The organism is Streptomyces sp. URMC 124 (genome assembly GCF_051386455.1).
In the GTDB taxonomy this organism is placed as follows: Bacteria; Actinomycetota; Actinomycetes; order Streptomycetales; family Streptomycetaceae; genus Streptomyces.
In genome coordinates, this window is record NZ_JBPQTS010000010.1 from 1 (window position 1) to 53,437 (window position 53,437).

The 53,437-nt window shown below is 72.5% G+C and carries 55 protein-coding genes, 3 tRNA genes, 2 pseudogenes and 1 riboswitch (1 of these 61 cut by a window edge); of the genes and pseudogenes, 30 read left to right on the forward strand and 30 right to left on the reverse strand.

All coding sequences use genetic code 11. The annotated features are described in order from the left end of the window. Together ACSNOG_RS03555 and ACSNOG_RS03560 are read right to left on the reverse strand one after the other, a co-directional pair. A pseudogene (locus tag ACSNOG_RS03555) lies at window positions 1-806 on the reverse strand (hypothetical protein); the annotation flags it as partial. Continuing rightward, on the reverse strand, window positions 727-1,716 hold the full coding sequence (locus ACSNOG_RS03560; RefSeq protein WP_436751032.1) for a phosphatase PAP2 family protein: 990 nt from the start codon (window positions 1,714-1,716) through the stop codon (window positions 727-729). The gene ACSNOG_RS03560 and the pseudogene ACSNOG_RS03555, both read right to left, overlap by 80 nt. 347 nt (window positions 1,717-2,063) lie before the next feature. Between ACSNOG_RS03560 and ACSNOG_RS03565 the strand changes: the two genes are divergently transcribed. The 8 genes from ACSNOG_RS03565 to ACSNOG_RS03600 all read left to right on the forward strand — a co-directional run bounded on the left by ACSNOG_RS03565 (window position 2,064) and on the right by ACSNOG_RS03600 (window position 9,111). Beyond that, complete coding sequence (locus ACSNOG_RS03565) at window positions 2,064-2,657, forward strand: histidine phosphatase family protein (RefSeq protein WP_436751033.1); 594 nt, start codon at window positions 2,064-2,066, stop codon at window positions 2,655-2,657. 288 nt (window positions 2,658-2,945) lie between these two features. Further along, on the forward strand, window positions 2,946-4,265 hold the full coding sequence (locus tag ACSNOG_RS03570) for an ABC transporter substrate-binding protein (protein ID WP_436751034.1): 1,320 nt from the start codon (window positions 2,946-2,948) through the stop codon (window positions 4,263-4,265). Then, complete coding sequence (locus ACSNOG_RS03575; protein ID WP_436751035.1) at window positions 4,262-5,254, forward strand: carbohydrate ABC transporter permease; 993 nt, start codon at window positions 4,262-4,264, stop codon at window positions 5,252-5,254. Before ACSNOG_RS03570 ends, ACSNOG_RS03575 begins: the two co-directional genes overlap by 4 nt. A 111-nt stretch (window positions 5,255-5,365) precedes the next feature. Then, entirely contained in the window at window positions 5,366-6,229 is an 864-nt protein-coding gene (locus tag ACSNOG_RS03580) for a carbohydrate ABC transporter permease (protein WP_436751101.1), read from the forward strand. Between the two features lie 45 nt (window positions 6,230-6,274). Next, complete coding sequence (locus ACSNOG_RS03585) at window positions 6,275-7,663, forward strand: GH1 family beta-glucosidase (protein ID WP_436751036.1); 1,389 nt, start codon at window positions 6,275-6,277, stop codon at window positions 7,661-7,663. Between the two features lie 94 nt (window positions 7,664-7,757). Further along, entirely contained in the window at window positions 7,758-8,126 is a 369-nt protein-coding gene (locus ACSNOG_RS03590) for a hypothetical protein (protein ID WP_436751037.1), read from the forward strand. Between the two features lie 154 nt (window positions 8,127-8,280). After that, window positions 8,281-8,934 carry a bifunctional DNA primase/polymerase gene (locus tag ACSNOG_RS03595; RefSeq protein ID WP_436751038.1) on the forward strand — a complete coding sequence of 218 codons (654 nt, stop codon included), beginning with the start codon at window positions 8,281-8,283 and terminating at the stop codon, window positions 8,932-8,934. Window positions 8,935-9,037: 103 nt separating this feature from the next. Next, a tRNA-Lys gene (locus ACSNOG_RS03600) sits at window positions 9,038-9,111 on the forward strand. Between the two features lie 70 nt (window positions 9,112-9,181). Here ACSNOG_RS03600 and ACSNOG_RS03605 read toward each other — a convergent pair. Next, a complete protein-coding gene (locus tag ACSNOG_RS03605; protein ID WP_436751102.1) occupies window positions 9,182-10,405 on the reverse strand; it encodes a M6 family metalloprotease domain-containing protein in 1,224 nt (407 codons plus the stop codon). A gap of 521 nt (window positions 10,406-10,926) precedes the next feature. Between ACSNOG_RS03605 and ACSNOG_RS03610 the strand changes: the two genes are divergently transcribed. Further along, a complete protein-coding gene (locus tag ACSNOG_RS03610) occupies window positions 10,927-12,570 on the forward strand; it encodes a putative bifunctional diguanylate cyclase/phosphodiesterase (protein WP_436751039.1) in 1,644 nt (547 codons plus the stop codon). 28 nt (window positions 12,571-12,598) lie between these two features. Here the strand turns inward: ACSNOG_RS03610 and ACSNOG_RS03615 are convergent, their stop codons facing one another. Next, a complete protein-coding gene (locus ACSNOG_RS03615; RefSeq protein ID WP_436751040.1) occupies window positions 12,599-13,702 on the reverse strand; it encodes an LLM class flavin-dependent oxidoreductase in 1,104 nt (367 codons plus the stop codon). A gap of 261 nt (window positions 13,703-13,963) precedes the next feature. Between ACSNOG_RS03615 and ACSNOG_RS03620 the strand changes: the two genes are divergently transcribed. The 5 genes from ACSNOG_RS03620 to ACSNOG_RS03640 all read left to right on the forward strand — a co-directional run bounded on the left by ACSNOG_RS03620 (window position 13,964) and on the right by ACSNOG_RS03640 (window position 17,142). After that, a complete protein-coding gene (locus ACSNOG_RS03620) occupies window positions 13,964-14,722 on the forward strand; it encodes an IclR family transcriptional regulator (RefSeq protein WP_436751041.1) in 759 nt (252 codons plus the stop codon). Between the two features lie 86 nt (window positions 14,723-14,808). Further along, window positions 14,809-14,882, forward strand: a tRNA-Lys gene (locus tag ACSNOG_RS03625). Between the two features lie 125 nt (window positions 14,883-15,007). Next, window positions 15,008-15,424: a hypothetical protein gene (locus tag ACSNOG_RS03630; protein WP_436751042.1), complete on the forward strand. Its 417-nt coding sequence runs from the start codon at window positions 15,008-15,010 to the stop codon at window positions 15,422-15,424. Between the two features lie 77 nt (window positions 15,425-15,501). Continuing rightward, entirely contained in the window at window positions 15,502-16,293 is a 792-nt protein-coding gene (locus tag ACSNOG_RS03635) for a DsbA family protein (protein ID WP_436751043.1), read from the forward strand. Between the two features lie 9 nt (window positions 16,294-16,302). After that, a complete protein-coding gene (locus ACSNOG_RS03640; RefSeq protein WP_436751044.1) occupies window positions 16,303-17,142 on the forward strand; it encodes a cytochrome c biogenesis CcdA family protein in 840 nt (279 codons plus the stop codon). A 110-nt stretch (window positions 17,143-17,252) separates the two neighbouring features. Here ACSNOG_RS03640 and ACSNOG_RS03645 read toward each other — a convergent pair whose 3' ends face one another. The 3 genes from ACSNOG_RS03645 to ACSNOG_RS03655 all read right to left on the reverse strand — a co-directional run bounded on the left by ACSNOG_RS03645 (window position 17,253) and on the right by ACSNOG_RS03655 (window position 19,114). Continuing rightward, entirely contained in the window at window positions 17,253-17,843 is a 591-nt protein-coding gene (locus ACSNOG_RS03645; protein WP_436751045.1) for a lytic polysaccharide monooxygenase auxiliary activity family 9 protein, read from the reverse strand. Between the two features lie 70 nt (window positions 17,844-17,913). Next, window positions 17,914-18,582, reverse strand: a complete 669-nt coding sequence (locus tag ACSNOG_RS03650) for a nucleoside/nucleotide kinase family protein (protein ID WP_436751046.1) — start codon at window positions 18,580-18,582, stop codon at window positions 17,914-17,916. A 22-nt stretch (window positions 18,583-18,604) separates the two neighbouring features. After that, complete coding sequence (locus ACSNOG_RS03655) at window positions 18,605-19,114, reverse strand: C40 family peptidase (RefSeq protein WP_436751047.1); 510 nt, start codon at window positions 19,112-19,114, stop codon at window positions 18,605-18,607. 156 nt (window positions 19,115-19,270) lie between these two features. Between ACSNOG_RS03655 and ACSNOG_RS03660 the strand changes: the two genes are divergently transcribed. The 3 genes from ACSNOG_RS03660 to ACSNOG_RS03670 all read left to right on the forward strand — a co-directional run bounded on the left by ACSNOG_RS03660 (window position 19,271) and on the right by ACSNOG_RS03670 (window position 23,449). After that, a tRNA-Lys gene (locus tag ACSNOG_RS03660) sits at window positions 19,271-19,344 on the forward strand. Between the two features lie 305 nt (window positions 19,345-19,649). Then, complete coding sequence (locus ACSNOG_RS03665; protein ID WP_436751048.1) at window positions 19,650-21,497, forward strand: glycosyltransferase family 2 protein; 1,848 nt, start codon at window positions 19,650-19,652, stop codon at window positions 21,495-21,497. Beyond that, a complete protein-coding gene (locus tag ACSNOG_RS03670) occupies window positions 21,494-23,449 on the forward strand; it encodes a galactose oxidase-like domain-containing protein (protein WP_436751049.1) in 1,956 nt (651 codons plus the stop codon). Before ACSNOG_RS03665 ends, ACSNOG_RS03670 begins: the two co-directional genes overlap by 4 nt. A 54-nt stretch (window positions 23,450-23,503) precedes the next feature. Here the strand turns inward: ACSNOG_RS03670 and ACSNOG_RS03675 are convergent, their stop codons facing one another. The 5 genes and pseudogenes from ACSNOG_RS03675 to ACSNOG_RS03695 form a co-directional block, all read right to left on the reverse strand. Further along, window positions 23,504-24,538 (reverse strand): glycoside hydrolase family 6 protein, encoded by a 1,035-nt coding sequence (locus tag ACSNOG_RS03675; protein WP_436751050.1) that lies wholly within the window; start codon window positions 24,536-24,538, stop codon window positions 23,504-23,506. Between the two features lie 151 nt (window positions 24,539-24,689). Further along, a pseudogene (locus ACSNOG_RS03680) lies at window positions 24,690-25,171 on the reverse strand (sortase domain-containing protein). Window positions 25,172-25,190: 19 nt separating this feature from the next. Further along, window positions 25,191-25,850, reverse strand: coding sequence for a hypothetical protein (locus tag ACSNOG_RS03685; RefSeq protein ID WP_436751051.1), 660 nt, complete (start codon window positions 25,848-25,850; stop codon window positions 25,191-25,193). A gap of 138 nt (window positions 25,851-25,988) precedes the next feature. Continuing rightward, on the reverse strand, window positions 25,989-26,768 hold the full coding sequence (locus ACSNOG_RS03690; RefSeq protein ID WP_436751052.1) for an HAD-IIA family hydrolase: 780 nt from the start codon (window positions 26,766-26,768) through the stop codon (window positions 25,989-25,991). 121 nt (window positions 26,769-26,889) lie between these two features. Continuing rightward, window positions 26,890-27,633 carry a hypothetical protein gene (locus ACSNOG_RS03695; protein WP_436751053.1) on the reverse strand — a complete coding sequence of 248 codons (744 nt, stop codon included), beginning with the start codon at window positions 27,631-27,633 and terminating at the stop codon, window positions 26,890-26,892. 251 nt (window positions 27,634-27,884) lie between these two features. On the opposite strand from ACSNOG_RS03695, the gene ACSNOG_RS03700 reads away from it, so the two are divergent. Continuing rightward, window positions 27,885-28,091 carry a DUF5988 family protein gene (locus ACSNOG_RS03700; protein ID WP_436751054.1) on the forward strand — a complete coding sequence of 69 codons (207 nt, stop codon included), beginning with the start codon at window positions 27,885-27,887 and terminating at the stop codon, window positions 28,089-28,091. Between the two features lie 2 nt (window positions 28,092-28,093). Beyond that, entirely contained in the window at window positions 28,094-28,540 is a 447-nt protein-coding gene (locus ACSNOG_RS03705) for a hypothetical protein (RefSeq protein ID WP_436751055.1), read from the forward strand. On the opposite strand, the gene ACSNOG_RS03710 is transcribed toward ACSNOG_RS03705, so the two are convergent. Beyond that, window positions 28,500-29,618 (reverse strand): ROK family transcriptional regulator, encoded by a 1,119-nt coding sequence (locus ACSNOG_RS03710; protein WP_436751056.1) that lies wholly within the window; start codon window positions 29,616-29,618, stop codon window positions 28,500-28,502. The genes ACSNOG_RS03705 and ACSNOG_RS03710 overlap by 41 nt on opposite strands. A 95-nt stretch (window positions 29,619-29,713) precedes the next feature. On the opposite strand from ACSNOG_RS03710, the gene ACSNOG_RS03715 reads away from it, so the two are divergent. After that, entirely contained in the window at window positions 29,714-30,844 is a 1,131-nt protein-coding gene (locus ACSNOG_RS03715; RefSeq protein WP_436751103.1) for a Gfo/Idh/MocA family oxidoreductase, read from the forward strand. Between the two features lie 144 nt (window positions 30,845-30,988). Here ACSNOG_RS03715 and ACSNOG_RS03720 read toward each other — a convergent pair whose 3' ends face one another. After that, window positions 30,989-31,465 (reverse strand): DUF5994 family protein, encoded by a 477-nt coding sequence (locus tag ACSNOG_RS03720; protein WP_436751057.1) that lies wholly within the window; start codon window positions 31,463-31,465, stop codon window positions 30,989-30,991. Window positions 31,466-31,770: 305 nt separating this feature from the next. Here ACSNOG_RS03720 and ACSNOG_RS03725 point away from each other — a divergent pair, with 305 nt between their 5' ends. The 4 genes from ACSNOG_RS03725 (at window position 31,771) to ACSNOG_RS03740 (ending at window position 34,072) form a co-directional block, all read left to right on the forward strand. Continuing rightward, complete coding sequence (locus tag ACSNOG_RS03725) at window positions 31,771-32,280, forward strand: DUF5994 family protein (RefSeq protein WP_436751058.1); 510 nt, start codon at window positions 31,771-31,773, stop codon at window positions 32,278-32,280. A gap of 2 nt (window positions 32,281-32,282) precedes the next feature. After that, complete coding sequence (locus ACSNOG_RS03730) at window positions 32,283-32,600, forward strand: hypothetical protein (protein WP_436751059.1); 318 nt, start codon at window positions 32,283-32,285, stop codon at window positions 32,598-32,600. Beyond that, entirely contained in the window at window positions 32,597-32,845 is a 249-nt protein-coding gene (locus ACSNOG_RS03735; protein ID WP_436751060.1) for a hypothetical protein, read from the forward strand. Before ACSNOG_RS03730 ends, ACSNOG_RS03735 begins: the two co-directional genes overlap by 4 nt. 240 nt (window positions 32,846-33,085) lie before the next feature. Continuing rightward, entirely contained in the window at window positions 33,086-34,072 is a 987-nt protein-coding gene (locus tag ACSNOG_RS03740; protein ID WP_436751061.1) for an aminoglycoside phosphotransferase family protein, read from the forward strand. A 33-nt stretch (window positions 34,073-34,105) separates the two neighbouring features. Here the strand turns inward: ACSNOG_RS03740 and ACSNOG_RS03745 are convergent, their stop codons facing one another. The 4 genes from ACSNOG_RS03745 to ACSNOG_RS03760 form a co-directional block, all read right to left on the reverse strand. After that, entirely contained in the window at window positions 34,106-35,161 is a 1,056-nt protein-coding gene (locus tag ACSNOG_RS03745) for a hypothetical protein (RefSeq protein ID WP_436751062.1), read from the reverse strand. An 85-nt stretch (window positions 35,162-35,246) separates the two neighbouring features. Then, a complete protein-coding gene (locus ACSNOG_RS03750) occupies window positions 35,247-35,630 on the reverse strand; it encodes a hypothetical protein (RefSeq protein WP_436751063.1) in 384 nt (127 codons plus the stop codon). 100 nt (window positions 35,631-35,730) lie between these two features. After that, complete coding sequence (locus tag ACSNOG_RS03755) at window positions 35,731-36,669, reverse strand: phosphotransferase (protein WP_436751064.1); 939 nt, start codon at window positions 36,667-36,669, stop codon at window positions 35,731-35,733. A 64-nt stretch (window positions 36,670-36,733) separates the two neighbouring features. After that, window positions 36,734-36,973 carry a DUF6255 family natural product biosynthesis protein gene (locus tag ACSNOG_RS03760; protein ID WP_436751065.1) on the reverse strand — a complete coding sequence of 80 codons (240 nt, stop codon included), beginning with the start codon at window positions 36,971-36,973 and terminating at the stop codon, window positions 36,734-36,736. A 469-nt stretch (window positions 36,974-37,442) separates the two neighbouring features. Between ACSNOG_RS03760 and ACSNOG_RS03765 the strand changes: the two genes are divergently transcribed. Together ACSNOG_RS03765 and ACSNOG_RS03770 are read left to right on the forward strand one after the other, a co-directional pair. Next, window positions 37,443-38,309, forward strand: a complete 867-nt coding sequence (locus tag ACSNOG_RS03765; RefSeq protein WP_436751066.1) for a helix-turn-helix domain-containing protein — start codon at window positions 37,443-37,445, stop codon at window positions 38,307-38,309. Next, window positions 38,290-38,544, forward strand: a complete 255-nt coding sequence (locus ACSNOG_RS03770) for a DUF397 domain-containing protein (RefSeq protein ID WP_436751067.1) — start codon at window positions 38,290-38,292, stop codon at window positions 38,542-38,544. The genes ACSNOG_RS03765 and ACSNOG_RS03770 overlap by 20 nt, the downstream gene beginning before the upstream one ends. On the opposite strand, the gene ACSNOG_RS03775 is transcribed toward ACSNOG_RS03770, so the two are convergent. The 6 genes from ACSNOG_RS03775 to ACSNOG_RS03800 form a co-directional block, all read right to left on the reverse strand. Beyond that, window positions 38,529-38,786, reverse strand: coding sequence for a hypothetical protein (locus ACSNOG_RS03775; protein ID WP_436751068.1), 258 nt, complete (start codon window positions 38,784-38,786; stop codon window positions 38,529-38,531). The two genes, ACSNOG_RS03770 and ACSNOG_RS03775, sit on opposite strands and share 16 nt — an antisense overlap. 97 nt (window positions 38,787-38,883) lie before the next feature. Further along, window positions 38,884-39,741: a fumarylacetoacetate hydrolase family protein gene (locus ACSNOG_RS03780; RefSeq protein ID WP_436751069.1), complete on the reverse strand. Its 858-nt coding sequence runs from the start codon at window positions 39,739-39,741 to the stop codon at window positions 38,884-38,886. Between the two features lie 120 nt (window positions 39,742-39,861). Further along, window positions 39,862-40,968, reverse strand: a complete 1,107-nt coding sequence (locus ACSNOG_RS03785; RefSeq protein ID WP_436751070.1) for an amidase domain-containing protein — start codon at window positions 40,966-40,968, stop codon at window positions 39,862-39,864. 286 nt (window positions 40,969-41,254) lie between these two features. After that, complete coding sequence (locus ACSNOG_RS03790; RefSeq protein WP_436751104.1) at window positions 41,255-42,739, reverse strand: sodium:solute symporter family protein; 1,485 nt, start codon at window positions 42,737-42,739, stop codon at window positions 41,255-41,257. Between the two features lie 41 nt (window positions 42,740-42,780). Continuing rightward, window positions 42,781-42,978, reverse strand: a complete 198-nt coding sequence (locus ACSNOG_RS03795; RefSeq protein WP_436751071.1) for a DUF3311 domain-containing protein — start codon at window positions 42,976-42,978, stop codon at window positions 42,781-42,783. 48 nt (window positions 42,979-43,026) lie between these two features. Continuing rightward, a complete protein-coding gene (locus ACSNOG_RS03800; RefSeq protein ID WP_436751072.1) occupies window positions 43,027-44,307 on the reverse strand; it encodes a DUF445 domain-containing protein in 1,281 nt (426 codons plus the stop codon). A gap of 357 nt (window positions 44,308-44,664) precedes the next feature. Between ACSNOG_RS03800 and ACSNOG_RS03805 the strand changes: the two genes are divergently transcribed. Then, window positions 44,665-45,990, forward strand: coding sequence for an SGNH/GDSL hydrolase family protein (locus ACSNOG_RS03805; RefSeq protein ID WP_436751073.1), 1,326 nt, complete (start codon window positions 44,665-44,667; stop codon window positions 45,988-45,990). 17 nt (window positions 45,991-46,007) lie between these two features. On the opposite strand, the gene ACSNOG_RS03810 is transcribed toward ACSNOG_RS03805, so the two are convergent. Further along, entirely contained in the window at window positions 46,008-46,706 is a 699-nt protein-coding gene (locus ACSNOG_RS03810) for a DUF1707 SHOCT-like domain-containing protein (RefSeq protein ID WP_436751074.1), read from the reverse strand. A 344-nt stretch (window positions 46,707-47,050) separates the two neighbouring features. On the opposite strand from ACSNOG_RS03810, the gene ACSNOG_RS03815 reads away from it, so the two are divergent. After that, a complete protein-coding gene (locus tag ACSNOG_RS03815) occupies window positions 47,051-49,423 on the forward strand; it encodes a transglycosylase domain-containing protein (RefSeq protein WP_436751075.1) in 2,373 nt (790 codons plus the stop codon). A gap of 9 nt (window positions 49,424-49,432) precedes the next feature. Here the strand turns inward: ACSNOG_RS03815 and ACSNOG_RS03820 are convergent, their stop codons facing one another. From ACSNOG_RS03820 to ACSNOG_RS03830, 3 genes are all read right to left on the reverse strand, one after another. Next, a complete protein-coding gene (locus ACSNOG_RS03820) occupies window positions 49,433-49,753 on the reverse strand; it encodes a DMT family transporter (RefSeq protein WP_436751076.1) in 321 nt (106 codons plus the stop codon). Between the two features lie 31 nt (window positions 49,754-49,784). After that, window positions 49,785-49,849: riboswitch (guanidine-III (ykkC-III) riboswitch) on the reverse strand. Between the two features lie 12 nt (window positions 49,850-49,861). Next, complete coding sequence (locus tag ACSNOG_RS03825; RefSeq protein WP_058046871.1) at window positions 49,862-50,164, reverse strand: GroES family chaperonin; 303 nt, start codon at window positions 50,162-50,164, stop codon at window positions 49,862-49,864. 103 nt (window positions 50,165-50,267) lie between these two features. After that, window positions 50,268-50,588, reverse strand: coding sequence for a DUF3618 domain-containing protein (locus tag ACSNOG_RS03830; protein WP_436751077.1), 321 nt, complete (start codon window positions 50,586-50,588; stop codon window positions 50,268-50,270). A gap of 141 nt (window positions 50,589-50,729) precedes the next feature. On the opposite strand from ACSNOG_RS03830, the gene bcp reads away from it, so the two are divergent. Next, window positions 50,730-51,197 carry a thioredoxin-dependent thiol peroxidase gene (bcp, locus tag ACSNOG_RS03835; RefSeq protein WP_436751078.1) on the forward strand — a complete coding sequence of 156 codons (468 nt, stop codon included), beginning with the start codon at window positions 50,730-50,732 and terminating at the stop codon, window positions 51,195-51,197. 18 nt (window positions 51,198-51,215) lie between these two features. Here the strand turns inward: bcp and ACSNOG_RS03840 are convergent, their stop codons facing one another. Continuing rightward, window positions 51,216-52,475, reverse strand: coding sequence for a sensor histidine kinase (locus tag ACSNOG_RS03840; protein ID WP_436751079.1), 1,260 nt, complete (start codon window positions 52,473-52,475; stop codon window positions 51,216-51,218). Then, a complete protein-coding gene (locus ACSNOG_RS03845; protein WP_436751080.1) occupies window positions 52,475-53,005 on the reverse strand; it encodes a hypothetical protein in 531 nt (176 codons plus the stop codon). Before ACSNOG_RS03845 ends, ACSNOG_RS03840 begins: the two co-directional genes overlap by 1 nt. A 231-nt stretch (window positions 53,006-53,236) precedes the next feature. Here ACSNOG_RS03845 and ACSNOG_RS03850 point away from each other — a divergent pair, with 231 nt between their 5' ends. Beyond that, a protein-coding gene (locus ACSNOG_RS03850) for an MFS transporter (RefSeq protein WP_436751081.1) crosses the window boundary here: on the forward strand, window positions 53,237-53,437 show its start. 1,275 nt of this gene lie beyond the right edge of the window; only the first 201 of its 1,476 coding nucleotides appear in the window; the start codon lies at window positions 53,237-53,239; its stop codon lies off the right edge, out of view.

Below are 53,437 nucleotides of genomic sequence, written 5' to 3' on the forward strand. Positions count from 1 at the left end.
GCGAGCTGGCGGCGGGTGGTGGCGCGCGGCTTGCGGACGTCGACGAGCTCGGCGACGGGGACGTTGGCGAAGTCCTTCGGGCAGACGAGGAGGATCTCGTGGCGCACGCGCGCGGTGTCGCCGCCGGCGGTGCGGGCCGCGAGCTCTTCCAGGGCCAGGACGTAGACGGCGGCCTGGCGGGCGGCGGCGCCGACCTTGCCGGGGTCGGCCGCGCCGTCGATCACCGGGAAGGACTTGATCTCCACGACCGTCCACGACCCGTCCGGGTGGACGACCACGGCGTCGGGCTCCAGGAAGGCGGGGGTGCCGGAGACCGGGAGGGCGAGCAGGGGGTGGTCGAGGAGCGCCCAGCGGCCGGCGGCCGTGGCCTCGCGCAGGGCGAGCGCCGTACGGGCGGTGCGGCCTTCGGGGCCGCCGGCGGTGAGGTCGGGCACGTCCACCGAGCCGGGGGCCGGGGCGGGGGTGCCGTCGCGCAGGCGCTCGTGGAGCAGGCGGACGAGCTCCGCGCCGCCGTCGGCCTTGGCGCGGGCCTCGAAGGAGTGGCCGCGCACGATCGCGAACTGCGACTGCCCGAAGGCGGCCGGCGAGCCGAGGGCCGCGGCGAGGGCGCCCTTGTCGACGCCGGCGCCGTCGAGCAGGACGCGGCGGCGGCAGCCGGGGTTGGCCGCGAGGGCCGCGAGGGCGCGGGCGTCGAGCGGGCGGGGCGGGTGCCCGGGCCCGCGCAGCTCAGCGAGCCGCTGCCGCAGTGCCGCCGGTGCGGCTGTCGCCGGCGGTCCCGCGGGCCGGCTGTCGGGGGATCTTGTCACTGGCGTCCGCCTCGTGAGGTCGCTGCGGCGCTCCCGGGCTGCCGTCTCCGGCGGCGGTGCCGGAGGCCGCGGCCCGGGGAAGCGCTGTACCCGCCGAAGTCTCGCACCCGCCACTGACATTCGCGGGCGTCCCGGGGGTTTCGCCGCGTCCCGCGCCGGTCAGGCGGCCCTGTACGCGGTCCACGAGGCGCAGCGCGGGCTTGGCGAGCAGCAGGCCGGCGACCATGACGGCGGCGCCCGCGACGGCGTCGAGGAAGTAGTGGTTGGCGGTGCCCATCACGACGAGGGTGATGGCGAGCGGGTAGACGACGCCCGCGGCCTTCGCCCAGGCGGTGCGCCCCTGGCGCCAGAGGACGACGCCGCACCACAGGGCCCAGCCCACGTGGAGGCTCGGCATCGCGGCGTACTGGTTGGTCATGCCGCCCAGCCCGCGCGGGGCGCTGGCCTCGCCGCCCCACCAGCCGTAGGAGGCGTACTGGGCCATCGTGTCGACGAAGCCGTAGCCGGTGTCGAGCAGCCGGGGCGGGCAGGTGGGCAGCAGGGTGAAGCCGACGAGGCCGATGAGGGTGGAGATCATCAGCCAGCTGCGCTGGAGGCGGTATTCGGCCGGGCGCCGCTTGAAGAGCCAGATCAGGATCGCCGGGGTGAGCAGGTAGTGCAGGGAGGCGTAGGCGAAGTCGGCGGGTACGCCGATGGCCGCGTGCTCGGTGAACAGCCGGTTGAGCGGGTGTTCGAAGTTTATTCGGAATGACTTCTCAAGATCGAGAATCGCCAGTCCGTGGTCGACGGCGGGCTGCACGCCGCCGCGGACCAGCAGCCGGCCGGCGGAGTACAGCGCGTACACCACGGCGATCAGCGGCAGTTCGGTCCACCAGCGCGGCCGCTTCCGTAGTGGTGCAGTGCGGTACATCCGGACGCTCTCCATTAGTCAGACGGCCTTACAAGCGCGCATGCAACCGTACGGTGTACGTCGCATGGGTCGCACACCGCCCCGTGAGGTGAAGGAAACGCCGGGTTCGCCCGCTGTTTGTGCGGTGCCGGCAGGTGTGCGGGGGAGGAGACGCCTCTATCGATGCAGGGGTTGCCTGTCACCGGTGTGAGGAACGCATCGGCCGGGTGAGCGATGATGGACGACGAGCAGATCGTTTCTGTTGTTCTCCTTTCGAAATGGGGGGACAGCGCGGTGATCTGTGATGACTTCTGTTGGAAAAATCACCGAAAACACCGACGACACCGAAGACTGGGAAGGGGCGCTTCATGGCACCGCGGATCCTGCTGGCCCGGCACGGACAGACCGAGTGGTCGCTGTCCGGCAAGCACACCGGCCGCACGGACATCCCGCTCCTCGACGAGGGCCGGCGCGGCGCCAAGCTGCTGGGCGAGCGGCTGCACCGCACCCCCTGGGACGGCCTGCCGGGCGTCGAGGTCCGCACGAGCCCCCTGCTGCGCGCCCACGAGACCTGCGAGCTGGCGGGCTTCGGCGACCGGGCGGCCCCCTGGGACGCGCTGATGGAGTGGGACTACGGCGCCTACGAGGGGATGACCCCCGCCGAGATCAAGGCACAGCGCCCCGGCTGGCTGATCTGGCGCGACGGCGTGCCCGGCGGCGAGAGCCGGGCCGAGGTCGGCGCCCGCGCCGACGAGGTCGTCGCGTGGGCCCGCTCCGCCGACCGCGACGTGCTGGTCTTCGCCCACGGCCACATCCTGCGCACCATCGCGGCCCGCTGGCTGGGCGAGGACATCTTCTTCGGCTCCCGCATCCGCCTCGACCCCACCTCGCTGTCGATCCTCGGCTGGGCCTACGGCGCCCCGGCGCTCGAACGCTGGAACGACACCGGCCACCTCGCCTGACGCCCTCCGCCCCACCCGGGCGCCCCCGCACGAGCTCCCTCCTACGGGTGAGGAGGGCGCGGCCGGAGCGACGATCGCCTCATCCGAGGGAATGATCGGATGCCGGAAGGGACACGGCGGGCCTCGGACGGAGCCGCGCCGTCGACAGCGAAGGGCGTGAGCGATGGCACCCGGCAGCGTGACGGAAACGGGCACCCGCGGGCGCCCCGGGCGGCACCCCGCGCCGGGGGCGTCCCCCGGGCCGCCCCGGCCCCGCCGACGCCGTCGCCGGGCGCTCTCCCCGCAGCCGTGAGGCGGGCCCCGCGCCGCCGCGAGGCGGCCGCCGGCATCGCCGCCACCCTCGCCGCGCTCCTCTTCGCCGCCTGCGCCGAGGACGTGCGGACCGGCGAGGACGGCGGGAGCGGCACCGGCGGCCGGAGCACCACGGTGACCGTCGGCACCTTCGGCGTCTTCGGATACAAGCAGGCCGGCCTCTACGCCGAGTACGAGCGCCTGCACCCCGACGTCACGATCAAAGAGAGCGTGATCGAGCGGAACGACGCCTACTACCCGCAGCTCCTGACGCACCTCGCGGCCGGCGGCGGCCTCGCCGACATCCAGGCCGTCGAGACCGGCAACATCAACGAGATCGTCACCACGCAGGCCGACCGCTTCGTCGACCTCTCCCGCGCCGCCGGCGTCCGCAAGGGCGACTGGCTGCCCTGGAAGTGGGACCAGGCCACCACCCGCACCGGCCGCACGATCGGCCTCGGCACGGACATCGGCCCCATCGCCGTCTGCTACCGCAAGGACCTCTTCGCCGAGGCCGGGCTGCCCACCGACCGCGAGAGCGTCGGCAGGCTCTGGGCGGGCGACTGGCAGAAGTACATCGACACCGGCAAGCGCTACAAGGCGCACGCCCCGGCCGGCACGGTCTTCACCGACTCGGCCGCCGGCATCTACAACGCCTCCGTCCACGCCCACTCCGAGCGCTACTACGCCCGCGACGGCCGGCCGCTCTACCGCGACAGCCCCGCCGTCAAGGAGTCCTGGGACCTGGCCATGCAGGCCGCCCGGGGTGGGCTGACCGCCCGGCTCAAGCAGTTCGAGAAGCCCTGGGACCAGGCCTACGCCAACGGCCGCTTCGCCTCCGTCGCCTGCCCGCCCTGGATGCTCGGCTACATCAAGGAGAAGGCGGGCGCCGCCGGCAGGAACAAGTGGGACGTGGCCCCCGCTCCCCGCCCCGCCAACTGGGGCGGCTCCTTCATCGCCGTGCCCAAGGCCGCCCGGCACCGCGCCGCGGCCACCGCCCTCGCCGTCTGGCTCACCGCCCCCGAGCAGCAGGCCAAGCTCTTCGGCCGGCAGGCCAGCATCCCCTCCACCCCCGCCTCCTACGCGATGCCGCTCGTGCGGGACTCCCGCAACCCCTACTTCGGCGGCGCCCCCGTCGGCCGGATCTTCTCGGACGCGGCCCGTGCCGTCCCGACGCTGGTCATCGGCCCGAAGGAGGCGCAGATCGGCACGGCCTTCACCGACATCGGGATCCCCCAGGTCGAGCAGCAGGGCAAGTCCCCGGAGGCGGGCTGGAAGGCGGCGCAGAAGGAGATCGAGAACGTGATGGACGCATGACGGCCACGGCCGGGACCGTCGAGGAGGCCGGGGCCCCGCTCCCCCGCCCGCCCGGCACGCACGGCGGGGCCCGCCCGGGGCCGTGGCGCAGCCGCCTCTACCGCTGGGACGTCCGCTACAGCCCCTACGCCTTCATCGCGCCGTTCTTCCTCTTCTTCGGCGCCTTCGGCCTCTTCCCGCTCCTCTACACCGGCTGGGCCTCGCTGCACCGGGTCGAGCTGGCCTCGCCGGACCACATGGAGTGGGTCGGCCTGCACAACTACACCCGCCTGCTGGACGACGCCTTCTTCTGGAACGCCCTGCGCAACACGTTCACCATCGGCGTGATCTCCACCGTCCCGCAGCTGCTGATGGCGCTCGGCCTCGCCCATCTGCTGCACTACCGGCTGCGCGCCGCCACCTTCTGGCGGGTCGCCCTCCTCACCCCGTACGCCACCTCCGTCGCCGCCGCCACCCTCGTCTTCGTCCTCCTCTACGGACGCGACTACGGCATGGTCAACTGGGCCCTGGGGTCCCTCGGCATCAGCCCCGTCGACTGGCAGAACGGCACCTGGAGCTCCCAGTTCGCGGTCTCCTCGATCGTCATCTGGCGGTGGACGGGCTACAACGCCCTGATCTACCTGGCGGCCATGCAGGCCGTCCCCGACGAGCTGTACGAGTCGGCGGCGCTGGACGGCGCCTCCCGCGGGCAGCAGTTCCGCTACGTCACCGTGCCCGCCCTGCGCCCCACCATCCTGTTCACCGTCGTCGTCTCGACCATCGGGGCCACCCAGCTCTTCGGCGAGCCCCTGCTCTTCGGCGGGGCCGGCGGGCAGAAGGGCGGCGCCTCGCACCAGTTCCAGACCCTCGGCCTCTACCTCTACGAACAGGGCTGGTTCAACTTCCACCTCGGGCGCGCCTCCGCCGTCGCCTGGACGATGTTCCTGATCCTGTTGCTGATCGCCGCGGCCAACATGCTCCTCGCGCGGCGGCTGAGGAAGAGCCACTGAGGGACTGCCGTGACGATCACGACGACCGGACGACCGAGGCCCGAAGGCCCCGGACCGCAGCGGGCCCGGTCCCGCAGGGCCGCCCTGCGGGACCGGGCCCGCCTCCCGCGCCTGCCGCACCGGCGGGCCTCCGGCGCGGCCCGCACCCGTGCGGGCCGGCAGCTGCACGCCGGCCCCCTCACCTACGCGGTGCTCTCGCTCTTCACCGCCGGCTCGCTCTTCCCCCTCGTCTGGACGGCGGTCACCGCCTCCCGGGACAACGCCCGGCTGGCCAAGACCCCGCCGCCCTTCTGGTTCGGCACGCGCCTCGCCGAGAACGCGGGCATCGCCTGGAGCGAGGCCAACATGGGCCTGGCCCTGCTCAACACCCTCTTCGTCGCGGGGACGGTCGCGCTGGGCACCGTGGTCTTCTGCACCGTCGCCGGCTTCGCCTTCGCCAAGCTGAAGTTCCGCTTCAGCGGGGCGCTGCTGCTCCTGACGGTGGGCACGATGATGGTGCCGCCGCAGCTCAGCGTCGTCCCCCTGTTCATGGTCATCGCCGAACTCAAGTGGACCGACCAGCTGCAGTCGGTGGTCCTGCCCACGCTCGTCAGCGCCTTCGGGGTCTTCTTCATGCGCCAGTACCTGCTGGAGGCGCTCCCCGGCGAGCTGGTGGAGGCGGCCCGCGTCGACGGGGCCAGCAGCCTGCGCGTCATCTGGCACGTCGTCTTCCCCGTCGCCCGGCCCGCGATGGCCGTGCTGGCCATGCTCTCCTTCGTCCAGGCCTGGAACGACTTCTTCTGGCCGATCATCGCGCTGACCCAGGAGAACCCCACGGTCCAGGTGGCCCTCACCGGGCTCGGCCGCGGCTACGTCCCCGACCAGTCCGTGATCATGGCCGGCGCGCTGCTGGGCACGCTTCCGCTGCTGCTCGCCTTCACCCTCTTCGGCAAACAGATCGTCGGCGGCATCATGCGGGGCGCCGTCAAGGGCTGACCCCGCGCCGCTCCCCCTCCACGCCCCCACTCCCGGGAGACCCCGATGACCGTGAACTTCCCGCCCGGCTTCCTCTGGGGCACCGCGACCGCGGCGTACCAGGTCGAGGGCGCGCCCCACGAGGACGGCCGCACGCCCTCCATCTGGGACACCTTCTCCCACACCCCCGGCAAGACCCATGGCGGTGACACCGGCGACACCGCCACCGACCACTACCACCGCCGCGCGGACGACGTCCGGCTGATGGCGGACCTCGGACTCGGCGCGTACCGCTTCTCCGTCTCCTGGCCGCGCGTGCAGCCCACCGGCCGCGGCCACGCCAACCAGCCGGGCCTGGACTTCTACCGCGCCCTCGTCGACGACCTCCTCGACCACGGCATCCGCCCCGTGCTGACCCTCTACCACTGGGACCTGCCGCAGGAGCTGGAGTCGGCCGGCGGCTGGCCGGAGCGCGGCACCGCCCACCGCTTCGCGGACTACGCCCACCTCGTCGCCGAGGCCCTCGGCGACCGCGTCGAGATGTGGACCACCCTCAACGAGCCCTGGTGCAGCGCCTTCCTCGGCTACGGCTCCGGGGTGCACGCGCCGGGCCGCACCGACGACCTCGCGGCCCTGCGCGCCGCCCACCACCTCAACCTGGCCCACGGCCTGGGCGCGCAGGCCCTGCGCGCGGCCCTGCCCTCCCACGGGCAGGTGTCGGTCACCCTCAACCCGGGCGTCGTGCGCGCCTTCACCGACGCCCCGCAGGACGTCGACGCCCAGCGGCGCATCGACGCCCTCGCCACGCGCGTCTTCACGGGCCCCATGCTGCACGGCGCCTACCCCGAGGACCTGCTCGCCGACACGGCGTCCGTCACGGACTGGTCGTTCGTGCACGACGGCGACCCGGCGGTCATCAAACACCCGCTCGACTCGCTGGGCATCAACTACTACACGCCCACCGTGGTGGCGGCCGCCACCGACGCCGCCCCGCCCGGCGAGGCCCGCGAACCCTCGCCGTTCCCCGCGGCCGGGGGCGTCGCCTTCCACCGCCCGCCCGGCAAGCGCACCGCGATGGACTGGTCGGTCGACCCCACCGGCCTGTACGACCTGCTGCTCCGCTTCGCCGAGGAGGTCCCCGGCCTGCCGCTGGTGGTCACCGAGAACGGCGCGGCCTACGACGACAAGCCCGACGGTGACGGCGCCGTGCACGACCCGGAGCGCATCGCCTACCTGCACGCCCACCTCGACGCCGTCCGGCGGGCCATCGCCGACGGGGCCGACGTGCTCGGCTACTTCCTCTGGTCGCTGCTGGACAATTTCGAGTGGGCCCACGGCTACAGCAAGCGCTTCGGTGCGGTGCACGTCGACTACGCCACCCAGGTCCGCACGCTCAAGTCCAGCGCCCGCTGGTACTCCCAGGTGGCCCGGACGGGCCAGCTCCCGCCGTACTGACCGGTAGGGGGATCGGGCCGCAGCCGCCGGGGGGGGCGCCCTTGCGTCGCGCAGGACAATGGATGGCGGTGCAGACGATCCTGGAGGTATGTACATGTCCGAGCCGCAGTCGGCTCCCGACGCGGGCCCGACCGAGCGACCGCGCCGCCTGAAGCCCGCGCAGCTGCTCTTCGAGCCCCCGGAGGCGGTCGCCGACCCCGAGCACTTCTTCGACCTGGAGTCGATCGAGGACCCCCGCGAGCTGCTCGCGCGCTCCACGGAGCTCGCGCTGGCGTTCCGCGCCGCGGCCGACCGGGCGACCGAGTTCCAGGCGGTGGCGGCGGCGCAGCTCGCCGACCCCCGGCGGTTCGACCGGCTGTCCACCGCCGTGATCGCCGAGCGCGCGGAGTGGAGCGAGGACTACGCGAAGAAGATGGTCGAGTTCGGCCGGGATCTGATGCGCGGCAGCCGCAACGGCGAGTGACCCGCGTTCCGTGAGCGCGCCGCACCCCGGCCCATGGCCCCGACCATGGGCCGTTGGCATATGCGGCGCGAAAAATAGCGCACCGCACCCCGGCCTGTCCCGACTTCCGCAACTACCGGATGCCCCGGTCTCCGCACCGCCCAGCATGGGCGTCATGACCTCTCGGCAGTACGACCCGCGCGATCCGTTCTCCCCGGGCTCCGGCGCTCCCGGCGGCCCCTCCCGGCAGCCCCGCTCCGCCCACGTCACCCTCGCCGGGGCGGACTGGCTCGCCTCGGCCAGTCCCTTCCCCCGCAGCGTGCACGCCCTGTGGATCGACTGCCCGGCCAATCCGGTCGCGCTGCCCTGCGGAGTCGCCTTCGACGTGGTCAGCGCCCCGGCCCTGTTCGGCCGCCGGGTGCTGGACCGCTTATGGCAGAAGGGGCCGGGCTCCGGGCCGGTGGCCGCCCAGCGCGGCCGGCTGCAGCTGTTCGCGGCCCCCGGCACGGCCCAGCGCCTGCCCGCGCTGCTCGGCTGGGAGGAGTGGGCCCGCGCGATGCCGCCGCTGCTGTGCCACGGCACGGGCGACACCGTGACCGTCCCGCCGCTCTACCCCTCCGGCCCCGAGGAGCCCGCGCCGCCCGTCTCGCGCTGGGTGGTGGCCCCCGAGGCGCGCCACCCGTGGCTGCCGGACGCCGAGGCGCTGCTGTGGGCCTGCGTGCGGGTGGCCCGCGCGGCGGCCGGTTCTCCGCTCGCCGAGCTCCCCGTCCGGCCCCGGCAGCGCACCGCCGAGCTCTCCCCAGAGGTCACTCCCGAACCCGCCATGTGACCCGGGGCACCCCGCTGACCTGCGCAAGCACCCTCGCAGCCCGCTGAAACATCCGGATTTTCGTTCCACCCGATCAGGGTGCTAGAGTCTTCTCTGTCAGCAGGCGCCGCTAGCTCAGTTGGTTAGAGCAGCTGACTCTTAATCAGCGGGTCCGGGGTTCGAGTCCCTGGCGGCGCACAGACAGTCGAAGGCCCTCACCGCAAGGTGAGGGCCTTCGTCGTGTCCGCGCTCGCGCGGTGGGCGCGCCTCACGCCCGGGTCACCCCGACGGTCCACGACCCGCCGGCCGTCCGCCCCCGTACGGTCACCCGCACCCCGTCGGTCTCCGAGGCCAGGGACTCCCCCACGCCGAGCGGCGCGTCGGCCAGCGGCGGGTAGACGGACTCGCCCCAGCAGGCCTGGTGACCGGGATGCCCGTCGAGGACCTGCACCGGGCCGCTGCCCGAGGCGGTGTCGCTGTGCACCCGGTAGACGAGGACGCCCTCCGTGCAGGCGCCGCTGTCGTTGCCGGAGGCGGAGCGCGCCTCCACGGCCAGCGCCGTGGTGGTGCCGGTGCGGATCACGATCAGGCGGGTGCGGCCGTCGCCGCCCGGCTGCATGGGCGTCTCCAGCGGCTGGAGGGTGTAGAGGGCGCCGCTGGGGCCGCGGGTGCAGGCCACCTGGGCCGGTGTGAGCCAGCCGAGCTTCCACTTGTGCCAGCCGAAGGGGTCGGAGGCGAGCCCGAACTGGCTGCCCATGAGGTCCCAGTCGCCGACGTGGGTGTCCCAGTCGCCCTTGCCGTCGGTGGGCCGGTGGTAGAGGTCGGGCAGGTCCAGGACGTGCCCGGTCTCGTGGGCGAGGACGTTGCGGTCGGGCGGGTGGTGCTCGAAGACGGTGACGATGCGGCGCAGCTGCGCGCCGTCGGCCAGCAGGGGCCGGTCGAGGTTGACGACCTTGGTCGCGTCGGAGTCGACGCCCGGCGCGTCGGGGTCGGCGACGAGGTAGACGAGGTCGTAGCGGCCGAAGTCCACGCCGGGGTCGGCGGCGGCGACGGCGTCGCGCAGGTAGTCGGAGCGCCGGTCGCCCTCCCAGTCGCGCTGTATGCGGTACGAGGTGGCGGACCGGGGCATCTTCACCCACCGCTTCACCGGGTGGGCGCGCAGGGAGAACCGGCCGTAGGAGGCCCGCTCGAAGAAGCGGCTGGTGGCGGGGAAGTGGTCGGCCGCGAGCTTCTCGGGGGACACCGCGGGTTTGGAGTCCGGGAAGGACAGGAAGATCATGACGGCGTCGAGCCGCCCGACGGGCCGTGGATAGGCCGGGTTCCAGCTGTCGAGCCCTTCGGAGTGGTGGGCCTGGCTGCGCGGGAGCGCGCAGGGCCCGCCGGGCCCCACGGCCTGGGCGGGGACGGCGACGAGCGTGGTCGCCGCGATGGCGCACAGGACGGTGAGGACGACCCCGACGCGGCGCAGCGGCCGCGGCCGGTCCACTCCCATGGGTGTCTGCGGACGCACCACGTCGACCTCCCGGGACGGATTCGGGACACCTCATCCACCCTCGGTGGATTTATGGTGGTATGCCCCATTCCGCTGCTCCGGTCGAGTGACTAGCCCGACTTCTGGGTACATCACACTCAGTCACTGATGGTCAATCGAGAGGGTGTGGCACAACAGCCTCAGGCACGAGCGCGCACGGTCGTGCAGAAGTGGACACCCCGGGGGCCGCGGCCCGGCCTCTCGCGGCAGGGCCGCTGGAACGGTCCTCCTGCGAGCTCTATGATCGCCACATTTCCAGCACGGATACGCCGGACGGACGGCCTCCCGCCGCTCGTTCGGACACGCGTACGAGATCCATGAGACCCATACGAAACCAGTGCGGAACGAATGCCTTGCGGGAGCGAGCGGTGAGCGGAACCCTCGATGGCCAGGGCGGCGCGCCCTGCCCAACGCCTACAGTCGTCACGCAACGTAATGAATCCAGTGATTTTCGTGCCGCGTTCAATGCCGCGCAGCTCGCCATGGCCGTGGTGGGCCGCGACGGCCGGGTGCGCACCGCCAACCACGCGCTCGGGGCCCTGCTGGGCACCGACCCGGCCCGGCTCGCCGACGCCCCGGCCGCCGAGTTCACCGGCCTGCGCGAGGATTCGCGCACCTGGAGCGCGTACCGCGAAGTGCTCCTCGGCCGCCGCGAGCGCCTGCACTGCACCCGGCGGCTGAAGCACACCGGCGGCCAGGGCGTGTGGGCCGAGGTGATCGTCACCCCGCTGCCCGACAGCTGCGACACGCTGCTGTCCGTCGCCGACATCAGCGACCGGCGCGACCTGCGCGCCCGGCTGCGCCACCTGCGGATGCACGACCCCGTCACCCGGCTGCCCAACCGCAGCCTGTTCTTCGAGCGCCTGACCACCGCGCTGGCCACGGCCTCCGCCGCGCGGGGCGGGCAGGGCCGCATCGGCGTCTGCTATCTGGACCTCGACGGCTTCAAGGCCATCAACGACACCCTCGGCCACCGGGCCGGGGACCGGCTGCTGGGCGCGGTGGCCCGGCGGCTGAGCGAGTGCGCCGCGCCCGGCGGGCACCTCGTCGCCCGGCTGGGGGGCGATGAGTTCGCGCTGCTGGTGGAGGAGTCCGAGGGCACCGAACAGCTCGTCGGGCTCGCCGCCCGCATCCAGGACGGGCTCCAGCAGCCGTTCGAGGTGGCCGGGCAGCAGCTGTCGGTGTCGGCGAGCATCGGCGTCGTCGAGCGCCCCGCGGCCGGCACCCACGCCACCGAGCTGATGCAGGCCGCCGACACCACGCTGTACTGGGCGAAGGCCGACGGCAAGGCCCGCTGGACGCTCTTCGACCCCGAGCGCAACGCCCACCGGATGACCCGCCAGGCCCTCTCCAGCACGCTGCGGCTCGCGGTCGAGCGCGGCGAGTTCGTCCTGCAGTACCAGCCGCTGGTGGGCCTCGGCGACGGGGTCGTGCGCGGGGTGGAGGCGCTGGTGCGCTGGCGTCACCCGCAGTTCGGAATGCTCGCGCCGAATCGGTTCATCGGCCTCGCCGAGGAGACCGGGGCGATCGTCCCCCTGGGCCGCTGGGTGCTCGCGACCGCCTGCCGCCAGGCGCGGCAGTGGCAGCTCGCCCACCCCGAGGAACCGATCGTCGTCAGCGTCAACGTCGCGGTGCGGCAGGTGTGGGACTCCGATCTGGTCTCCGACGTGGCGGCGATCCTCGCCGAGACCGGCCTGCCGGCCCGGCTGCTGCAGCTGGAGCTCACCGAGTCGGCGGTGATGGGCTCGGCGGGCCGGCCGCTGCAGCAGCTGCGCCAGCTCAGCGACATGGGCGTGGCCATCGCCATCGACGACTTCGGCACCGGCTACTCCAACCTCGCCTACCTCAGCCGTCTGCCGGTCTCCACGCTCAAGCTCGACGGCTCCTTCGTCCGCGGCTTCCGCGCGGAGGAGCCGCCGAACCCCGCGGACGAGACGATCGTCGAGGCCCTGGTCCAGCTCGCGCACCGGCTGGGGATCACCGTGACGGCCGAGTGCGTGGAGAGCGCGGAGCAGGCGGAGCGGCTGGGGCGCATCGGCTGCGACACGGGGCAGGGGTGGTTCTACTCCCGCCCCGTACCGGCGGACTCGATCTCCTCCCTGCTGACGACGGGGGTGCGCCCCTAGCGCCCCGGCGGCCGGCCGGACCCGCGCCTCACATGCCGTACACGTCCGCGATCAGCTCGTAGCTGCGCAGCCGCGCCTCCGCGCCGTGCGCGTTCGTCGTGATCATCAGTTCGTCGACACCGGTCGTCTTCACCAGGTGGTTCAGGCCCTCCCTGACCACCTCGGGCGTGCCGTGCACCACATTGGCGATCCGGCTGTCGACGAACTCCCGCTCCGCCGGGCTGAAGTCGTACGACGCCGCCTCCTGCGGCGTCGGGACCAGCCCCGGCCGCCCCGTGCGCACCCGCAGCATCGACAGCGCACCGGTGAGCACCTGGCGGCGGGCCTCGGCCGTGTCCTCCGCCGCGAACGCCTGCACGCCGATCTTGGCGTACGGGCGGTCCAGGACCGAGGAGGGGCGGAAGCACTCGCGGTAGAGGTCCAGCGCGGCCACCGTGTTGCCGGAGGAGAAGTGGTGCGCGAAGGAGAAGGGCAGGCCCAGCGCGCCGGCGAGCCGCGCGCTGAAGCCGGAGGAGCCGAGCAGCCAGACCGAGGGGCGGTCGGCGCGCTGCACCCCGCCGGGGACGCGGCCCTGGACCGGGCCGGGCACGGCGTGGATCCCGGCGTAGCGGTGGCCGTCGGGGAAGTCGTCGTCGAGGAAGCGGATCAGCTCGGCCAGCTGCTGCGGGAACTCGTCCGCGCCTTCGCTCAGCCGGTCGGTGCGGCGCAGCGCGGCGGCCGTGGCGCCGTCCGTGCCCGGGGCGCGCCCGAGGCCGAGGTCCACGCGCCCGGGGGCGAGGGCCTCCAGCGTGCCGAACTGCTCGGCTATCACCAGCGGCGCGTGGTTGGGCAGCATCACCCCGCCCGAGCCGAGGCGGATGCGCTCGGTGTGCGCCGCGAGGTGGGCGAGGACGACGGCCGGGGAGGAGCTGGCGATGGCGGGCATCGAGTGGTGCTCGGCGACCCAGAAGCGGTGGTAGCCGCGGCGCTCGGCCAGGCGGGCCGTCTCGACGGTGGTGGCGAGGGCCTGCCGGGCGGTCCGTCCGGCGCCGACGGTCGCCAGGTCCAGTACGGACAGGGGAACGGGGGCGCTGCCCCGGGCCCGCCCCCGGATGAAGTCGTCCTGCGCGTCGGGCACGGTGGCGTCGGGCACGGTGGTCCGCCTTCCTGTTCCTGATCGTCCGCGGCGCGGCACGGGGTGCCGCGCCGGGAGCCGGTCCGCTGCGACCGGCCGAAAGGGGCAGCCGGAGATCGTCTCCGGTTATTCCCCCGCCCGTCCCCCGCGCCGTCCGCGGCCGCGTTCCGCATTTCATGGCAGCGGCATATGCCGAGCTGCCAACACCCGCTGCTAGCGGCACGTTTCGCCGTTATCGTGGTCGGCGGGAGACTCGCCGGAAGCCCGTAGGGGGAGACCGTGGCGCTCAAGCCCGACCCGACCGCACCGTTCCACTCGGTGCAGTACGCCCTGCGGGTGCTCGAGGCGGTCGCCCGGCACTCCGGAGGGGTGACCACGAGCCAGATCGCACGCGAGACCGGACTGCCCGCCGCCCATCTCGCCCACCTCCTGCCGATGCTCCGCCACGAGGACTACGTACAGCGCACCGGCGACGGCGGGTACGTCACGGGCGACGCCCTCGTCCTGCTCGGCTCCGGCGGCGACCGCAGCGCCGCCCTGCGCCACAAGCTGCAGCAGTCGCTGGGCGAGCTCCGCGATTCGCTCGGCGCCGCGGTGTACCTGAGCCGGTACATCGACGGCGAGGTGAGGATCACGCAGGTCGCGGACGGGCCGCACACCCCGCGGGTCAACGAGTGGGTGGACTTCCGCTCCGCCGCCCACGCCAGCGCCGTCGGCAAGTGCCTGCTCACCCAGCTCGACCACGACGACCGCCGCGACCACCTCTCGCGCCACCGGGCCGCCCGGCTCACCTCCCGGACGATCACCAGCGAGAAGGTGCTCCTCACCACCCTCGAACGGCAGCCGGCGACCGTCCCCGTCCTCGATCTCCAGGAGTACGCCGTCGGCACGGTCTGCGCGGCCGTCCCGGTCACCGCCGGGAGCGCCGTGGGCTGCCTCGCCCTCTCCCTGCCCCTGGCCCACGCCCACCGGCTGCGGCAGGCCGCGGAGTCGCTGAACCGGCGGGCCGCGCCCCTGATGCTGTCGATGGCCCTCTGAGGGCCGCCGGGCGGTGCGAAGGGGGCCGGAGGGAAACGCGGTCGAGAGCACCCCCCGGGACCAGGTATATTTATCTCTGTCAGCAGGCGCCGCTAGCTCAGTTGGTTAGAGCAGCTGACTCTTAATCAGCGGGTCCGGGGTTCGAGTCCCTGGCGGCGCACAGACAGCCGAAGGCCTCCACCGTCAGGTGGGGGCCTTCGGCGTATGCCCGCACACCCCGGGCGTCCGAGCGGGGCCCGTAGCATGGGGGCCGTCCGTCCCGACGTGCGCCAGGAGAGGAGAACCGTGACCGGCACGATCACCAGTCACCGGTCGGCGGCCGTGGCCGCGCTCCTGCTTCTCCTCGCGGTCGTCTTCGGGCCGCTTCCGGGTGGCGCCCAGCCGTCCGCCTCGGTCGCCCCGGCCGCCGCGCCCGTCCGGGCCGCGGAGTCCGTGCGTCACGCGGACCCGGCAGCACCCGCCCGCGCCGGACAGCTCGTACGGGCCGACGCCCCGGACAGCGGCTCCAGCTGCCGCCAGCGGGACGTGCCGCTGAAGGACGCCGAGACCGCCGTCGCCTCCGGGCACGCCGATCCCGTCACCGCGCCGGGCACCGCCCGCGCCCCGCTCCCCCAGGCCGCCGCGCCCCGGGCGACCGCCCCGCGCGCACCGCCCGCCTCCGCCGCCGGCTGCGCCGAGCTGCTCCCGGTACTGCGGATCTAGATCCCCCGTCACGGCCCTTCGCCGGGCCGTGCTTCGGCATATCCGGATTCCGCACCCTCCCGGGAGTTTTCTCTTTTATGTCTGTTAAATCCCCCAAGGCCGCGAAGCCGTCCCAGGCCAAGGCCCGTACCGGCGCCCGCGCCGTCTCCCTCCCCCGCCGCCTCGCCGCCCTCGGCGCGGTCCTCGCCCTCGTCGTCGCCGTGGTCGCGGTGGGCATGGCGATCGGCAAGAGCGGCGGCTCCGGCAAGCGCACGCCCTCCGCGTCCGGCACGTCCTCCACCGACCCGATGGACCCGGTGTTCGCCCAGGCCGAGCGGGCCACCAGCCGCCGCCAGGACGGCGACCCCCTCGCGCTCGGCCGCAAGGACGCGCCGGTCGTACTCGTGGAGTACGCCGACTACCAGTGCTCGTACTGCGGCAAGTTCACCCGCGACAGCCAGCCCGAGCTGATCAAGAAGTACGTGGACGAGGGCGTGCTGCGCATCGAGTTCCGCAACTTCCCGATCTTCGGCAAGGACTCCGAGCGCGCCGCCCGCGCCTCCTGGGCGGCCGGTCGGCAGGGGAAGTTCTGGCAGTTCCACGACGAGGTCTACGCCAAGCTCCGCAAGGGTGACGCGCTCGCCGAGGACAAGCTCGTCGACCTGGCCGGCAAGGCCGGCGTGAGCGATATCGACCGCTTCCGCTCCGATCTGAACGGGTCGGCTTCCGAGGAAGCCGTCAAGAAGGACCAGAAGGAGGGGTACGACCTCGGCGTGACCTCCACCCCGTCCTTCCTCGTCGGCGGCCGCCCCATCGCCGGGGCGCAGCCGATGGCCGCCTTCGACGAGGCCATCGCCCAGGCGCGGGCCGCGCACGACCGCGCGAAGTAGGGCGGCGGCGTGAGCGACATCGGCTACCTCGCCGCGTTCCTCGGCGGCGCCCTCGCCCTGGTCAGCCCGTGCAGCGCGCTGCTGCTGCCGGCCTTCTTCGCGTACTCCCTGGCGAGCCCGGGCCGGCTGCTGGCCCGCACCTGCGTCTTCTACGCGGGCCTCGCGACCACGCTCGTGCCGCTCGGCGTGGCGTCCACCGCCGCGAGCCGGCTCTTCAACGGCCACCGCGAGCTGCTGGTGACCGCCGGCGGCTGGATCGTGATCGCCATGGGCGCCGCCCAGATCCTGGGCCTGGGCTTCGCGTCGAAGAGGGCCCAGGCCGCGGCCGGGCGGATCACGCCGCGTTCGGCGGCGTCGACGTTCCTGCTGGGCTGCGTGTACGGGCTGGCCGGGTTCTGCGCCGGGCCGATCCTCGGCGCGGTGCTGACGGTGACCGCCGTCAACGGCAACCCGGTCTACGGCGGCTCCATGCTCGCCGTCTACGCCCTCGGGATGGCGCTGCCGCTGTTCGTGCTGGCGGTCTTCTGGGACCGCTTCCGGCTCGGCGGCCGGCGCTGGCTGCGCGGCCGGGAACTGCGGCTGGGGCCGCTGCGGCTGCACACGACGTCGCTGGTCTCGGGCCTGCTCTTCATCGGCATCGGGGTGCTGTTCCTCGCCTACGACGGGACGACGGGCCTGCCCGGGATCCTGGACGCGGACCAGGAGTACCGCCTGGAGGAGCTCGCGTCCCGGGTGGGCGGCGCGGTGCCGGACTACGTGCTGCTGGCGGGGGTGGCGCTGGTGGTGGCGGGGGTCCTGGCGAGGATCGCCCTCCGGCCGGGCGGCAAGGGTGACTCCGGGGCGGAGTGAGCGGGCCGGGCGAGGGGGTCCGGCAATCCGGCGCGGCCTGGGGCGCCTCCCCGGCCCCACCCCGGGGAGGCGCCGGGAGGCTCCGTTCGTCCGTGCGGCCGCCGGGGCCGTCAGAACCGGACGTCGGAGCAGGCGTAGAAGGCGTTGCCCGTGTCCGCGATGGTCCACACGGCGAGGACGAGCTGCTTGCCGGTGCGGCCCGCGGGCAGGGTGCCCTGGTGGGAGACGGTGGCCTCGGGTATCCGGCCGCCGTAGGGGACGGTCAGGAAGGGCTGTGCTTCGAGGTCGGCCCGGGTGAGCGGCCGGCTCGGGTCGTAGGTGGGCTTGGTGAGGTAGTAGCGGAAGTCGGTTGTGGCGTGGCGGGCCGTGAGCCGCCACCGGAAGGTGAGGCTCTGGCCCGAGGTGACCTTGGTGGCCGGCCACTGGCCGCCGCGCGGATCGTCGAGCTCCGCGAAGCGGCTGTTGCCGCCGGAACAGATGGTGCCGTCGGCGGGCCCGCGGGCCGGGAAGCCCTTGGAGCCCTCGACGCTCTGCGGCTCCCACCGGATCGCGCCGCAGTCCGTGACGGTGCCATTGGCGCAGTACACCTGCCGGCTGGTGGGTGAGTCGGTGTAGCCGTGGCCGCTCGCGCTGCCGGTGGCGAACAGGGACACGCCGGCGATGCCGAAGCCGATGATCGCCGCACTGATCTTTTTGCGCATGCTTTCGCTCCTCGGAGAACGTGGGGGGTTCTGTGAGCCGAGTGAAATGCGGTCTAGACCAAGGCGGAGGCTAGTACCGGCCGTTTGGCATGTCTAGGCCAACGGTCGAAAGGATCCGGTCACACCGGTGACGCGAAGCCTTCACTTGTTCGCCATTGGGACCGTCATTGCCCTGCACCCATGCCCGTGCGGCAGCCGCGTCCCGCCCTCCGGTCCTTTGCCGTTCAAGCAGGCGGTCTTGACGGACTTCGTCAGGTGTCTCGACGTACCAGAGCTCGGCGAGGTACCGGCGGGCGTCGCGCCAGCCCGGCTCGTCGCAGGCCAGGTAATTGCCCTCCGTGACCACCAGCCGGGCCGACGGCGGGACCAGGTGCCGGGCGGCGACCGGCTCGTGCAGCGTGCGGTCGTAGTCCGGCACGTAGACGTCCCGGTCGCGCTCCTGCGTCACGCGCCGCAGCAGGTCGGCGTAGCCCCACACGTCGAAGCTCGGCGCGGAGCCCTTGCGCGCGGTCAGCCCGAGGCGCTCCAGCTGCGCGTTGGAGAGGTGGAAGCCGTCCAGCGGCAGGTACGCGGCACTGCCGGCGCCGTGCTGCCGCCGCACCTGAGCGACCAGGGCCCGGGCGAGCGTCGACTTTCCCGCGCCGGGCGGTCCGGCGATGCCGAGGAGGGTCCGGCCGTCCGCGCCCGCGCCGCCGCCCGCGAGCGCCCACGCGTCGGCCGCCATGTTGATGATCGTCATGCGCGCACGCTAGCGCCGGGCGTCAGCGGGGCCGCCCGTAGAGGTTCGGCCGGTAGCGGGAGAAGGTCGAGATCCGCACCCTGGCGCCCGGGTGCGGCGCCTCGATGTAGCGCTCCCCGCCCAGGTAGAGCGCCACGTGGTGGACCCCGGAGGCCCGGCCGTTGCGGGACCAGAAGACGAGGTCGCCGCGGTGCAGCGCGCGCCGGGTGATCCGTTTCGTGGCCCGGTACTGGTCGGAGGCGATGCGCGGCAGTCGCACACCCGCGCGGCGGTAGGCCTGCTGGACGAGCCCGGAGCAGTCCCAGCGGCGGGGACCCGTACCGCCCATGGCGAAGGGGTCACCCAGATGGGCCGTCGCGTAGCGAATGGCCGGTTCCAGACGGTCGCCGGCGGGCCGGACCGCCGGCAGGACCGCCCGGGGACCGCCGCGTCCCGCCACCGGGCCGGGGGCCGCGGCCGCGGGGCCCGCTCCGGGCCCGGCCAGCACCGCCGCCCATACGGCCGCCACGACCGCGCTGCGTATTCGCACCACGCCCGTCGCCTTCCTTCGCTCCGGCCCCCTGCCGGCACTCGGGCACAGCCTCTCAGCGGCCCCCCAAGGCCGCACGCCGGGGACGGCCGGGCGGGTGACCCGGCCCGGTGGTCGGGAGCACCCTCCGGGATCAGGTAGAGTTTTCTCTGTCAGCAGGCGCCGCTAGCTCAGTTGGTTAGAGCAGCTGACTCTTAATCAGCGGGTCCGGGGTTCGAGTCCCTGGCGGCGCACGCGAGCCTCAAGGCCCCTCACCATCGGTGAGGGGCCTTGAGTCATTTTCCGGTCAATGACATGACTCATCGTGGCAGGTCGCACCACTTTGCCCGGTAAACACCTTGTTTCACCCTTGCGATCATGCCCGGGCGTCCGAGATCCTGAACGGACAGCGATGACCCAACATCACTGAGTGACTATCGAGTTGAGTTGGGTGGCGCCGGGGGGGCCGGTGCTCTTGGGGTCCGTGTGGCCGTGGGGGGCCGGATGAGACCCGCGATCTGACACACGCAGTCAGCATGCGTGCGGGGGGCAATGACACATGACGTCCACTCCTGCCGGCGCCCGGCGGCAGCTCCACGACCCGACGGCGGCGGCCGGGCCCCGCACACCCGTCAGCCAGGGCACGATCCCGCAGCAGCCCGGCCACGGCGCTCCCGCCCCGCCGCCGCTCCCCGCGCGCCCGCCGAGAGCCCGGCCCCGCTTCGACTACGAGCACTACAGCCGGCTGGCCGGCCCGCTCACCCAGCCCGACCCGGACCGCCCCTACCGCGTGCGCTACCGCAGCCTGCTCGCCGAGGAGACACACCGCGTCCTCGGCGCGGTCCTCCTCGCCGCCGCGCCGGTCGTATCGCTGGCTCTGCTGGTGTGGCTGATGCAGCCGGCGCACTGGACGCAGCGCGATCACGCCACGCCCCTGATGCGGACGCTGGACGCGGTGATGCTGGTCTCCATCGGCCTCATCGAGCTCTTCCGCACGATGAACGTCGCCTCCAACGCCCACGCCACGCTCGTCGCCCGCGACCCCGTCCCGGTCGTGCCCGAGACGGGCACCAAGGTCGCCTTCCTCACCTCCTTCGTGCCGGGCAAGGAGCCGCTGGAGATGGTGACCCGGACCCTGGAGGCCGCGGTCCGGCTGCGCCACCGCGGCCCGCTCGACGTCTGGCTGCTCGACGAGGGCGACGACCCCGCCGTCAAGGCCGTCTGCCGGCGCCTCGGCGTGCGCCACTTCTCCCGCAAGGGCATCGAGAAGTGGAACCGGCCGAAGGGGCACTTCCGCGCCAGGACCAAGCACGGGAACTACAACGCCTGGCTCGACGCCCACGGCGACGCCTACGACTTCTTCGCCTCGGTCGACACCGACCACGTCCCGCTGCCCAACTTCCTGGAACGCATGCTCGGATACTTCCGCGACCCCGATATCGCGTTTGTCGTTGGTCCTCAGGTCTACGGGAACTACGATGCGGCCGTGACCAAGGCCGCAGAAAGCCAGCAGTTCCTTTTCCACGCCCTGATCCAACGCGCCGGAAACCGCTATGGCGCGCCCATGTTCGTCGGCACCAACAATGCCGTCCGCATCAGCGCTCTGAAGGGAATCGGCGGCCTCTACGACTCGATCACCGAGGACATGGCCACCGGCTTCGAACTGCACCGCCACCGCAATCCTGCGACCGGCCGCAAGTGGCGCTCGGTCTACACCCCGGACGTGCTCGCGGTCGGCGAGGGCCCCAATGCCTGGACGGATTTCTTCACCCAGCAGCTGCGCTGGTCCCGGGGCACCTACGAGACCATCATCAAGCAGTACTGGAAAGGCCCCTGGAGCCTCTCCCCCGGGAAATTCCTCAATTACACCCTGATGGTCATCTATTATCCGATGACCGCACTCAACTGGATGCTCGGCGCCCTCAGCTGCGCCCTCTTCCTCGGGCTCGGCGCCTCCGGAATCCAGATCAATTCCGAGGTCTGGATGATGCTCTACAGCGATGCGGCGGCCCTGCAGATCGGGCTCTACATCTGGAACCGCCGGCACAATGTCTCGCCGCACGAGCCGGAGGGCTCGGGCGGGCTGGCCGGCATGGTGATGTCCGCGCTCTCCGCGCCGATCTACGCCCGCTCGCTGACGGATGCCGTGCTGCGCCGCAAGAGCCGCTTCGTGGTCACCCCGAAGGGGGATTCGGCCAGCCCCGACACCCTCTTCGGGACGTTCCGCATCCATCTGTTCTTCCTGCTGGTCTTCGGCGGCTCGCTGGTGGCCTCCTTCTGGCTCGGCCACACCCACGTCGCCATGCGCACCTGGGCGTCGCTGGCCCTCGCGATCACCGTCGCCCCGATCGTCGCGTGGTGGTGGACCGCGCGCAGAGCCCAGAGAGCCGTGGAGGCCTCCCGATGAATTTCCGGCACTACCGTGTCAGCCGCCGCACCCGCCGCTTCGCGGTCGGGTCGGCGGTGGTGCTCGCCCTGGCGGGCATGAACGGGCCGGCCATCTGGGGCTACGCCTCGAACCAGTACCACGACTACAAGATCAATCAGCCGGAGTACAAGGCGAAGAACGGCCACTGGGACGTGGTCGACGTCCCCGGGGAATACCGGATCAATACGATCCACGCGGCCCTGCTGCACACCGGGAAGGTGCTCCTCGTCGCCGGTTCGGGCAACAACGCCGCCAATTTCCGGGCGAAGTCCTTCCGCACGGTCCTGTGGGATCCGGTGCGGAACACCTACAAGGACGTTCCCACCCCGAAGGACCTCTTCTGCGCCGGCCACACCCAATTGCCCGACGGCCGCCTGCTGGTGGCCGGCGGCACCCAGCGCTACGAGAAGCTGGAGGGCGACGTCGACAAGGCCGGCGGTCTGATGGTCGTCCACAACGAGGACCCGGACAAGCCGATGACGCTGCCCGCGGGCACGCGCTTCACGGGCCGCAAGAACGGCAAGACCTTCGAGGCGAAGGACACGGTGCTCGTCCCCCGCGCCAAGAAGGAGCAGGACAGCGAGACCCGTAAGGTCACCGTCACGGTCTCCACCGCCCGCGTCTACGTGGAGGCGCTGCAGAAGGGCCACCAGTACGAGACGGGCCTCACCGACAACTACCGCGTCGAGGGCCTCACCGGCAAGGACGCCCAGAACGTCTACGGGATCGCCAACAAGCTCTCCTTCGACAAGAAGGACTTCCAGGGCATCAAGGACACCCTGGAGTTCGACCCCGAGGCCGAGCGCTACGTCACGGTCGACCCGATGAACGAGGCCCGCTGGTATCCGACGCTGACCACCCTCCAGGACGGCCGGGTCCTGTCCGTCTCCGGCCTCGACGAGATCGGCCAGGTCGTCCCCGGCAAGAACGAGGTCTACGACCCGAAGACGAAGAAGTGGACCTACCTCCCCAAGGAGCGCTTCTTCCCGACGTACCCCGCCCTCTTCCTCACGGACAAGGGCCGCATCTTCTACACCGGCTCGAACGCGGGGTACGGCCCGGCGGACAAGGGTCGCGTGCCGGGGCTGTGGGACCTGACGACCAACGACTTCACCGAGATCCCCGGCATGAGCGACCCGGACACCCTGGAGACCTCCATGTCCGTGCTGCTGCCCCCCGCCCAGGACCAGCGGTACATGGTCCTCGGCGGCGGCGGGGTCGGCGAGGACAAGAAGTCCACGGCCAGGACCCGCATCGTCGACCTGCACGACTCCAGCCCGCGCTTTCGCGACGGCCCCGAGCTGTACGCCGAGGCCCGCTATCCCAGCAGCGTCATCCTGCCGGACGACACGGTGCTCACCACCAACGGCTCGGGGGACTACCGCGGCCGCGGCGACTCCAACGTCCTCAAGGCCGAGATCTACGACCCGGCCGCCAACCGCACCCACGCCGTCGCCGACCCCCTGGTGGGCCGCAACTACCACTCGGGCGCGCTGCTGCTGCCCGACGGCCGCGTGATGACCTTCGGCTCCGACTCGCTCTTCGGCGACAAGGCCAACACCAAACCGGGCGTCTTCCAGCAGCAGATCGACCTCTACACCCCGCCCTACCTCTACCGGAAGGGCCGCCCGGAGCTGAAGGACGCCGAGCCGAGGACGGTGGAGCTGGGCGGCACGGCCACGTACCGCACGGACCGCCCGGGCGACATCGCGAGAGCGCGCCTCATCAGGCCGGGGTCGTTCACGCACGTCACCAACGTGGAGCAGCGCTCGATCGCGCTGGAGTTCACGAGGACGGCGAACGGCATCACGGTCACCCTGCCGAAGGAGTCCTCGCTCGTCCCGCCCGGGTGGTACATGCTCCATGTCGTGGACAGCCGGGGCACGCCCTCGCCGGCGGTGTGGGTGAAGGTGCCGGTGGCGAGCTCTTAGCGGGCCGGCGCGCGCCCGGCTCAGCGGGGGTTGGGCGTCAGTGAGTGCTGGGCGTCAGCGGGCGTTGCGCGCCAGGTCGAGGGCGTAGGTCTCCCACCACTGGCCCGCGTCGGGGCCGCCCTTGCACGTGCCGTCCGACTCGCCGGGCCGCTTGACCCACAGGTAGGCGTCCACCTTGGGGTCGCCGGTGTCCGTGGTGGGCGGGGCGCCCAGAGCGCGGCCGTGGGGGTTGCACCAGGCCTTCTCGTGGTCGGCGGCGCGCAGCGGGCCGTTGCCGTTGCGGCTGGTGTCGATGACGAAGTGCTTGCCGTCCAGCAGCTGCGAGAGGCGGTGGCCGTACTCCTTGTTGGCCTTGGTGGTCTGGAAGTTGGAGACGTTCAGCGCGAAGCCGTCGGCGCGCTCGATGCCGGCGCGGCGCAGCGGCTCCTCCATCCGGTCGGCCGGGGTGACCCAGCTGGGGTTGCCCGCGTCGAGGTAGACCTTGGTGTGCGGGAGCGCCTTGAGGCGGCCGACGGCCTCCTTGATCAGCGCGAAGCGCTCCTCGTGGTAATCGCGGGGGGTGCAGCCGTCCGAGATGTGCGGCAGGGCGTCGGGCTCCAGGATCACCGTCGCGCCGCGGTCGCCGATGCCCCGCACGGCGCCGTCCAGCCAGCCCCGGTAGGAGTCGCCGTCGGAGGCGCCGCCCTGGGAGTACTGACCGCAGTCGCGGTGGGGGATGTTGTAGAGCACGAGGACGGCGATGCGGTCGGCCTTGGCGGCGGCTTCGGTGAAGCCCCGGGCCTGGCCCTCGGGGTCGTCCGGCCCGATCCACTCGGCGACGGGCTGGGCGGCGATCTTGGCGAGGAGCTCGGACTGGCCGCTCCGGCCGCCCTTGCGCAGCTCGGCGGCCCGCTTGGCCGCGGTGGACTCCGGGTTGACCCAGAAGGGGACCTGCGCCTTGGGGTGCTGGGCGGGGGCCTCGGGGGGCCTTGCCACCTCGGGTGGTGCGGCAGAGTCGTCGGAGCAGCCGGAGAGGAGCAGCAGCGCCCCCACGGCGGCCCCGGCGGTGGACAGCGCCGCGCGGGCGCGGCCGGAGAGACTGCCGAACATCCATTCCCCCTCGGGTGCATTCCTGCAGGGGTGTCCCCACGCCCCCACGGGACATGACCGGTCCCTGCAATGCTGGCACACGCCACCGCGCGACCGTGGGTGATCCTTCGATGATGGGTTGTCAGTTAGCCCGGTTGGAGCACCCATACGCTCAATTCCGTCCGGTTCCGGTCAGATACGCAGAGACAACGACATTGGCGCTGTACGAGCGGCGGGCGCGGTCGTAGTCACCGCCGCAGGTGATCAGGCGCAGTTCGGCGCGCTTGGCGTCGCGCGGGCCGTAGGCCTTGGCGGCGTCGAAGCGGTCCTTGGTGAAGACGGAGACGTCCTCGACGGTGAACTCGGCGGTGGTGCCGTCCGCGCGGCGGACGGTGAGGGTCTCGCCGGGCCGGAGGCTGCCGAGGTCGTAGAAGACGGCGGGCGCGTTGTCGGTGTCGACGTGGCCGACGAGCACGGCGGCGCCGGGCGCGCCGGGCGGCGGACCGCCGCGGCGACGTCTCCCGCGGTGGGGGTGACGGACGATCCCGGCCCGTCGGTGATCTCACGCCCCCACAGCCACAGGGCGAGCAGCAGTACGGCCCACACCGCCCCGGTCAGGAGCCGGCCGCGGCCGCGGGTGCGCGATTCGGACATGGCCTGGTGTCGCCTTCCCTCACTGCTGCCGGGACGGCTCGGTGCGGCGGCGGTGCCAGATCAGGCCCGTGGCGATCAGCGCGGTGATGCCCGCGAGGACGAGGCCGGGGGTGCCCGGGGCGCCCTCCGCCGCCGTGCCGCCCCCGCCCGCGGGAACGGGCGCGACGGGCGCCGGCTGCTCCGGCGGCTTGGCCTGCTGCTGCGGGTGGACGGACGGCCGCTCCGGCACCGCGCGCTCGGGGGAGGGCTGCGGCGCCCGGGCCTGGTCGCGGGCCTGGGAGGACAGCGGCAGCTGGTCGTGGTCCCGCGACGACGGCAGGGGCTTGCCGTGCGGGACGACCGTCAGCTTGCCCTCGGCCACGGCGTCGTAGCCGTCGCAGTTGACCCGGACGGGGTAGACGCCCGGGTTCACGGCCGAGCGGACCGTGGCCTCGGCGAAGAGCCCGGCCGAGTCCTTGGCGAGCTTGGCGTCGGTCACGAAGGCCTCGGAGGCGGCGGTCGCCCTGTCCCCCTCGCAGCCGGCGACGCGCAGCTGCACCTGGCCCCCCGGGTGGCTGCTGACGGGCGTGAGTTCGATGGTCCCGGACATGGTGGCGGGCTCGTCGTAGGCGTGCGCGGCGGGCGCGCAGACGGCGACGGCCGCGAAAGCGCCGCACAGGGCAAGGCGGACAGAGTCCATGGTGAACCTCCTGGTGTTCAGAGGTTCACCCGCGCCTCCCCGCGGGCGCATCCGCTCCGTGGGCGAGTTGCTCCGTTCGGTGCCGGACGGGGCCCGTTCAGATGAGGGCGGCGGCGCCCGTCCGGAGCCGACCGGGCGTCAGACGAGGTCGGCCAGGTCGGCGATGGAGTCGACGACCCGGGAGGGCCGGAAGGGGTAGCGGTCGACCTCCTCGGGCCGGGTCAGCCCGGTCAGCACGAGGTACGTGCGCATCCCCGCCTCCAGGCCGGCCAGGATGTCGGTGTCCATCCGGTCGCCGATCATGGCGCTGCCCTCGGAGTGCGCGCCGATGGCGTTGAGCCCGGCCCGCATCATCAGGGGGTTGGGCTTGCCGACGAAGTACGGCTCGCGGCCGGTCGCCTTGGTGATCAGCGCGGCCACCGAGCCGGTGGCGGGCAGGGCGCCCTCCGCGGAGGGGCCCGTCTCGTCGGGGTTGGTCGCGATGAAGCGCGCGCCCGCGTTGATCAGGCGGATGGCCTTGGTGAGCGCCTCGAAGGAGTACGTCCGGGTCTCTCCCAGGACGACGTAGTCGGGCTCGGCATCGGTGAGGACGTAGCCGATGTCGTGCAGGGCGGTGGTCAGGCCCGCCTCGCCGATGACGTAGGCCGTGCCGCCCGGCCGCTGGTCGTCCAGGAACTGGGCGGTGGCCAGCGCGGACGTCCAGATGTTCTCCACCGGCACGTCCAGCCCGATGCGGGCGAGGCGGGCGTGCAGGTCGCGGGGGGTGTAGATGGAGTTGTTGGTCAGGACGAGGAAGGGCTTGCCGGACTCTCTGAGCTTCTTGACGAAGGCGTCGGCCCCGGGAACGGGGATGCCCTCGTGGACGAGCACGCCGTCCATGTCGGTCAGCCAGGACTCGATCGGCTTGCGCTCTGCCATGCGGTACTCCTGCCGTACGCGCCCGCTCGCGGGCCCGGGGACGCCGGGTCGCACCTCTTCGTGCCACCCCCTGCCTGCCCTCCAGCGTAAACAGGTCCCGCGGGGCTCAGGGACCGCCTCCTCAGCGCCCCGAGCGGCGCGCGCCGACCACGAGGGAGGCCCCGGCGAGCAGCAGGGCGCCGGCCGCCGCGGCGATGGCGAGCAGGGGCCGCTGGGAGCCGGTGTCGGCGAGCAGGGGCTGCTCGCCGTCGTCGGCGCCCCGCTTCCCGGCGGGGGCGCCGCGGGCGGGGGCCTTGCCGATGCCGAAGGTGTAGTCGTTGGACTCCCCCACCCAGTCGCCGTCGTCGCCGCGCCGCTGCACAGCGGTGACGTTGGCCGTCACGGGCCCTTCGGGGGCGCCGGCGGCGAAGCCCAGGCGCACGCGCACGGGCACGCTGCCGTGCGCGGGGACGGAGAAGCCGGAGTCCTTGCCGCCGTCGAAGACGCCGACGTTCTCGGCCTCGTCGGTCCGCTCGAACCGCACGGGGCGCCAGCGCGCCGCCCCCGGGTCGTAGAAGTCGAGCCGGATGTCGCCGGGCGCGAGCGCGCGGCCGCGGTCGGCGAGGACCGCGACGGGGTGCACCGCCCGGCACTCGGCCCCGGAGTCGTTGCGCAGTTCCAGCCGCCAGGAACGGGGCGGGGCGCCGCGCTCGTACGCCTCCGGGCCGCCGCTCAGCCGTGCGGTGATGGGGAAGTCCGGGGTGCCGGGCGAGGCGCAGTGGGAGCGGGCCGCGGTCTCGCCCGCCGGGGAGGCGGGGGCGGGGGCCGCCGTCGAGAAGATCGCGAGCGCGGTGGCGCCGAGGACGAGCACACGGGGCTTGGGCATCGCGGGACCTTTGCGGTGTTGGTCGTGGGCCCGGCCGACGGGGTCGTGTCGTGGGGCCCGGTCGACGGGTGTCGTGGGGTCCTGTTGCTGCCCCGAACCTCCCACCGCCCGGCCACCACCCCCGGCCCGGCGCGGCCACGTACCCCCGACCAGCCGTCACATACCGCCCGATGAGCCTATTTTCGTGTCATCCGAGTGGCGCCGGTGTGCCGGGCCGTGCCACCCGGGCGCGGCGCGGTCAGGATCGGGACATGGCCACTGCTGACAAATGCTTCCTCCAGGGCGGGCCGGAAGGCATCCCGGAGCACATCGTCCCGGCCTCGGCGCCGGGCGAGGAAGTGAAGGTGCCCTTCCGGGGCGGTTACGAACATTTCCGCGCCACTTCGCGGCAGTGGGACACGGCCGAGGGCCGGCTGCCGGTCTACGAGTGGGTGGCCCGCACGGAGGTGGCGGAGTAACGGTGACGGAGGAGCGAGGCGGCCGCGGGGCGCCGGGCCCACGGAGCGGCGACGACGCCGAGACGTACCGCAGGAACCCCCTCAAGAGCCTGGCCGGCCTGCCCCTGGTCGGCGATCTGCTGGAACCCTTCCTCGGGCACTACCCCGGCAAGGACCTGCCCGCGGTCTTCTCGGCGCCGCACTTCCGGGGCCGGTGGCAGGAGTTCCTCCCGGGCGCCTACGAGCACGCCGGGCCCGTCGGTTCCGTCCTGGTGCCGCAGCGGCGCGGCAGGCCGGGCGAGGGGCCGCGGCCGCGGTGGGTGGTCACCCTGTACAGCGGCCCCGGTCAGACGGGCACGAGCACGAGGATCGCGGAGGGCGACGACGCGTCGGAGCTGGAGGAGGCGCGGGGCGCGGAAGTCGCCTCGCTCAAGGTCGAGAGGTTCCTCGGACCGGAGAGTGGGTCGTAAGCCCGCCGCGGCCGAACAGCGACGCCAGGACGAGCTCCGCGGCGCCCTCCACGACGGTGCGCTCGCCGGCCGGGGCGACGGCCACCGGCGGCGTGCCGCCGAGCACGCCGCGCACCCCGTCCGCGTAAGCGCCGGAGGCGGACAGCAGCGCCCCGCCCCCGAGCAGCACGAGGTCGATGTCGAGCAGCCGTACGAGGTTGGCGGCGCCGATGCCGAGCAGCCGGGCCGCCTCCGCGGTGTCACCCCGGGCGATGGCGTCCAGGCACAGCACCTCGATGCAGCCGCGGTTGCCGCAGCGGCACGGCGGCCCGTCCACCTGGAGCACCTGGTGACCGAACTCGCCCGCGCCCGTCCGCGCTCCCCGGTGCACCTCGCCGCCCAGCACGAGGCCGGCGCCCAGGCCGGTGCCGAGGTGCAGGTAGGCGAAGGAGCCGGCCGGCCCGACGCAGCCGCGGAGCACGAGGCCCAGGGCTGCGGCGTTGGTGTCCTTGTCGACCACGACGGGCAGCCCGAGCCGCGCGGAGAGCGCGTCCCGCAGCGGGAACCCGTCCCACTGGGGGAAGCCGGTGACCCGCTGCAGGACGCCGGCGCGGTGGTCGAGGGGCCCGGGGAGCGCGACGCCTGCGCCGAGGACCCCGCGGAGGGGATCGCCGGCCTCCGCCCGTACGGACGCGATCTCCGCGGTGATCGCGTCCAGGACCGCCTCCGCGCCCGCCCCGAGGTCGAGCGGGGACGTACGGCTCGCGGCCTCGGCCCCGGTCAGGTCGACGAGGGTGACCGTCAGGGCGTCGCGCTCCACGTGCACGCCGATCGCGTGCGCCGCCTCCGGGAGCAGGCGCAGGGCCGTGGCCGGCTTGCCGCCCGTGGACGCCCGGCGGCCCGCCTCGGCGGCCAGGCCCCCGTCCCGCAACCGCCCGGTGATCTTGCTGACCGCCTGCGGGGTGAGCCCCGTGCGCGCCGCCAGCTCGGCGCGGCTCGCACCCCCGGGACCGGCGTCGCGCAGCAGGGCGAGGACGAGGGCGGCGTTGTGGTCACGGAGGGCGGCGAGGTTCGCGCCGGGGGCGGGCGTGCGGTTCACGGGTCCATTGTCGCCGCCGCTTGCGGTTTCGCAACAGCGTTGCCAAAGTGGAGGGCATGGATGACGGCATGGATGACGCGGACGGCAGGAACGGCATGAGCGACGACAGCGGAATCCCGGCCCCGGCCTCGCCCGACGGCTTCCGGGTGGGCCTGATCGGCTACGGCCTCGCGGGCTCCGTCTTCCACGCGCCGCTGATCGCCGCCACGGACGACCTGACCCTCGACACGGTCGTCACCGGCAACCCCGACCGGCAGCGTCAGGCCGCCGCCGAGCACCCCGGCGTGCGGACGGTCTCCGGCAGCGAGGAGCTCTTCGAGCGCGCCGGCGAGCTCGATCTCGTCGTCATCGCCTCCCCCAACCGCACCCACGTGCCGCTCGCCCACGCCGCCCTCGAAGCGGGCCTCGCGGTCGTGGTCGACAAGCCGCTCGCCGCGACCGCAGCCGAGGCGGAAGCGCTCGCGGAGGCCGCCGAGGAGCGCGGCCTGCTGCTGAGCGCCTTCCAGAACCGCCGCTGGGACAACGACTTCCGCACCGTGCAGCGGCTCCTGGCCGACGGCTCCCTCGGCAGCGTCCTGCGCTTCGAGTCCCGCTTCGAGCGCTGGCGGCCGCAGCCGAAGGGCGGCTGGCGCGAGTCCGGCGACCCCGCGGAGATCGGCGGCCTCCTCTACGACCTGGGCAGCCACGTCGTGGACCAGGCCCTCACCCTCTTCGGCCCCGCCGTCTCCGTCTACGCGGAGGTCGACGTCCGCCGCGCGGGCGCCGAGGCCGACGACGACACGTTCATCGCCGTCACGCACGCGGGGGGCACCCGCTCCCACCTGTGGGTCAGCGCCACCGCGGCCCAGCTCGGCCCGCGCTTCCGGGTGCTGGGCAGCGCGGCGGGCTACGTGAAGTACGGCCTCGACCCCCAGGAGGCCGCCCTCCGCGAGGGCCTGCGCCCCGGCGCCGGCCGCACCGGCTGGGGCGTCGAGCCCGAGTCCCTCTGGGGCCGCCTCGGCGCGGGCGAATCCCCGCAGACGGGCGGCGGCGACCCCGTCCCCACCCTGCCGGGCGACTACCCCGCCTACTACGCGGCGATCGAAGCCGCCCTGCGCACGGGCGGCGAACCCCCGGTGACGGCGCGGGAGGCGGCGGCGACGCTGCGGGTCCTGGAGGCGGCGCGGGTGTCGGCGGACGAGGGGCGCACGGTGCGGATCGGGGAAGACCGGGAGGACCGGTGGTGAGCGCGTGGCAACGACCTGCCGGCGGCTCTCCGTGAGGTTCTTCGCGCGGACGACCGCCGGCAGGACCGCCACGGCGGTGCGGGCCCCGGCCGCGATCACATGCTCCCGGCCCTGGCGCCGCCGCACGCCGCGCTGCCCGGGCGTTCAGGTCCGCGGAGTGCTGCCGGTGTCGATGAGGATCTGTTCGGCCTGGGTGACGTTGTCGGCCCGTACGGCTCTGGCCATTGCGGCCCGTGCCGCGTCGGGTGCCGCGTCGGGCGGGACCACGAGCAGGGCGAAGTGATCGTTGTCGCCCCGGGTGATGAGGACCGTGTCGTCACCGACGGGGAAGGAGTCGATGCGCACAACCCGGTCGTCGACGGTCAGCCGCGCCGGGAGCTCCTCCCAGGCACTCCCGTCGAGCCCCACGCGCATGATGGGCCCGAGGTGCTCGGTCAGGGCGGTGATCAGACCGGGAAGCTCGGCATGGATGTCGCGGGAGCGCGGCCACCACGCGCCGTCCAGGACTCCCCCGCGCTCTTGTGTCGTCTCCAGCCGCAGGAGCGCCGTCCCGGGTCTCACGGCGTGGTGAATCGCATCCGGCAGAAGCCCGGGAAGGCGTGGGGTGTCGGAATCGGCCATGGTGTACTCGCCTGTCTCCGAGAGTTCCGCGCATGCGCCCGTCGTCCGGAATATGCCGACGGCACCGGGCGAAGCGCTTGCAGTAACCCCACCGTACTCCGCAGACCGGCGGCGGTGTCGCCCACCGGCCGTCGCACGCCCGCGTTCCCGCAAGATTGCGTGGTCGCGCGAGGCCTGGGGACCCGCCTGCCGGAGTAGGGTGAAGAAACCGGGAACACTTCGCACACCGGCCTCCATGCGGGTGTCGTTTCCGGCGAGTTGCAATGCCGGGCCGCCGAGGCGAGCCCGGGGGCAGGGTTCGCATCATGGCTGTGACCATCGACCGTACGGCCACCACTGAGCATGCTCCTTCGCCGCCCGCTCGCCTGTCCCTGACGCCGGGGAAGGCGCGGGGGCGTCTGGACGGCGCGTGGTGGCCTCGCTCGCGTGACCTCTCCCGCGAGCTCCCCGCACTGGCGGAGAGGCTGGACCACTCCTGGGGGCGGGTTACCCGCGTCACGGTGAATCCGGCCTTCTGGCCCGTGATCCCGCGCAAGGTTCCCGTCACCGGGCACACGGTGCACGTGGGGTGGTTCGCGAAGGAGCAGGACCCGCACAAGCTCCTCGTGTTCTCCTCCACCGCGGACCGCCTGGACCTGCTGATCATCCCGCCGGAGACCGACCCGGCCGCGGCCGCCAGGCTGGTGTCCGCCGCGACCACCCCCGGAAGCCTCCTCACCGCGAGCAGGCTGATGGAGGACGAGCGAGCGGCCGACGACGCGACGGAGTCACGGGACCGCGAACACCGCCGGATCTTCTCCGGACGGGGGCGGTGAACATGACGTCCGCACACACCGCGCCCACCCCCGCACCAGCGGATCCGGTGCCCCCGGCGGGGTGCGCCGACATTCGCGTCGTCGCCGCGTCCCCCGAGACCGCCCGCCGCGTCGCGGAAGTCCTCCGGCACTGCTTCGACTCCACCGAGCAGCGCAGCTATCCGGCCGGCCGCGAAGGCGGTACCCGGCTCCACCTCACCGTGGACACCACGCATCCCGCCGAACCGGCGCGATCCTGGCTGGCGACCAGCCGGGCTTCGGCTGCCGACCCTCGTCCCGGAGGGCGAAGCTCACGAAAGGACCGTACGGTTGGCCCATGAGCGTCTTCATCAAGCTGGTGGAGAACCGGCCGCCACAGGAGTACGCGAACGAGCGTAGGGCGGATATCTCGTACGACGACACCGTCGAGGACAAGGCCGAGATCACTTACCAATACGACGTCCTCCCCAGCGGGGTCCTGAGAATCCTCCGGGTCACGAGAGGAGAGGAAGCCGTCATCCATGCGGCCTACGCCCCGGGCCTGTGGTTCCGCGTCGAGGGCCTCTGCCGCGGCACTACGGAATAGCGGCCCGGACAGGGCCCGAACAGAGATGCACTGTCGAGCTGCACCGGCTGTCGAGAGCTGCACCGGACAGCGGTCACCGTCCCGGGCATGCCGCTCGTGAAGCTCGCCGTCTACTCCGTCGGTCCGCCCCCTGCGGGACGGCGGCATACGAGGAGCGGCCCGGCCGGGCGCAGGGCCTGATCCCGTGAAACGGTAAAACCCCTTCGACAGCGCCCTTTTGCGCGGGGCAGGATCGCCCATATGCCTCCTGTACCTCCTGCTGAGACCCCCGCCCCCTCCCCCGCCCTCACCGCCGAGGAACGTGCCGAGCGGGCGCTCGGGCTGGCCGTCCGGGCGGGCCGCGGCCTCGGGCTGGAGCCGGGTGAGCCGCGCGTGCTGCACCACGTGTTCAACGTGCTGGTCCATCTGGCGCCGCACCCCGTCGTCGTCCGCGTCCCGTCCCCGGGCATCGCGCCCGTCGGGGAGCAGGCCGCCCAGCAGCGGCGCGAACTCGCCGTGGCGGGCTGGCTGGCGGACCGGGGCGCGCCCGTCGTCGGGCCGAGCCCGCTCGTCCCCCGCGAGCCCGTGGAGATCGACGGCCAGTCGCTGACGTTCTGGGAGTTCGTCACCGAGACGGACCCGCTGTCCGCCGTGACCGACCCGGCCGTCCTGGAGCATCGCTTCGTCGAGCAGACGGGCTGGGCGGCGGAGCTGCACGCGCTCCTCGCCGAATACCCCGGCGGCGACGAGCTGCCCGTCCTCGCGCCCGTCGTGCCCGCCGTCGGCCGGACCCTGGCCGCGCTCGCCGAGAACCCGCACCCGCTGCTCACCCCCGCCGAACTCGACCGGGCCCGCGCGGAGTACGCCGTCCTGGAAACCCTCGTCCAGGATCTGCCCGCCCACTTCCCCGGCGCCCGCCTGCAGACCCTCCACGGCGACTCCCCCGCGTACAACCTCCTGCGCACCGCCGGCGGCCACCTCTTCAGCGACTTCGAGGACACCACCCGCGGCCCCGTCGAGTGGGACCTCACCCTCGTCGGCCCGCGCGGCATCGAGGCGTACGAGCGCGCGAGCGGCACGCGCGTCGACCGCGCCCTGCTGGACGTCATGGAAGGCGCACGGTTCCTGCAGATCGTCGGCGCGCTGGCCTTCGCGTCCCTCAAGCCGGACCTGGCCACGATGCTGGAACCGGCCGTCGGCCAGTGGCGCGCCCGCGCACCGCTGAGCCTGCCGGCGACGGACGCCTAGGACGCCGCGTACGGCCGGTCGCGGCCCGGCCGGCTACTGCATCAGCTCCATGTGCGGATGCTCCGGCGACACCGGGCATACGTAGAGCTGCTGCTTGTGGCAGTCGGCGATCTGGATCCCGGTCGGCTGCAGCGCGTCGCGGCGGCGGTCACCGCTGGAAGCGGCGGCGTCCCGGACTTCGTACGGGATCCATTTGTCGTCGTCCCCGTTCCATTCCACCGTGGCGATGGTCAGCAGCGGATCCATCTCGGTGCCGCAGGCCCGGCAGAGCCGGGGCATGGGGTCGGTGTAGCCCCACTGGGCCCAGCCGCCGGCCTTCCAGCCGGGGGCGACGGACAGCGCGCCGTGGTAGAAGGACTCGGGGTAGGGAGCGTAGGAGCTGTCCACGCCGTCGGCTCCCTGCCACCTGCTCCAGTCCCCCAGCTGCTCGCGCAGTTCCTTGCTCAACTCCAAGGAGTTGGGGTATTCGGTGACCTCCTCCGGCGCGAGCACGCACGGCACGGGCACGTACTCCTCGAACTCCACCAAGGGCGGTTCCGGAGGCGAGACGAGGATGTCGGTGACGTCGGCCGCGGACCGCCAGAACACCGCGGTCCTGGGCATGTAGACGTCCTCGGTGTGGTCGAGGGGGCACCACAGCACCTGGAGCAGATCGGCTTCGGACCCCCCGGGCGGGCGCAGCGCGGGGATGTCCCGCACGTACAGCTGGGCCACGGGCAGCATGGCGACCGGGCCGTCGGCCCACTCGTCGTCGACGTCGGTCTGCTGCACCCGCTCGAGGACCTCCCTCTCCTCCGGCGTGTACGAGCCGGCGTACGGATCCTCGGGGTTCATCGCCTTGCGCGCCCGGACGCGCCGCTCCAGCCGCACCACCTCCAGCGAGTAGGCCCCGCTCGTGTGCGGCCCCTCGCAGTGCGGCCACGGCTCGCCGGCCGGCCACAGCAACGGCCCGCCGACCGAACTGTCGTGCAGCGTCGGCTCCCCGGGCCGGGGGTGCAACCGGGTGGCCGTGCGTGCCAGCGGCGCCAGTTGGGGAAAGACCGCGGCGACGTCGACCGGCCGCGGCGGGGTGGTACGGGTGCTGTTCATAGCGGCGATGCTGCCAGCAGGCTCTGACAACGGCCGTACCGGTGCGGGCCGGACCGCCCGGGAGCCCCCGGGCGGTCCGGATCGGTTATCTGAACGCGTTCCTGCCGCAGAAGCCGTGTGCGGTCCCGAGGATCGCCGAAGCCTGCGGCCCGGAGATCTCCAGTTCCTCCTTGGTCTTCTTGACCTGGTCGACGAAGTCCTGCCCGCGGGCCTTGCAGCCCGCGTTACCGTGGGTGACGAGCACGTCGTCCTCGATGTGACTCAGGTCAGGGTGTTGCTTGCGGATCGTCTCCACGTAGAGCTTGGCCGACGGGCCGTCCAGACCGCGCTTTTCCTCCGAGGCGGATGTGGATGTGGATGCGGATGTCGCCGGGGTGCCCGAGTCACTGTCACCGGACGGGCCGCACGCCGAGATACCGAGAGCGGCGACCGTAAGACAGAGAGCGAGCAGGGGCAGACGCTTGTGCATGAATCTCCTGAAACAAAGTTGAACAGAGAGATTCTGCCCCACATTTGATCTTGGTTTTCCCACACCCGCTCCGGCCGGCCGGCGGCCGACGGCAGGCGCGTCAGTCCGCCGCCGCCGTTCCGAACCACGTCTCCGCAAGCTCCGTCAGGGTTCCTTCGGCGGGGGCGCCCAGCTCGCGCATGTACCAGGGGAGGTTGCTGTACACGTGCAGCAGCGTGTACGCCATCAGCACGGACGGTTCGAAGGTACGGCCGTACGACCTCGCGAGCCGCGCCATCAGCCGCGGGTCACCCCGGGTGACGAACAGGCCGACGGCCACGAAGTCGTACGCGCGGTCGCCGAGCATCGCCGGTTCGAAGTCGAAGAGACCGCTCAGGCGCCACCCGGCCCCGTCCGGGGCGACGAGGAGGTGTTCCCGCATCACCTCGGTGTGCAGCAACGATCCCCGCGGGGCACGCGGCAAAGCAACCGACGCGAGGAAGTCCGGGATCTGCTCCAGCCAGGCCTCCGGCAGTCCGCGCGTCCGCTGCCGTTCCACGGCACCGGCCGTCTGCCGGTCCAGGAAGGCGCCCCAGTCCCCGGGGCCGAGGACGTCCCGAAGCGGCTCAGGATCGAGAGCGTGCAGCTCGGCGAGCGCCTCGCCCGTCTCGGCGACGAGCCGTTCCCGGTCGGCCTGCGGTACGCGGTCCCAGGCACGGGCCAGGTTCTCGCCCGGCAACCGGGACATCAGGACGTACTGCCAGCCGTTCTCGTACGGCCCGAAGTCCCGCACCTGCGGCGTCGGCACCGGCAGCCGGCCCCGGAGGTACGAGAGGACCCGGCCCTCGACCACACCGTCCCGGGCCGCCGCCCCGGGGAACAGCTTGAGCACGTGCTCGTCCCCCACCGCGTAGACCGGCTGCGAACCCTCCGCAAAGCGGGTCAGCGGCGCGCCCGCCAGCCCGAGGCGGGCGCACAGATCCTGCGCCCCGGGGCGCATCACCGTCTCGTCGGGGACGACCGCGTCCCACTCCTCATCCGTTTGCACCGCAGGCAGCATGCCGGGACGGTAGGCCTCCGGCCGCGGGCGGGCAACGGAGTTTCTCCCGTCGCCCGCGTCCGGTTCAGGCCGCGACCGCGGGCAGGTGCCACCACTGCCTCCGCGGCGGCGTGTTCGCGATCCGCGTCGCCGCGGCGATGTCCGCCCGGCGGGCGTCCCTCGGCTTCGGGGTGAGCGCGCTCGCCAGCCCCGGCGGCCGCACCGCGCCGTACTCCGTGAAGCGGGTCACCCCGCACGTCCTGCAGCGCGACTCGCCGGGGGCGGGGTGGTCCCAGCCCTCGCTGTGGTGACAGCGGATCCTCATGCGCGCGCCCCTTCCGGCATATGCGACCTCCAGTGCCGCCGTACTGCGACCAGGGCGTCCCCCGCCTTGAACGGGTCCCCCTCGATCGTCGCCGCCCACCACGCCGCCTTTAGCGCCGGGCATTCCGGGCAGTCGGCGATCGTCGTACGCGCGGGCGGCGTCGAACTCCTGCGCACCTCGGCGCGCTCCATACTCGTCGCCAACCGCAGCGCCGCGAACGGTACTTCCCATTCCGTACCCCCTCCGGGTGCACGTACGTGAACTCGCCCACCCGTACCACCGATGACTTGTACGATCCGGCCATCCCGGGTGTCCACCACGAACGCCCCGTTCCTGTACGTCATCCTTCAACGCTCCTTTCCGCGTTCGGACGCCACCCTCACAATGCCCCTATTTCCAGGGCGATTTCAATCTACAAATGGCAGAGCTGCAAGCCGCAGACCTGCAAATTGCGGGTTAGGAGACGAGATTGGGACAGCAAGCACAGCGCACGGCCAGGCGGCGCAAGCTAGGAACAGCGCCCAAGGAGGCCCGGGAGGCGGCAGGAGTCACGGCCACGCGCGCCGGGGAGGAGATCCTGGGAGACATCACCAGAATCAGTCGCCTTGAGACCGGGCAACGCCGAATTGCGCCGCTCGAACTGGAAAAGCTGCTGAATCTCTATACCGTGGAGAGCACGAAAGAACGGGAGTGGTTCTTCGCCCTGGCCTCCGAGGGACGCAAGAGGAACTGGTGGCGCCAGTACAGCGAGATGCTGCCCAGCGGATTCAAGGAAACCCTGTCCGTCGAGGCCGATGCCGCGAAGATTTCCGTCTGCCAGACGCAGGTTGTTCCTGGGCTCCTACAGACCCGGGACTACGCCAGGGTGGTCATGAGCGGATCTCCCGAGCCACTGACCGACGAGGAACTCGCGTTCTACATCGACTTCCGGATGAAGCGTCAGCAGCTCCTCGAACGCAAGGCTCCTCCACAGTATGTGTGCATCATGACGGAAGGCGTAATCCGGCAGCGCCTAGGCGGCCCGAGCGTGATGGCCGGGCAACTCCGACGCCTCCTGGCCGCGAGCGCATTACCGCAGGTGACGATCCAGATCGTCCCCTTCGCGGAGCACACGTTCACGTGTACCGCAGGGTCGTTCAACCTGTACACATATCCAGACCCTATGGACTTCGAGGTCGTCCAGGTCTCAACCCTCGACGCGGAGCTGTTCCTGGAGGAGGATGACCGTGTCGCAACGTATCGCACGGCGTTTGCCAACCTCCGGAACGCAGCGTTGTCAGCACAGGAATCCATGCAACTGATCGCAACAATCGCCAATGAGCTGGAACAGGAGTGAGGCACCGGTGATACGCCACAACCTTCCCCCGCAAGGGTGGCGGAAATCCTCCTACAGCGACCAGAACAACCCCAACTGCATCGAGATGCAGCCGACCCCCGACGAATTGGTCGCCATAGGCGACAGCAAAGACCGCCCCCGCGGGGCGTTCACCCTGTCACCGCACGCGTGGGTGACCTTCGTGCACTCCATACGCCGCGGTCGCGGCGAGGGCACTTTTCAACCGGTCCGCTGACGGGGCCGGTGGCAGACCAGGCCGCAGAGGCCCAGGCCCGCGCCCACGGCGACCATCCCCGCGCCCAGCGGGAGCGTGTCGAGGCCCGCAGGGCGGCCGTCGCCGGCCAGGGCGCGGCCGTCGGGCGCGACGTGGCGCGCCGGGGGCGCGGGCGGCGGCGGCGGTGTCACCCCCGGCGCCGGGAAGGTGAACGCGGCGCACACCAGCACCGCGCCCGCCACCACGGCGAGCGCAGCGACCACCGCAGGCTTTGTTCTCCGCGTTCTGCGCATATCGGAAAATATGCCGCACGTTAGGGGCAAAACCGCGCCGTACACGCCGATGCCACCCGGCACGGGACTACGCGTCCTTGAGCTCCTGCCGCTGCCGCCCCAGCCCCGCGCCCTCCAGCTCCACCACGTCCCCCGCCCGAAGGTACGGCTTGGGGTCCGGGCGGCTCACGGCGACGCCCGCGGGGGTGCCGGTCAGGATGACGTCGCCCGGGTAGAGGGTCATGAAGCGGCTGACGTACCGGATGACCTCGCCCACCGGGAAGATCTGGTCGGCGGTCGAGTCGTCCTGTTTGAGATCGCCGTTGACCCACAGGCGCAGGCGGACGGCTTGCGGGTCGGGGAGGTCGTCGGGGGTGACGAGCCAGGGGCCCAGCGGGGTGAACGTTTCGAAGTTCTTGCCCTTGACCCACGCGCCGCCGCGGTCGAACTGGAACTCGCGTTCGGAGACGTCGTGCGCGAGGAGGTACCCGCCGACGGCCGCCAGGGCTTCCTCGTCGGTCTCCAGGCGGCGCACGCGGCGGCGGATGACGGCGGCGAGTTCTACTTCCCAGTCGGTCTTCTCGCTGCCGGGCGGGAGGAGGACCGGGTCGTCGGGGCCGGTGACGGTGTCCGCGGCCTTGAGGAAGAGGACGGGTTCGGCGGGGACGACCGAGCGGGTCTCGGCGGCGAGGCGGCGGTAGTTCAGGCCCACGCCGACGATCTTGCCGATGCGGGCGAGCGGCGGGCCGCAGCGCAGGCCGTCGGGGTCGAGGGCGGGGAGGATGCGGGCGCCGACCGCGGCCCGGATGCGCGACAGCGCGGGCGCGTCGGCGAGCAGCGCGCCGTCGACGTCGGGCACCAGCGCCGACAGGTCGCGAAGGGTGCCGTCCTCATCCAGCAGCGCCGGGCGTTCCGCCCCCGCGGGCCCCACACGCAGCAGTTTCATCGCTTGATCGTCCAAGAGCGGAGGGGTTCTCCGCAAGGGCCCTTTCGGACTGCGAACAGTGAAGTGCGGGCCGCGCCCCCCCTGCGGCCGGCGGCCGGGCGGGGAGCGGCCCGCGCCGCATCAGGTGCGGTAGGCGTAGTAGATCGCCCCGGGGTAGGACGCGATGATGCTCGCGACCGACTTCCGGTAGGTGTTCGTCGAGTGGTACGTCAGGTACGGGACGCCCATCCGGCTGCGGTAGGTGGTCATCATGGAGTGGTCCTTGGACCCGTCACCATCGAAGTCCATCTGCAGGATGTCGCCGACGTCCATCTGGTAGACGTTCGGCAGGTTGGTCGCCCGCTTGGTGGACAGCGTGTGCCACGCCCACTCGTTGGCGCCGACCCAGGAGTCGGACTGGCTCGACTTGTTGTACCACCACTTGCGGTAGTCGGAGGTGTCCGACCCCGGCATGTCCTTCCAGCCGCCGGCCTTGAGGGCCTGGCTGATGAAGTTGGTGCAGTCGCCGCCGACGCTGTTGTAGCTGCGGTAGGCGGGGTTGTAGCTGCGCCAGTACTTCTCGGCGTAGGCGGCCATGGCCTTGTAGTCGAGGCCGCCCTTGGTGGTCAGCGTCTTCGGCTTGGCGTTCCGGCTGCCGGGGTACCGGGTCGAGGCCGGGCTGCCGTTGAGGTCGATGCTGCCGGTCGCGGCCACCGCCGTGCGGGGCTCGTTGATGGCGCCGGGGCCGTCGTCCTGCGGGCGGATGCCCGTCAGCTCCCACTTGCCGTTCGCCCCGAGGGAGAAGTTCAGCTCGTGGTGGGCGGTGAAGCCGGTGGTCGAGGGCTCGTCACCGCGGATCTTCTTGTACGTGAGCACCGTGGTCTCGGTGACCCGGACCGTGGCGCGGTTGCCCTTGACGGTCGTCTTGTCGACCGAGGTCTTGGTCTCGGCGCCGGTGTAGGCCTCGCCGAGGGCGGCGAGCCAGGTCTTCCGCATCTTCAGCGAGGAGAGCCCGGTGTCCTCGGCCTTCGAAAGGCCGGAGGAGAGACGGACCTTGCCGTCGAGCTTGGTCGCCTTGCGGTCGGCGGAGCGGGAGTCCAGGAGGACCGAGGTGCGGTCGTTCAGGACGGCGTCGGCTATTCGGCCGAAGGCCTCGACGGTCGCACTGTCCGCCGGGCGGGAGTCCGGCTTGCCGGCCGCGAACGCGGCCGACGTGGGCAGGAGAGCGGCCGTGGCGGCCACCGTCACAGCCGCCCCAACAGCGGCTCTGAATCTCGTTATGTGCACGATGTTTCCCCTTGTCGCCCGGTCCGATCGGACCGGGGACGGAATCTTCGCACAAACCTCGGATTACCGGTGGTACAGGGGATCATTCCATGGATCAGCGGCATCTTCCGAACACGTACGGTCATAAATGGTCCAGACCGGCGAGTCGGGCTCGCCGGTCCGGATACATTTCGTCAGGCCGCGTTCCCCATTCGCTTTTGCTTACGGCAAGTACCGTAGCGAGCCAAGCAATCGACGCATTCGCCCCTTATGCCGGAACCGACCCCTCCGGCCGCGCCGGCCGTGACGCCTCGGGCCCCGGATCGCTCGCCAGCACCTCCGCGTCCGGACGGTCGTCGACCGGCCGCGGCCCGAACCGGGAAACGGCCAGCGCCACCACCGAGTTCACGCCCAGCGCGAGCGCTCCGGCGTTCACGCCCCACAACGGGTCGTGCTCGGTGAAGACGAGGGCGCACACGAGCGTCCCGCCCGCCACGAGTCCGCTCACCGCGCCCCACAGCGTCAGCCGCCGCCACACCAGCCCCACCAGGATCATCGGAACCAGCTGCGCCATCCCCTCGTACGAGATGAGGGAGAGCCGCACGAGCGTATTGGGCGTCAGATACGTCAGAACGAGCGCCAGCGCCCCCGACACCACCACGACCACCTGGGCCGCGGCCCGCTGCCGCCGCGGCCGCCCGGCCAGCGCCGGCACCGTCCCCAGCACGCTCTTCCCCCACATCGTGCCGATGACCAGCATGAAGACGGCCATGGGAACGATGGAGGAGAGGGCCGCGGCGACGCCGGTCACCCCGACCGCCCACGCCGGCAGCGAGTCGACCACGAGCTTGAACATGGCGAGGTTCGACCCCGCGCCCGTCAGCCCCGGCACGACGAAGAGCGCCGCCATCCCCAGCAGCATCGGCACGAACAGCAGCACGTTGTAGAACGGCAGCAGCATCGCGTTGCGACGCAGCGCGTCGGCGCTCCGCGCGCCGAGGTAGCCCGCGACGGTGGTCGGGAAGATGACGACCGTCAGCGAGTTGAGGAAGCTCGTGGTCGCGAACCAGGTCGCGTCCAGGCCGCTGCCGCCGTGCCCGGTCAGCGTCAGCCAGTCGGGCTTCTCCGCGACGAGCCGGTCCAGGAAGGGCCCGTAGCCGTCGAAGTAGTGGTTCGGGACGTACAGCGCGAGGAAACCGAGCGTGGCGATGACCAGCACGTCCTTGAGCACCGACACCCAGGCGCTCCCCCGCAGCCCGCTGACGACCACAAACCCGGTCGTCACGGCGAAGGCGATGAAGTACGCCCAGTTCAGGCTGATGGCGCCGTAGGAGATGGTGGAGACGACCACACCCATCCCCGTGATCTGCAGCTGGATGTACGGCAGCAGGCACACGGTCGCCAGGACCGCGACGACCGTGCCGAGCCAGGGCCGCCCGTAGCGGTGGGCGACCATGTCGGTGATGGTGACGAGGCCGTGCCGGCGGGCGTACGACCAGAGCGTCGGGCCGACCACGTAACCCACGGCGTACCCGCAGGACATGTAGGCGATGACGTAGAGGACGGGCGCCCCGTGGTTGTACCCCCACCCGGCGGCGCCGAGATAGCTGAAACTCGTGTAGCCCTCACCGGCCATCAGCACCCAGATGAAGACCGTGCCCAGACTGCGCCCGCCGACGGACCACTCGGCGAGCCCGCTGGTCCGGCCGTGCCCGCGCACGGCGAGGAGGCCGAGGGCCACGGTGAACACCATGAAGACGCCGAAGACGGTCGTCGCGACCGCCGCGTCGCCGCTCACACGCGCCCTCGCTTGCGGTCGCCCCGCCAGGCGAGGAAAACGGCGACGGGGGTCAGCAGGGTGGCGGCAAGCAGCCAGAAGAAGAGAAAGGGAAGGCCCATGACGGTCGGCCGCACCCGATCGACGAGCGGCAACGTACCGAGGAAGAGGACATAGGGGGCGAGCAACCACAGCAAGGTGGGACGTTTCAACACGGGGTGACCCTAACCGGGCCGGGAAAGGTCCGGCGCGAGGCGCCGGGCCTAGCCTCCCAGCCCCCGCGTCACCCCGTAGATGCACAGGCCCGCCAGTGCCCCCACCACCGTGCCGTTGATCCGGATGAACTGCAGGTCACGCCCGATGTGGGCCTCGATCTTCCGCGACGTGTGCTCCGCGTCCCACCCCGCCACCGTGTCCGTGATCAGCGCCGTGATCTCGTCGCGGTACGTCGTCACGACGTACACCGCCGCGTCCTCCAGCCACCCGTCGACCTTCTCCCGCAGCCGGTCGTCCCCCGCCATCCGCGTCCCCAGCGACAGGATCCCCGCACGCACCCGCATCCGCAGCTCGCTGCGCTCGTCCTCCGCCGCCGCGACGATCATGGCGCGGACGGACGCCCACACCGACGCGATGACGTCCTGCACTTCCTCCCGCCCCAGCAGGTCGGACTTCAGCCGCTCGACCCGCGCCCGCGTGTCCGTGTCGGACTGCAGGTCGCGCGCGAAGTCCGCGAGGAAGCGGTCGACGGCGCCCCGCGCCGGATGTTCGGGCATGTCCCGCATCTCGGCGGCGAACCGCAAGAGCTCCTTGTACACGCGCTCGCCGACCTTGCGGTCGACGAACCGCGGCGTCCACCCGGGCGCGCCCCCGGTGACGGCCCCCATCACGGAGTCGCCGTGGGTGACGAGCCAGTCGTGCGCGCGGACGCACACGAGGTCCACGACGCGCCGGTGCCCGCCGTCCGCGACGACCTTCTGCAGCATCGCGCCGATGCCGGGTGCGATCTCGGCGGCGTCGGCGCGGCGGGTGATGGCCTCGCCGACGACGGCCTGCACGTCGGAGTCGCGCAGCACGGTGAGCGCACCGCGCACGGCGGTGGCCAGTTCGGCGGTGACGCGGTCGGCGTGCTCGGGGCGGGAGAGCCAGGCGCCGAGGCGGGTGGCGATGCCGACGGCCCGCAGCCGGACCCGCACGACCTCGCCGGAGAGGAAGTTCTCGCCGACGAAGTCGCCGAGGCTCTGTCCGAGCTGGTCCTTCTTGGTGGGGATGATCGCGGTGTGCGGGATGGGCAGGCCCATGGGGCGCCGGAAGAGCGCGGTCACGGCGAACCAGTCGGCGAGGGCGCCGACCATGCCGGCCTCGGCGGCGGCGGCCACGTAGCCGGCCCAGGCCCCCGCGCCCGCCGACTGGGACCACTTCGCCAGCCCGTACACCAGTGCGACCGCGAGCAGGAGCCCCGTCGCGAGGGCCTTCATCCGGCGCACTCCGCGCCTTTTTTCCTCGTCGGCCGCGCTGTAGGTGAGACTGCCCAGCGGAGCGGGCATCACCCGTTCAGCGGTACCACGTGCGGCACCGCTCTCCTCGCCCGGCGAGCCACCCGGCACCCCACTCGGCGACCCTTTCACCCACACCACCCGTTCCAGCCGTTCCAGCCGACTTCCTGTGCATTGTCCTTACCCGGCCTACTCCTGGAACGGACCGGGAGTTCCCCGCGTCTGACAAGTCGCATGTGACACGTTGCGTGATCCCTCCGGCCGACGGGCGACCCCCGAGGCCACCGTGGGATCATGGAACGGCGATCGGACCGCGAGGGCGCTGTTGCTGATCAGTCGCTGTTCTCGTCCCCGGTTCCGCTTCCGCACCCGGAGCTGCCGCTCCGCCTCTTCCAGGAGACACCCGCAATGAACAGGCCACCCCTGCCCCGCGGCACGGCCTACGCCGTCCTCGCCGCGCTGGCGGCCGTGGTGATCATCGTCTCGACCGCGATATTCCTCGGGGTCGGCGGTCATGACGGACAGGCTGTCACCAGCCGGCACGAGAACCACGGCTCCGCCGCGCCCGCCGCCTCCGGGGAGTGGGTGGGCTCCTGGGCCACCTCGCCGGCCGCCGCCGAACCGAACACCGCCAAGGGCTTCGCGGGCATGTCGATCCGCAACGTGGTCCACACCAGCATCGGCGGCACCGGCGCCCGCATCCAGCTCTCCAACCTCTACGGGACCCTGCCCCTGGCCGTCACCCACGCCTCGCTCGGCGTGGCCGCGGCCCCCGGCTCGCCCGCGGCCGCCCCGGGCAGCATGCAGCGCCTGACCTTCGGCGGGCAGCCCACGGCCACCGTCCCGGCCGGCGGCTCCCTGCTCAGCGACCCGGTCCGGATGGCTGTCCCGGCCGCGTCCGACCTGCTCGTCACGACGTACTCGCCGACCCCGTCGGGCCCGGTCACGTACCACCCGCACGCCCGGCAGATCTCCTTCATCGCCCGCGGCGACCACACCGAGGATCCCCTCGGCACTCCGTACACCACGAAGACGCCGTACTGGCGCTACCTGACGGCCGTGGACGTGTGGACCCAGGAGGCGCACGGCGCGGTCGTCGCCCTCGGCGACTCCATCACCGACGGCGTGACCTCCACCGTCGGCGCCAACCGCCGCTGGCCGGACTACCTGGCCGCCCGGCTGCGCACGGAGCCGGGCGCCCCGCGCTACGGCGTGCTCAACGAGGGCATCAGCGGCAACCGCATACTGCTGAGCAACTCGGCCTCGCCGATGCCGAACAACCCCAGCGGCCTCTCCCGCTTCGACCGCGACGTGCTGGGCCGTACGGGTGCGCGCGTCGTCGTCATGGCGCTCGGTATCAACGACATCCTGCGCAAGCCGCAGGTGGAGGACCCGCAGCAGATCGTCAACGGGCTGCGGGCGATGGTGCAGCGGGCGCACGCGCGCGGCCTGCGGGTGGTCGGCTCGACGCTGATGCCGTTCGGCGGGCACAAGGGCGCGGTGGACCGCCAGGAGATCACGCGCCAGGGCGTCAACCAGATCATCCGCGCGGGCGGCGTCTTCGACGCGGTCGTGGACTTCGACCGCACGCTGCGGGACCCGCAGAACCCGGAGCAGCTCCTCCCGGCGTACGACTCGGGGGACCACCTGCACCCGAGCGACGCGGGGTACGAGGCGATGGCGCGCACGATCGACCTGGAGACGCTCAAGGGGCAGGCCGCCGCCGCCCTGTGACCCAAGCGACCGGCGCCCTACTCGAGCGGCGGCCTGCGCCGCTCCTCGCGGTCCAGCCGCCGCCGCTCGCGCCGCTCCTCGCGGAGCCTGCGCCGCTCCTCGCGCGTGACCTTGCGGTCCACCCCGACCCCGCCCCAGAAGGCGAAGCCGGTGACGCGGACGCGCGGTGAGCCCGGGGTGCCCGGGCCCGAGGCCTTGTCGTCGAAGCCGCCCATGATGCCGATGCCGCCGACGTGCACGTCGAGGTCCGGCGGCACGACGACCTGCATGCCGCCCATGACGGCGATGCAGCGGATGACGATCTCGCGGTCCTCGAAGCGCGCCTCGCGCAGGTCGATCTCGCCGCCGCCCCAGAAGGTGAAGGCGGTGAAGCGGCGGGGCACGGTCCAGGCGCCCCGGCGCTGGAAGCCGCCCATGATGCCGATGGCCACGGTGCCGCCGGCGGGGCCGCCGATGCGCCCCGCCCAGTCCTGCGCCGCGGACGCGGGCGCCGCGCCCGCGGGCTTGGTGAGGGAGACGGCGGCGGCAGCGGGGGCCGGCAGGTCGCGGACGAGCGGCTCCAGATCGCCGTGGGTGCGCGCCTTGTAGGCCGCATCCAGCCGTTCCTCGAACTCCTCCATGGTCAGCCGGCCCTCGGCGACGGCCTCGCGCAGGGCCTCGGCGACGCGCTCCCGCTCCGCGTCGGAGGCCCTCATGTCAGGGAGTTCGCTCATCATACGAACAGCGTAGCGAGCGGAAGAATCGATTCGGGGCTGTGCGCGAGAGGTGCGCGAGAGGGGACATTCACCGCAACGGCCCCGTCGGGGCGCATCTCGTACCGCATCCGGTCGTTGAACCTCGGCAGCGTCGGCCCCGGATTTCACCCCCCGGAGTGGCCGGCGCCTGGCCCGGACGGCCGAGCCGGGTCCGCCCGGTGTGCGGAACGTGCCATGGCGCGGAACGCATGATGCGACAGTGTTCGACGGGATGTACGACGTGTACGAAGCACAGCGGACCGCCCGCCACGAGACCGCGCCGCCGTGACCGAACCAACGGCGGCGGCCGAGGAGTCCCTACAGACATGAGCGACGAGCACGCACAGCGGGCCGCCGGGGGCGGCCGTGGCGCACCGGCGGGCTGGGCGCCCAGGGAGACCGGCGGCCCGGGACGCGGCGGGCACGGCGGCCGGGCCGGGACGCCGGGGCGGCCGGACCGCCCCGGCGGCGACGGCGGCAGGGGCGGCAACGGCGGCGGCGCGAACGGAAACGGCAACCGCCCCCGCCGCACCGGCTGGCGGCGCCTCCTGCCCACCTGGCGGATGGTGCTGGGCGGCTTCCTGCTCGTCGTCCTCCTCGTCGCGGGCGGCCTCATCGCCGGCTACATGCTCGTGCAGATCCCCGCCGCCAACCAGGCCGCCGTCGCCGAGAGCAACGTCTTCCTCTACGCCGACGGCAGCCAGCTGGCGCGCGACGGCGAGGTCAACCGCGAGAGCGTGCCGCTCAGCAAGGTGCCCCGCACCGTGCAGCACGCCGTGCTCGCCGCCGAGGACCGCGACTTCTACTCCGAGTCCGCCGTGAACCCCGAGGCGATGCTGCGCGCCGCCTGGAACACCGTCACCGGCAAGGGCAAGCAGTCCGGCTCCACCATCACCCAGCAGTACGTGAAGAACTACTACCTGGGCCAGGAGCAGACCATCACCCGCAAGGTGAAGGAATTCTTCATCGCCATCAAGCTGGACCGCGAGGAGAGCAAGGACGACATCCTCGAAGGCTATTTGAACACCAGCTACTTCGGCCGCAACGCCTACGGCATCCAGGCCGCCTCCCAGGCGTACTACGGCAAGGACTCCGACAAGCTGAACACCGCCGAGGGCGCCTACCTCGCCACGCTCCTCAACGCCCCCAGCCTCTACGACGTCGGCGCCCACCCCGAGAACCAGGCGCGCGCCACCGCCCGCTGGAACTACGTCCTCGACGGCATGGTCAAGAAGAAGTGGCTCACCCAGGACGAGCGCAACGCCATGAAGTTCCCCGCGCCCGGCAAGGCGCGGGCGCGCCTCGGCATGTCCGGCCAGCGCGGCTATCTCGTGGAGGCCGTCAAGGACTACCTCACCAGCAACAAGATCGTCGACGAGCAGACGCTCGCCCGCGGCGGCTACCGCATCACCACCACCGTCGAGAAGAAGAAGCAAACGGCCTTCGTCAACGCGGTGCAGAAACAGCTGATGGACGAGCTCAGCGACAACCGCACGGTCGACCGGTACGTACGGGCCGGCGGCGCCTCCATCGACCCGCGCACGGGCCGGGTCGTCGCCCTCTACGGCGGCATCGACTACACCAAGCAGTTCGTCAACAACGCCACCCGCCGCGACTTCCAGGTCGGCTCGACCTTCAAGCCGTTCGTCTTCACCTCGGCGGTCGCCAACGACGCGTCCACGCAGGACGGGCGCACCATCACCCCGTACACGCTCTACGACGGGACCAACAAGCGCCCCGTGCAGGGGCCGGACGGGCCCGTCGGCTACGCCCCCGCCAACGAGGACGACATCTCCTACGGGCGGATCACCGTCACCAAGGCCACCGACCTGTCCGTCAACGCCGTCTACGCCCAGATGGCCCAGGACGTCGGCCCGGCCAAGGTCAAGGACACCGCCGTCGCCCTCGGCATCCCCGAGAACACCCCCGACCTGACGGCCACCCCCTCCATCGCGCTCGGCGTCGCCAACGCCAGCGTCCTCGACATGACCCAGGCGTACGCGACGCTCGCCAACCACGGGCGGCACGGCGCGTTCACCATGGTCGACAAGGTCTCCAAGGGCGCCGAGATCGTCCCGCTGCCCTCCACGGACGTCAAGCAGGCCGTGACGCGCACGGCCGCCGACACCACGACCTCGATCCTGGAGAGCGTCGTCGACAACGGCACCGGCCGGGGCGCGCAGGCCGCGGGGCGGCCCGCAGCGGGCAAGACCGGCACCGCCGAGGACGACAAGGCCGCCTGGTTCGCCGGCTACACCCCCGACCTGGCGACCGTCGTCGCCGTGATGGGCCAGGACTCCGACACCGGCGAGCACAAGTCGCTCTACGGGGCCGCGGGGCAGGCCCGCATCAACGGCGGCGGCTTCCCCGCCGACATCTGGGCCTCCTACACCGCCGCCGCCCTCGCGGGCAGCCCGGCCAAGGACTTCGACCTGGAGCTGGAGAGCGGCGCCCGCATCCCGACCCTGGAGCCGCCGGTCACCTCGGCGCCGCCGGAGACCTCCGCGCCGCCCACGGAGCCGGCCCCGCCGACGCTGCCGGAGCCGCCGTCCTTCCCGCCGCTGCCGCCGACCGGGCCGCCGACGGGCTTCCCGACGGGGCCGCCGTCACCGCCGTCCCTGCCGGGCATCCCCACCTTCATCCCGAACGAGCCGAAGGGCGTCCCGGGCCTGGACCGGGACCTGCTGGGCGACTACTGAGAGCGCCGTCTAGTGGCCCGAGGTCGCCTTCAGACCCACGACGGCCACCAGCAGCAGGCAGATGAAGAAGATCCGCGCGGCCGTGGCCGGCTCGCCCAGGACCAGCATGCCCAGGACCGCCGCACCGGCCGCGCCGATACCGACCCAGACGCCGTAGGCCGTACCGATGGGGAGGGTCTTCGCCGCCTGCGACAGCAGCAGCATGCTGGCAGCGATACCCGCGATGGTGAACACGCTCGGCCACAGCCGGGTGAACCCTTCGGTGAACTTCATGCCGATCGACCAGCCGACCTCGAGCAGACCGGCGACGGCGAGCAGGACCCATGCCATGACGGCACCTCCGTGGACGAGAGCTTCCAGGGGTGCGTCGTCTTGTCCTGACCCGGTACGGCGCGTCTCGTCGGGTTTCTCCGACGGTAGCAAACTCAAAGGGACAGGTCAGAGGTAAAGCCCCGTGGAGTCCTCCGAGCCCTCCAGCCGCTCCGCGGCCACGGCGTGCAGATCACGCTCGCGCATCAGCACGTACGCGACCCCCCGGACCTCCACCTCGGCCCGGTCCTCCGGGTCGTACAGCACCCGGTCGCCCGGCTCCACCGTGCGCACGCTCTGCCCGACCGCCACGACCTCGGCCCAGGCCAGCCGGCGGCCCACCGCCGCCGTCGCGGGAATGACGATGCCGCCGGAGGACCGGCGCTCGCCTTCCGGGATATCGGTCCGGACCAGCACACGGTCGTGCAGCATCCGGATGGGCAGCTTGTCGTGGGTGGGGTTCGTACTCACGCAGACGACCGTACCCGCCCGCACCCCGCCCCGCCGCCACGGATCACGGATCCGTGGATGTGACCTACGCCCCGCGGCGCCGCGACGATACGGCGATCAGCCCGATCACACCCACCGCGACCATCGCCACCGGCACGATCCGCTCCAGGCGCGGAGCGCCCTCCTCCGTGGTGAGGCTCGCCTTCGCGTCCGACACCAGCCGGTGCGCCGCCGCGCAGGCACGGCCCGCGGTGTGGTCCACCTTCGCGGCGAGCTTCGCCTTCGCGTCGCCCACGATCGTGCTCGGGTGCATCCGCACGCCGATCTCGTCGAGCGTCACGGCGAGCTCGTTCCGCCTGCGGGCGATGTCCGCCTCGATCTGCGCAGGGGTCCTGGCATCCGACACCGCGCTGCCTCCGTCGTCTCGATAAGAGTGATGATGAGTGATGACGACAGTCTGTCAGCTCGCCGGACCCCGTGCCCCGCGGCACCCCCGATCGGGCCGGTGACTACGCTCGGGACGCAGGCCCACGACCCGAGGAGAGCCATGAGCGAGCGACTGCAGCCCGGCGACACCGCCCCCGCCTTCACCCTTCCCGACGCCGACGGCAACCCGGTCTCGCTCGCGGACCGCAAGGGCCGCAAGGTGATCGTCTACTTCTACCCCGCCGCGCTCACCCCCGGCTGCACCAAGCAGGCCTGCGACTTCACCGACAACCTCGACTTCCTCGCCGGCCACGGCTACGACGTGATCGGCGTCTCCCCCGACAAGCCGGAGAAGCTCGCGAAGTTCCGCGAGAAGGAGAGCCTGGCCGTCACGCTCGTCGGCGACCCGGAGAAGAAGATCCTGGAGGCCTACGGCGCCTTCGGCGAGAAGAAGCTGTACGGGAAGACCGTGACCGGGGTGATCCGCTCGACGGTGATCGTCGACGAGGAGGGCCGTGTCGAGCGCGCGCTCTACAACGTGAAGGCCACGGGGCACGTAGCGAAGATCATCAAGGACCTGGGCCTGTAGGACCGCCCGCAGGACCCCTCACTCGCTCGCCGCGGGCGGCTCCGGACCCGGATCCGGATCCGACTCCGGAAGGTCCAGAACCGCCCGCGCGCCCCCGCCCTCCGCCGTGCCGAACTCCAGCCGGGCCCCCAGCACCACCGCCTGCCCGACCGCGATCGTCAGCCCCAGACCGTGGCCGGTGCCGCGCTCCGGGGCCGCCGTGCGAAAACGCCGCGGGCCCTGGTCCACCAGGTCCGGCGGATAGCCGTCGCCGTGGTCGCGGACCACGATCCGCGTGCCCTCCACCGTGACCTCGATCGGCGGCTTCCCGTGCTTGGCCGCGTTGGCCAGGATGTTCACCAGGATGCGCTCCACGCGGCGGGCGTCCGTCGCCACGATCCGGCCCTCGCCGACCACCTCGATCGCCACGTCGTCCACGCCGCGCTGGCCCCGCGCCCGCTTGACGATCCCGCGCACCAGCGACGGCAGCTCCACCGCGTCCAGCTGGGCGCGCTCGCGGCCCGCGTCCAGGCGGGAGACCTCCAGCAGGTCCTCCACCAGCACCCGCATCGTCTGCGCGCGCTCGCGCACCATCTCCACCGCCCGCGGATGCGGCAGCAGCTCCGCCGAGGCCACGAGCCCCGCCACCGGCGTCCGCAGCTCGTGCGCCACGTCCGCCGTGAACTCCCGCTCCGCCTCCACGCGCGCCGCCAGCGACGTCGCCATGTGATGCACCGAGCGGCCCAGTTCCGCGACCTCGTCCCGGCCGCCCGCGGCCAGCGCCTCCGCGTCCGGCGGCTCGCCCGCCGCTATCCGCCGGGCCGCGGCCGCGCTCAGCCGCAGCCGCCGCGACAGGCTCTGCGCCACGAACCAGGCGACCACCGCCATCAGCGCCACCGTCGCCGCGCCCGCCACCAGCAGCGCCTTGTCCAGCGCCGTCATCAGCGGGTCCCGGTCCGGGTAGGGCGCCGACACCGACAGCACCTTGTCGCCGCCGACCGCCGTCGCCGCCCACACCCGCGGGTCGTCCCCGCCGCTGATGTACGTGCCCGAGCGGCCGCGCGCCACCGCGTGCGCCAGCGGGAACGGCAGCGCCGCGTCGTCCAGTTGGGCGCCCAGGGCGAGGGTGCTGTCGCGCTGGTAGATCTGCAGGGCCGAACTCAGCAGGTCGTCCTGGTAGGCCTGGGCCTGCCGGTCGCGCTCCGCCGCGGAGATGTGGTGCACGGCCAGCCCCAGCACCACGACGGCGAGCGCGGTGACGAAGGAGATCGCGAGGGCGATCCGGCCACGGATACCCATCACGCGATCGTGTACACCTCTTTCGCCTTCGCATGCGGGGTGGCGCCCGTGTAACTGACCTCGATGCCCGTGAAGGCCAGCATCCCGCCGACCTTCGTGACGTCGTACAGCCGCAGCCGCGCCGGGAAGGAGGCCGGGGAACCACCGCCCGACGCGCCCGAGACCAGCACGACACCGGTGCCGGCCGCGCCGTCCGCGGAGAACGAGTCCCACTTGATGTCGCTGGCCACCACCCCGGCGTTCGAGCAGTTCAGCGTGATGATCTTCGGCTCCACGACCGGCGTGCCGACGCCGCACTCGCGCACGCCCGGCATCTCCGTCGGCGCCACCGTCTCCGGCATCGCCCGCGGCGTGTCCCGGGCGGGCAGGGCCCGCTGCGCGGCCGCCGTCTTCGGGGCGTCGCCGACCGTGCCCGAACGGTCCTGGGCCTGGCTGAACCACACGCAGCCGAGCGCCACCACCGTCACCGCCACGAAGATCGCCAAGGCGGTGCGCATGCCGGGGCGACGGGGCGCAACACGGTCGGCCATCGGCCCTCTCTCTGGTCTTTCCGGTGTTCGTGGGTCCGGCTGAACGTCCCCGCTGTGAGGGACGGTGAAATCGGGCCGCGCGTTCCCTTCATGCCTATATCAGCTTCCGGGGCACGCCGGACTCCGGGCGTGACCAATCTCCCTATCGGCGACCGCACCGGTTTGAGCCGCGGCGCAGCGCGCAGACGCAGGCCCGTACACATCGCCGCGCGAGCATGAGGGGGCCGAGCCGTGCCCAACGGCAGCAGCACCGAAGCCGGGAACGCCGCACACGACCCGGCCGCCGTCAGACGACACCCGGCCCTCTTCCGGGCCGTCGCCCGCCGCCGCAACCCGCGGCTGCGGCGCACGGACATCACCGTCACGGACGAGCGCACGGTCAGACGGGCGGTCAAGGCGGCGGCGCTCGGCAATGCCATGGAGTGGTTCGAC

What these genes read in the sequence shown, in the direction of transcription:
- ACSNOG_RS03560 (WP_436751032.1), bottom strand. Translation starts at nt 1,716, where the DNA reads ATGTACCGCACTGCACCACTACGGAAGCGGCCGCGCTGGTGGACCGAA.
- ACSNOG_RS03565 (WP_436751033.1), top strand. Translation starts at nt 2,064, where the DNA reads ATGGCACCGCGGATCCTGCTGGCCCGGCACGGACAGACCGAGTGGTCG.
- ACSNOG_RS03575 (WP_436751035.1), top strand. Translation starts at nt 4,262, where the DNA reads ATGACGGCCACGGCCGGGACCGTCGAGGAGGCCGGGGCCCCGCTCCCC.
- ACSNOG_RS03585 (WP_436751036.1), top strand. Translation starts at nt 6,275, where the DNA reads ATGACCGTGAACTTCCCGCCCGGCTTCCTCTGGGGCACCGCGACCGCG.
- ACSNOG_RS03590 (WP_436751037.1), top strand. Translation starts at nt 7,758, where the DNA reads ATGTCCGAGCCGCAGTCGGCTCCCGACGCGGGCCCGACCGAGCGACCG.
- ACSNOG_RS03595 (WP_436751038.1), top strand. Translation starts at nt 8,281, where the DNA reads ATGACCTCTCGGCAGTACGACCCGCGCGATCCGTTCTCCCCGGGCTCC.
- ACSNOG_RS03605 (WP_436751102.1), bottom strand. Translation starts at nt 10,405, where the DNA reads ATGGGAGTGGACCGGCCGCGGCCGCTGCGCCGCGTCGGGGTCGTCCTC.
- ACSNOG_RS03610 (WP_436751039.1), top strand. Translation starts at nt 10,927, where the DNA reads ATGGCCGTGGTGGGCCGCGACGGCCGGGTGCGCACCGCCAACCACGCG.
- ACSNOG_RS03635 (WP_436751043.1), top strand. Translation starts at nt 15,502, where the DNA reads ATGTCTGTTAAATCCCCCAAGGCCGCGAAGCCGTCCCAGGCCAAGGCC.
- ACSNOG_RS03645 (WP_436751045.1), bottom strand. Translation starts at nt 17,843, where the DNA reads ATGCGCAAAAAGATCAGTGCGGCGATCATCGGCTTCGGCATCGCCGGC.
- ACSNOG_RS03650 (WP_436751046.1), bottom strand. Translation starts at nt 18,582, where the DNA reads ATGACGATCATCAACATGGCGGCCGACGCGTGGGCGCTCGCGGGCGGC.
- ACSNOG_RS03665 (WP_436751048.1), top strand. Translation starts at nt 19,650, where the DNA reads ATGACGTCCACTCCTGCCGGCGCCCGGCGGCAGCTCCACGACCCGACG.
- ACSNOG_RS03670 (WP_436751049.1), top strand. Translation starts at nt 21,494, where the DNA reads ATGAATTTCCGGCACTACCGTGTCAGCCGCCGCACCCGCCGCTTCGCG.
- ACSNOG_RS03675 (WP_436751050.1), bottom strand. Translation starts at nt 24,538, where the DNA reads ATGTTCGGCAGTCTCTCCGGCCGCGCCCGCGCGGCGCTGTCCACCGCC.
- ACSNOG_RS03685 (WP_436751051.1), bottom strand. Translation starts at nt 25,850, where the DNA reads ATGGACTCTGTCCGCCTTGCCCTGTGCGGCGCTTTCGCGGCCGTCGCC.
- ACSNOG_RS03690 (WP_436751052.1), bottom strand. Translation starts at nt 26,768, where the DNA reads ATGGCAGAGCGCAAGCCGATCGAGTCCTGGCTGACCGACATGGACGGC.
- ACSNOG_RS03695 (WP_436751053.1), bottom strand. Translation starts at nt 27,633, where the DNA reads ATGCCCAAGCCCCGTGTGCTCGTCCTCGGCGCCACCGCGCTCGCGATC.
- ACSNOG_RS03700 (WP_436751054.1), top strand. Translation starts at nt 27,885, where the DNA reads ATGGCCACTGCTGACAAATGCTTCCTCCAGGGCGGGCCGGAAGGCATC.
- ACSNOG_RS03715 (WP_436751103.1), top strand. Translation starts at nt 29,714, where the DNA reads ATGAGCGACGACAGCGGAATCCCGGCCCCGGCCTCGCCCGACGGCTTC.
- ACSNOG_RS03720 (WP_436751057.1), bottom strand. Translation starts at nt 31,465, where the DNA reads ATGGCCGATTCCGACACCCCACGCCTTCCCGGGCTTCTGCCGGATGCG.
- ACSNOG_RS03725 (WP_436751058.1), top strand. Translation starts at nt 31,771, where the DNA reads ATGGCTGTGACCATCGACCGTACGGCCACCACTGAGCATGCTCCTTCG.
- ACSNOG_RS03730 (WP_436751059.1), top strand. Translation starts at nt 32,283, where the DNA reads ATGACGTCCGCACACACCGCGCCCACCCCCGCACCAGCGGATCCGGTG.
- ACSNOG_RS03735 (WP_436751060.1), top strand. Translation starts at nt 32,597, where the DNA reads ATGAGCGTCTTCATCAAGCTGGTGGAGAACCGGCCGCCACAGGAGTAC.
- ACSNOG_RS03740 (WP_436751061.1), top strand. Translation starts at nt 33,086, where the DNA reads ATGCCTCCTGTACCTCCTGCTGAGACCCCCGCCCCCTCCCCCGCCCTC.
- ACSNOG_RS03745 (WP_436751062.1), bottom strand. Translation starts at nt 35,161, where the DNA reads ATGAACAGCACCCGTACCACCCCGCCGCGGCCGGTCGACGTCGCCGCG.
- ACSNOG_RS03750 (WP_436751063.1), bottom strand. Translation starts at nt 35,630, where the DNA reads ATGCACAAGCGTCTGCCCCTGCTCGCTCTCTGTCTTACGGTCGCCGCT.
- ACSNOG_RS03755 (WP_436751064.1), bottom strand. Translation starts at nt 36,669, where the DNA reads ATGCTGCCTGCGGTGCAAACGGATGAGGAGTGGGACGCGGTCGTCCCC.
- ACSNOG_RS03760 (WP_436751065.1), bottom strand. Translation starts at nt 36,973, where the DNA reads ATGAGGATCCGCTGTCACCACAGCGAGGGCTGGGACCACCCCGCCCCC.
- ACSNOG_RS03770 (WP_436751067.1), top strand. Translation starts at nt 38,290, where the DNA reads ATGAGCTGGAACAGGAGTGAGGCACCGGTGATACGCCACAACCTTCCC.
- ACSNOG_RS03780 (WP_436751069.1), bottom strand. Translation starts at nt 39,741, where the DNA reads ATGAAACTGCTGCGTGTGGGGCCCGCGGGGGCGGAACGCCCGGCGCTG.
- ACSNOG_RS03790 (WP_436751104.1), bottom strand. Translation starts at nt 42,739, where the DNA reads ATGGTGTTCACCGTGGCCCTCGGCCTCCTCGCCGTGCGCGGGCACGGC.
- ACSNOG_RS03800 (WP_436751072.1), bottom strand. Translation starts at nt 44,307, where the DNA reads ATGCCCGCTCCGCTGGGCAGTCTCACCTACAGCGCGGCCGACGAGGAA.
- ACSNOG_RS03805 (WP_436751073.1), top strand. Translation starts at nt 44,665, where the DNA reads ATGAACAGGCCACCCCTGCCCCGCGGCACGGCCTACGCCGTCCTCGCC.
- ACSNOG_RS03810 (WP_436751074.1), bottom strand. Translation starts at nt 46,706, where the DNA reads ATGATGAGCGAACTCCCTGACATGAGGGCCTCCGACGCGGAGCGGGAG.
- ACSNOG_RS03815 (WP_436751075.1), top strand. Translation starts at nt 47,051, where the DNA reads ATGAGCGACGAGCACGCACAGCGGGCCGCCGGGGGCGGCCGTGGCGCA.
- ACSNOG_RS03820 (WP_436751076.1), bottom strand. Translation starts at nt 49,753, where the DNA reads ATGGCATGGGTCCTGCTCGCCGTCGCCGGTCTGCTCGAGGTCGGCTGG.
- ACSNOG_RS03825 (WP_058046871.1), bottom strand. Translation starts at nt 50,164, where the DNA reads ATGCTGCACGACCGTGTGCTGGTCCGGACCGATATCCCGGAAGGCGAG.
- bcp (WP_436751078.1), top strand. Translation starts at nt 50,730, where the DNA reads ATGAGCGAGCGACTGCAGCCCGGCGACACCGCCCCCGCCTTCACCCTT.
- ACSNOG_RS03840 (WP_436751079.1), bottom strand. Translation starts at nt 52,475, where the DNA reads ATGGGTATCCGTGGCCGGATCGCCCTCGCGATCTCCTTCGTCACCGCG.
- ACSNOG_RS03845 (WP_436751080.1), bottom strand. Translation starts at nt 53,005, where the DNA reads ATGGCCGACCGTGTTGCGCCCCGTCGCCCCGGCATGCGCACCGCCTTG.